The sequence below is a fragment of the Rhodococcus sp. NPDC055024 genome (genome assembly GCF_053608585.1).
The window spans coordinates 1-54,815 of the sequence record NZ_JBSGVT010000006.1 but is presented as its reverse complement, the minus strand read 5'-3'; the positions used below and the strand labels follow the sequence as shown (position 1 = coordinate 54,815).

61 protein-coding genes and 1 riboswitch (1 of these 62 running past the window's edge) are annotated in these 54,815 nt (G+C 60.7%); of the genes, 18 read left to right on the top strand and 43 right to left on the bottom strand.

Annotated elements, in window-relative coordinates; all coding sequences use genetic code 11:
* A protein-coding gene (locus ACWF6P_RS14770; RefSeq protein WP_452621482.1) for a PepSY-associated TM helix domain-containing protein crosses the window boundary here: on the bottom strand, positions 1-102 show its beginning. The gene continues 1,329 nt to the left of window position 1, outside the view; 102 of the gene's 1,431 nt are visible here — the first part of the coding sequence; the start codon lies at positions 100-102; its stop codon lies off the left edge, out of view.
* A 109-nt stretch (positions 103-211) separates the two neighbouring features.
* A complete protein-coding gene (locus ACWF6P_RS14765) occupies positions 212-742 on the bottom strand; it encodes a hypothetical protein (protein ID WP_452621481.1) in 531 nt (176 codons plus the stop codon).
* 192 nt (positions 743-934) lie between these two features.
* On the opposite strand from ACWF6P_RS14765, the gene ACWF6P_RS14760 reads away from it, so the two are divergent.
* Complete coding sequence (locus tag ACWF6P_RS14760; RefSeq protein ID WP_452621480.1) at positions 935-1,978, top strand: cellulase family glycosylhydrolase; 1,044 nt, start codon at positions 935-937, stop codon at positions 1,976-1,978.
* Between the two features lie 403 nt (positions 1,979-2,381).
* Positions 2,382-3,548 (top strand): MinD/ParA family ATP-binding protein, encoded by a 1,167-nt coding sequence (locus tag ACWF6P_RS14755; protein ID WP_378535562.1) that lies wholly within the window; start codon positions 2,382-2,384, stop codon positions 3,546-3,548.
* A 37-nt stretch (positions 3,549-3,585) separates the two neighbouring features.
* On the opposite strand, the gene ACWF6P_RS14750 is transcribed toward ACWF6P_RS14755, so the two are convergent.
* From ACWF6P_RS14750 to ACWF6P_RS14740, 3 genes are all read right to left on the bottom strand, one after another.
* A complete protein-coding gene (locus ACWF6P_RS14750) occupies positions 3,586-4,620 on the bottom strand; it encodes a baeRF2 domain-containing protein (protein ID WP_452621479.1) in 1,035 nt (344 codons plus the stop codon).
* 201 nt (positions 4,621-4,821) lie between these two features.
* On the bottom strand, positions 4,822-5,904 hold the full coding sequence (locus ACWF6P_RS14745) for a M48 family metallopeptidase (protein WP_452621478.1): 1,083 nt from the start codon (positions 5,902-5,904) through the stop codon (positions 4,822-4,824).
* Between the two features lie 77 nt (positions 5,905-5,981).
* Entirely contained in the window at positions 5,982-6,185 is a 204-nt protein-coding gene (locus ACWF6P_RS14740; RefSeq protein WP_003945456.1) for a hypothetical protein, read from the bottom strand.
* A gap of 145 nt (positions 6,186-6,330) precedes the next feature.
* Between ACWF6P_RS14740 and ACWF6P_RS14735 the strand changes: the two genes are divergently transcribed.
* Positions 6,331-6,486 carry a DUF6131 family protein gene (locus ACWF6P_RS14735; protein ID WP_003945912.1) on the top strand — a complete coding sequence of 52 codons (156 nt, stop codon included), beginning with the start codon at positions 6,331-6,333 and terminating at the stop codon, positions 6,484-6,486.
* Here the strand turns inward: ACWF6P_RS14735 and ACWF6P_RS14730 are convergent.
* A complete protein-coding gene (locus tag ACWF6P_RS14730; protein ID WP_452621477.1) occupies positions 6,480-7,658 on the bottom strand; it encodes a carboxylate-amine ligase in 1,179 nt (392 codons plus the stop codon). The genes ACWF6P_RS14735 and ACWF6P_RS14730 overlap by 7 nt on opposite strands.
* Before the next feature lie 1,266 nt (positions 7,659-8,924).
* Between ACWF6P_RS14730 and ACWF6P_RS14725 the strand changes: the two genes are divergently transcribed.
* Complete coding sequence (locus tag ACWF6P_RS14725) at positions 8,925-9,650, top strand: GntR family transcriptional regulator (RefSeq protein ID WP_378634968.1); 726 nt, start codon at positions 8,925-8,927, stop codon at positions 9,648-9,650.
* Here ACWF6P_RS14725 and ACWF6P_RS14720 read toward each other — a convergent pair.
* The 10 genes from ACWF6P_RS14720 to ACWF6P_RS14675 all read right to left on the bottom strand — a co-directional run bounded on the left by ACWF6P_RS14720 (position 9,610) and on the right by ACWF6P_RS14675 (position 20,164).
* Positions 9,610-10,878 carry an NAD(P)/FAD-dependent oxidoreductase gene (locus ACWF6P_RS14720; protein ID WP_452621476.1) on the bottom strand — a complete coding sequence of 423 codons (1,269 nt, stop codon included), beginning with the start codon at positions 10,876-10,878 and terminating at the stop codon, positions 9,610-9,612. The genes ACWF6P_RS14725 and ACWF6P_RS14720 overlap by 41 nt on opposite strands.
* A gap of 13 nt (positions 10,879-10,891) precedes the next feature.
* A complete protein-coding gene (locus ACWF6P_RS14715) occupies positions 10,892-11,737 on the bottom strand; it encodes a M55 family metallopeptidase (RefSeq protein WP_452621475.1) in 846 nt (281 codons plus the stop codon).
* A 52-nt stretch (positions 11,738-11,789) separates the two neighbouring features.
* On the bottom strand, positions 11,790-12,884 hold the full coding sequence (locus tag ACWF6P_RS14710) for a serine hydrolase domain-containing protein (RefSeq protein ID WP_452621474.1): 1,095 nt from the start codon (positions 12,882-12,884) through the stop codon (positions 11,790-11,792).
* The gene (locus ACWF6P_RS14705) at positions 12,881-13,672 is read right to left on the bottom strand and encodes a creatininase family protein (RefSeq protein WP_452621473.1); all 792 of its coding nucleotides are present in this window, start codon (positions 13,670-13,672) and stop codon (positions 12,881-12,883) included. Before ACWF6P_RS14705 ends, ACWF6P_RS14710 begins: the two co-directional genes overlap by 4 nt.
* Complete coding sequence (locus ACWF6P_RS14700) at positions 13,672-14,631, bottom strand: serine hydrolase (RefSeq protein ID WP_378634986.1); 960 nt, start codon at positions 14,629-14,631, stop codon at positions 13,672-13,674. Before ACWF6P_RS14700 ends, ACWF6P_RS14705 begins: the two co-directional genes overlap by 1 nt.
* A 60-nt stretch (positions 14,632-14,691) precedes the next feature.
* On the bottom strand, positions 14,692-15,672 hold the full coding sequence (locus ACWF6P_RS14695; RefSeq protein WP_452621472.1) for an oligopeptide/dipeptide ABC transporter ATP-binding protein: 981 nt from the start codon (positions 15,670-15,672) through the stop codon (positions 14,692-14,694).
* Positions 15,669-16,667 (bottom strand): ABC transporter ATP-binding protein, encoded by a 999-nt coding sequence (locus tag ACWF6P_RS14690; RefSeq protein ID WP_452621471.1) that lies wholly within the window; start codon positions 16,665-16,667, stop codon positions 15,669-15,671. The genes ACWF6P_RS14695 and ACWF6P_RS14690 overlap by 4 nt, the downstream gene beginning before the upstream one ends.
* Entirely contained in the window at positions 16,664-17,482 is an 819-nt protein-coding gene (locus tag ACWF6P_RS14685) for an ABC transporter permease (protein ID WP_452621470.1), read from the bottom strand. Before ACWF6P_RS14685 ends, ACWF6P_RS14690 begins: the two co-directional genes overlap by 4 nt.
* Positions 17,483-17,549: 67 nt before the next feature.
* Entirely contained in the window at positions 17,550-18,581 is a 1,032-nt protein-coding gene (locus tag ACWF6P_RS14680) for an ABC transporter permease (RefSeq protein WP_378635003.1), read from the bottom strand.
* Entirely contained in the window at positions 18,578-20,164 is a 1,587-nt protein-coding gene (locus ACWF6P_RS14675) for an ABC transporter substrate-binding protein (RefSeq protein WP_452621469.1), read from the bottom strand. The genes ACWF6P_RS14680 and ACWF6P_RS14675 overlap by 4 nt, the downstream gene beginning before the upstream one ends.
* Positions 20,165-20,314: 150 nt before the next feature.
* On the opposite strand from ACWF6P_RS14675, the gene ACWF6P_RS14670 reads away from it, so the two are divergent.
* Positions 20,315-21,277, top strand: coding sequence for an ornithine cyclodeaminase family protein (locus tag ACWF6P_RS14670; protein ID WP_452621468.1), 963 nt, complete (start codon positions 20,315-20,317; stop codon positions 21,275-21,277).
* Between the two features lie 81 nt (positions 21,278-21,358).
* On the opposite strand, the gene ACWF6P_RS14665 is transcribed toward ACWF6P_RS14670, so the two are convergent.
* Complete coding sequence (locus ACWF6P_RS14665) at positions 21,359-22,765, bottom strand: serine hydrolase (RefSeq protein WP_452621467.1); 1,407 nt, start codon at positions 22,763-22,765, stop codon at positions 21,359-21,361.
* A 184-nt stretch (positions 22,766-22,949) separates the two neighbouring features.
* Positions 22,950-23,837, bottom strand: a complete 888-nt coding sequence (locus ACWF6P_RS14660) for a class I SAM-dependent methyltransferase (protein WP_452621466.1) — start codon at positions 23,835-23,837, stop codon at positions 22,950-22,952.
* A 360-nt stretch (positions 23,838-24,197) separates the two neighbouring features.
* Between ACWF6P_RS14660 and ACWF6P_RS14655 the strand changes: the two genes are divergently transcribed.
* Positions 24,198-24,683, top strand: a complete 486-nt coding sequence (locus ACWF6P_RS14655) for an RNA polymerase subunit sigma (RefSeq protein WP_452621465.1) — start codon at positions 24,198-24,200, stop codon at positions 24,681-24,683.
* Between the two features lie 43 nt (positions 24,684-24,726).
* Here ACWF6P_RS14655 and ACWF6P_RS14650 read toward each other — a convergent pair whose 3' ends face one another.
* The 5 genes from ACWF6P_RS14650 to ACWF6P_RS14630 are packed head-to-tail and all read right to left on the bottom strand — an operon-like array spanning position 24,727 to position 28,642.
* The gene (locus ACWF6P_RS14650; protein WP_452621464.1) at positions 24,727-25,497 is read right to left on the bottom strand and encodes a glucose 1-dehydrogenase; all 771 of its coding nucleotides are present in this window, start codon (positions 25,495-25,497) and stop codon (positions 24,727-24,729) included.
* Positions 25,494-26,081 carry a TetR/AcrR family transcriptional regulator gene (locus tag ACWF6P_RS14645; RefSeq protein ID WP_452621463.1) on the bottom strand — a complete coding sequence of 196 codons (588 nt, stop codon included), beginning with the start codon at positions 26,079-26,081 and terminating at the stop codon, positions 25,494-25,496. The genes ACWF6P_RS14650 and ACWF6P_RS14645 overlap by 4 nt, the downstream gene beginning before the upstream one ends.
* 51 nt (positions 26,082-26,132) lie before the next feature.
* A complete protein-coding gene (locus ACWF6P_RS14640) occupies positions 26,133-26,660 on the bottom strand; it encodes an SRPBCC family protein (RefSeq protein ID WP_452621462.1) in 528 nt (175 codons plus the stop codon).
* 56 nt (positions 26,661-26,716) lie between these two features.
* Positions 26,717-27,427, bottom strand: coding sequence for an enoyl-CoA hydratase/isomerase family protein (locus ACWF6P_RS14635; RefSeq protein WP_452621461.1), 711 nt, complete (start codon positions 27,425-27,427; stop codon positions 26,717-26,719).
* Between the two features lie 27 nt (positions 27,428-27,454).
* Positions 27,455-28,642, bottom strand: coding sequence for a zinc-dependent alcohol dehydrogenase (locus ACWF6P_RS14630; protein WP_378547396.1), 1,188 nt, complete (start codon positions 28,640-28,642; stop codon positions 27,455-27,457).
* 185 nt (positions 28,643-28,827) lie between these two features.
* On the opposite strand from ACWF6P_RS14630, the gene ACWF6P_RS14625 reads away from it, so the two are divergent.
* The gene (locus ACWF6P_RS14625; protein ID WP_378547393.1) at positions 28,828-28,974 is read left to right on the top strand and encodes a hypothetical protein; all 147 of its coding nucleotides are present in this window, start codon (positions 28,828-28,830) and stop codon (positions 28,972-28,974) included.
* A gap of 155 nt (positions 28,975-29,129) precedes the next feature.
* Here the strand turns inward: ACWF6P_RS14625 and ACWF6P_RS14620 are convergent, their stop codons facing one another.
* Together ACWF6P_RS14620 and ACWF6P_RS14615 are read right to left on the bottom strand one after the other, a co-directional pair.
* Positions 29,130-29,768 carry a PAS and ANTAR domain-containing protein gene (locus tag ACWF6P_RS14620; RefSeq protein ID WP_452621460.1) on the bottom strand — a complete coding sequence of 213 codons (639 nt, stop codon included), beginning with the start codon at positions 29,766-29,768 and terminating at the stop codon, positions 29,130-29,132.
* Between the two features lie 168 nt (positions 29,769-29,936).
* Entirely contained in the window at positions 29,937-30,812 is an 876-nt protein-coding gene (locus tag ACWF6P_RS14615) for a haloalkane dehalogenase (RefSeq protein ID WP_452621459.1), read from the bottom strand.
* Positions 30,813-30,859: 47 nt separating this feature from the next.
* Between ACWF6P_RS14615 and ACWF6P_RS14610 the strand changes: the two genes are divergently transcribed.
* Positions 30,860-31,333, top strand: a complete 474-nt coding sequence (locus ACWF6P_RS14610; protein ID WP_452621458.1) for a MarR family winged helix-turn-helix transcriptional regulator — start codon at positions 30,860-30,862, stop codon at positions 31,331-31,333.
* Between the two features lie 11 nt (positions 31,334-31,344).
* On the opposite strand, the gene ACWF6P_RS14605 is transcribed toward ACWF6P_RS14610, so the two are convergent.
* A complete protein-coding gene (locus tag ACWF6P_RS14605) occupies positions 31,345-32,217 on the bottom strand; it encodes a hypothetical protein (protein WP_452621457.1) in 873 nt (290 codons plus the stop codon).
* 387 nt (positions 32,218-32,604) lie between these two features.
* Here ACWF6P_RS14605 and ACWF6P_RS14600 point away from each other — a divergent pair, with 387 nt between their 5' ends.
* A complete protein-coding gene (locus tag ACWF6P_RS14600; protein WP_452621623.1) occupies positions 32,605-33,981 on the top strand; it encodes a WS/DGAT/MGAT family O-acyltransferase in 1,377 nt (458 codons plus the stop codon).
* Positions 33,982-33,994: 13 nt separating this feature from the next.
* Here ACWF6P_RS14600 and ACWF6P_RS14595 read toward each other — a convergent pair whose 3' ends face one another.
* The 6 genes from ACWF6P_RS14595 to ACWF6P_RS14570 all read right to left on the bottom strand — a co-directional run bounded on the left by ACWF6P_RS14595 (position 33,995) and on the right by ACWF6P_RS14570 (position 40,231).
* Positions 33,995-35,206 (bottom strand): serine hydrolase domain-containing protein, encoded by a 1,212-nt coding sequence (locus tag ACWF6P_RS14595; RefSeq protein ID WP_452621456.1) that lies wholly within the window; start codon positions 35,204-35,206, stop codon positions 33,995-33,997.
* Between the two features lie 54 nt (positions 35,207-35,260).
* Positions 35,261-36,586: an MFS transporter gene (locus ACWF6P_RS14590; protein WP_452621455.1), complete on the bottom strand. Its 1,326-nt coding sequence runs from the start codon at positions 36,584-36,586 to the stop codon at positions 35,261-35,263.
* A 132-nt stretch (positions 36,587-36,718) separates the two neighbouring features.
* Entirely contained in the window at positions 36,719-37,051 is a 333-nt protein-coding gene (locus ACWF6P_RS14585; protein WP_452621454.1) for a DUF202 domain-containing protein, read from the bottom strand.
* The gene (locus tag ACWF6P_RS14580) at positions 37,048-37,377 is read right to left on the bottom strand and encodes a YidH family protein (RefSeq protein WP_452621453.1); all 330 of its coding nucleotides are present in this window, start codon (positions 37,375-37,377) and stop codon (positions 37,048-37,050) included. The genes ACWF6P_RS14585 and ACWF6P_RS14580 overlap by 4 nt, the downstream gene beginning before the upstream one ends.
* A 100-nt stretch (positions 37,378-37,477) precedes the next feature.
* The gene (locus ACWF6P_RS14575) at positions 37,478-38,662 is read right to left on the bottom strand and encodes an acyl-CoA dehydrogenase family protein (RefSeq protein WP_452621452.1); all 1,185 of its coding nucleotides are present in this window, start codon (positions 38,660-38,662) and stop codon (positions 37,478-37,480) included.
* 12 nt (positions 38,663-38,674) lie between these two features.
* Positions 38,675-40,231 (bottom strand): acyl-CoA synthetase, encoded by a 1,557-nt coding sequence (locus ACWF6P_RS14570; protein ID WP_452621451.1) that lies wholly within the window; start codon positions 40,229-40,231, stop codon positions 38,675-38,677.
* A 114-nt stretch (positions 40,232-40,345) separates the two neighbouring features.
* Here ACWF6P_RS14570 and ACWF6P_RS14565 point away from each other — a divergent pair, with 114 nt between their 5' ends.
* Positions 40,346-40,954 carry a TetR/AcrR family transcriptional regulator gene (locus ACWF6P_RS14565; RefSeq protein ID WP_452621450.1) on the top strand — a complete coding sequence of 203 codons (609 nt, stop codon included), beginning with the start codon at positions 40,346-40,348 and terminating at the stop codon, positions 40,952-40,954.
* Here ACWF6P_RS14565 and ACWF6P_RS14560 read toward each other — a convergent pair.
* The 7 genes from ACWF6P_RS14560 to ACWF6P_RS14530 form a co-directional block, all read right to left on the bottom strand.
* Positions 40,951-42,111, bottom strand: coding sequence for a CaiB/BaiF CoA transferase family protein (locus ACWF6P_RS14560; protein ID WP_452621449.1), 1,161 nt, complete (start codon positions 42,109-42,111; stop codon positions 40,951-40,953). The genes ACWF6P_RS14565 and ACWF6P_RS14560 overlap by 4 nt on opposite strands.
* Before the next feature lie 138 nt (positions 42,112-42,249).
* Positions 42,250-43,110, bottom strand: a complete 861-nt coding sequence (locus ACWF6P_RS14555) for a hypothetical protein (RefSeq protein WP_452621448.1) — start codon at positions 43,108-43,110, stop codon at positions 42,250-42,252.
* 25 nt (positions 43,111-43,135) lie between these two features.
* Positions 43,136-43,909: an ABC transporter ATP-binding protein gene (locus tag ACWF6P_RS14550; protein WP_452621447.1), complete on the bottom strand. Its 774-nt coding sequence runs from the start codon at positions 43,907-43,909 to the stop codon at positions 43,136-43,138.
* Complete coding sequence (locus ACWF6P_RS14545; protein WP_452621446.1) at positions 43,906-44,946, bottom strand: FecCD family ABC transporter permease; 1,041 nt, start codon at positions 44,944-44,946, stop codon at positions 43,906-43,908. Before ACWF6P_RS14545 ends, ACWF6P_RS14550 begins: the two co-directional genes overlap by 4 nt.
* Entirely contained in the window at positions 44,943-45,695 is a 753-nt protein-coding gene (locus ACWF6P_RS14540) for a class I SAM-dependent methyltransferase (protein ID WP_452621445.1), read from the bottom strand. Before ACWF6P_RS14540 ends, ACWF6P_RS14545 begins: the two co-directional genes overlap by 4 nt.
* A complete protein-coding gene (locus ACWF6P_RS14535) occupies positions 45,696-46,709 on the bottom strand; it encodes an ABC transporter substrate-binding protein (RefSeq protein WP_452621444.1) in 1,014 nt (337 codons plus the stop codon).
* 58 nt (positions 46,710-46,767) lie between these two features.
* Positions 46,768-46,948: riboswitch (cobalamin riboswitch) on the bottom strand.
* 41 nt (positions 46,949-46,989) lie between these two features.
* Complete coding sequence (locus ACWF6P_RS14530; protein ID WP_452621443.1) at positions 46,990-47,847, bottom strand: siderophore-interacting protein; 858 nt, start codon at positions 47,845-47,847, stop codon at positions 46,990-46,992.
* A 156-nt stretch (positions 47,848-48,003) separates the two neighbouring features.
* Here ACWF6P_RS14530 and ACWF6P_RS14525 point away from each other — a divergent pair, with 156 nt between their 5' ends.
* Both ACWF6P_RS14525 and ACWF6P_RS14520 read left to right on the top strand, forming a co-directional pair.
* The gene (locus tag ACWF6P_RS14525; RefSeq protein WP_230815084.1) at positions 48,004-48,162 is read left to right on the top strand and encodes a hypothetical protein; all 159 of its coding nucleotides are present in this window, start codon (positions 48,004-48,006) and stop codon (positions 48,160-48,162) included.
* Between the two features lie 167 nt (positions 48,163-48,329).
* The gene (locus ACWF6P_RS14520; RefSeq protein WP_378547347.1) at positions 48,330-49,121 is read left to right on the top strand and encodes an SDR family NAD(P)-dependent oxidoreductase; all 792 of its coding nucleotides are present in this window, start codon (positions 48,330-48,332) and stop codon (positions 49,119-49,121) included.
* Positions 49,122-49,173: 52 nt separating this feature from the next.
* On the opposite strand, the gene ACWF6P_RS14515 is transcribed toward ACWF6P_RS14520, so the two are convergent.
* Complete coding sequence (locus ACWF6P_RS14515; RefSeq protein WP_452621442.1) at positions 49,174-50,529, bottom strand: DUF1254 domain-containing protein; 1,356 nt, start codon at positions 50,527-50,529, stop codon at positions 49,174-49,176.
* A gap of 104 nt (positions 50,530-50,633) precedes the next feature.
* On the opposite strand from ACWF6P_RS14515, the gene ACWF6P_RS14510 reads away from it, so the two are divergent.
* From ACWF6P_RS14510 to ACWF6P_RS14495, 4 genes are all read left to right on the top strand, one after another.
* Positions 50,634-51,035: a nuclear transport factor 2 family protein gene (locus tag ACWF6P_RS14510; protein ID WP_452621441.1), complete on the top strand. Its 402-nt coding sequence runs from the start codon at positions 50,634-50,636 to the stop codon at positions 51,033-51,035.
* Between the two features lie 164 nt (positions 51,036-51,199).
* Positions 51,200-51,355, top strand: coding sequence for a DUF6131 family protein (locus tag ACWF6P_RS14505; protein ID WP_003945564.1), 156 nt, complete (start codon positions 51,200-51,202; stop codon positions 51,353-51,355).
* 136 nt (positions 51,356-51,491) lie between these two features.
* Complete coding sequence (locus ACWF6P_RS14500; RefSeq protein WP_378448717.1) at positions 51,492-51,968, top strand: hypothetical protein; 477 nt, start codon at positions 51,492-51,494, stop codon at positions 51,966-51,968.
* A gap of 64 nt (positions 51,969-52,032) precedes the next feature.
* Positions 52,033-53,190: an AI-2E family transporter gene (locus tag ACWF6P_RS14495; RefSeq protein WP_452621440.1), complete on the top strand. Its 1,158-nt coding sequence runs from the start codon at positions 52,033-52,035 to the stop codon at positions 53,188-53,190.
* A 7-nt stretch (positions 53,191-53,197) separates the two neighbouring features.
* On the opposite strand, the gene ACWF6P_RS14490 is transcribed toward ACWF6P_RS14495, so the two are convergent.
* Positions 53,198-53,413, bottom strand: a complete 216-nt coding sequence (locus tag ACWF6P_RS14490; RefSeq protein WP_283306092.1) for a hypothetical protein — start codon at positions 53,411-53,413, stop codon at positions 53,198-53,200.
* A 187-nt stretch (positions 53,414-53,600) separates the two neighbouring features.
* On the opposite strand from ACWF6P_RS14490, the gene ACWF6P_RS14485 reads away from it, so the two are divergent.
* Positions 53,601-53,870 (top strand): DUF4235 domain-containing protein, encoded by a 270-nt coding sequence (locus ACWF6P_RS14485; RefSeq protein WP_378547337.1) that lies wholly within the window; start codon positions 53,601-53,603, stop codon positions 53,868-53,870.
* A 22-nt stretch (positions 53,871-53,892) separates the two neighbouring features.
* On the opposite strand, the gene ACWF6P_RS14480 is transcribed toward ACWF6P_RS14485, so the two are convergent.
* Positions 53,893-54,300 (bottom strand): RidA family protein, encoded by a 408-nt coding sequence (locus tag ACWF6P_RS14480; protein WP_452621439.1) that lies wholly within the window; start codon positions 54,298-54,300, stop codon positions 53,893-53,895.
* A 111-nt stretch (positions 54,301-54,411) separates the two neighbouring features.
* On the opposite strand from ACWF6P_RS14480, the gene ACWF6P_RS14475 reads away from it, so the two are divergent.
* Positions 54,412-54,627 (top strand): BldC family transcriptional regulator, encoded by a 216-nt coding sequence (locus tag ACWF6P_RS14475; RefSeq protein ID WP_317551308.1) that lies wholly within the window; start codon positions 54,412-54,414, stop codon positions 54,625-54,627.
* A gap of 72 nt (positions 54,628-54,699) precedes the next feature.
* Here ACWF6P_RS14475 and ACWF6P_RS14470 read toward each other — a convergent pair.
* Positions 54,700-54,815 (bottom strand): hypothetical protein (locus tag ACWF6P_RS14470; RefSeq protein WP_452621622.1); only part of this gene is annotated, 116 nt, incomplete at its 5' end.

Genomic DNA, 54,815 nt, shown 5'->3' with positions numbered 1-54,815 from the left:
CAGGCGCAGGATCAGTGGTCTGGCGCCGCCAACCTGCTTCTTCGGGGGAGAACTGTCGTTGGACGCGCGCGTTTGTGCGCGCTCCAATTCGGGTGCGGACATGCGTGTACTCGATCCCGCCGTGCGCCTTTATTAACCGCGGGCGGTTAATAAAGGCGCACAGCAAAGTGGCGCACGTATTCACGTGCGTGAAGTGAAAAGGGAAGGTGAGTTACCCGAATGCCGGTGGGCCGCGAGTGCCCAAGCCGGAGGTGAGCAGTTGACGCAGAACAACTTTGGCGCGGTATCGAGTCCGCGCAGTGAACGGCGAGGGTTCAGGTGCCCACGGGCGCAGAAGCACTGCGACGATGGCGGCCACCGTCGACGCTGCCACGACGTATCCGCGTTCTGCGCCGCGAATCAGCACTGCGCACACTCCGACGGCAGCGATGTGCGCCGCCAGCATCGGAAGGGACAGGAGCAGTCCGTGCTGATGATCCGAAGCGATGGTCAAAGTCGCGTGACCGATGGCCTGACCCGCAGCGAGCATGAGGGCAAGCAAGAGCGCGGGGGAGCGACGGGTGTCGATGGACGTGACCACCGCGCCGACGCTCGCGCACGCGAGGATCAACAACACCACCGCGCTTTCGGACGGGGCCATGCCGCCGCCACCGAGGGCGTGGGCCGCGACAGAGACCGCGCCGGATGTACCGCCCACGAAGGCGCCGCGCAGCTGCGCGACATCTTTCGGACCCGGCGTCATACGCGAAAGGATACAGGCAGCTACTACGACGGCTAGTAGTCGAGTCCGGCGCATCGGATTGACGCCGTCGACGGACGCCGTTACGTTCGGCAGACATTCAGGTTTCAATGGGGGAGTGAAATGTCCAGAATGAGATTATTTGCCGTGTCAGCAGTTCTGGGGTTGATGTCATTTTTGATCAACCCACCATCTGTGACTGCCGCGCCAACGGTCTGTCCGGTCAGTGACTACGGCATCGTCTACGCGAATCAATCGTCCGCCCCAGCGGTGCGTGAAGCTGCGCTGAACCTGATCGACAGCGCAGGCGTGAGTTGGGTTCGTATCGATGCGTTTTGGTCGCAGATTCAATCCGGGGGCGTTAATTCCTATAGCTGGGGTCCGCTCGACACGGTCGTGAACGAGGCTCTCGCTCACGGAAAGAAGATCATTCTCCTGCCACATACAACGCCGGCGTGGGCTCGACCTGCAGGTGCTCCTGCGGACGACAAGTACGCACCGGCCGACATTTCCAAATATGCGACGTTCGTGAACAAGCTTGTTGCACGCTATGCACCTAAAGGCATCTCGTCTTACGAGATCTGGAACGAACCGAATATCAGTATGTTCTGGAAGGACTCGGTTGCTAATCCGAAGCCTAATCCCGTGCGATACGCACAATTGCTGAAAGCGGCTGCTACCTCGGCCCGCTTGGCGAATCCTTCGATCACGATCATCAGCGGCGGTATGTCACCTGCCGCGGACGCTGCCGACGGCAGCCAGGTCGCGCCGCTCACATTCTTACAATCCCTGTATACGAATGGTGCACGGTCATCGTTCAACGCTGTCGGGCATCATCCGTATTCGTATCCGGCGCTGCCTACAGACGAACATGACTGGAACTCGTGGTCTCAGATGAGTGTCGAGTCGTTCGCGGGCGGCGGGATCGTTCGGCCGAGCCTTCGCGGAATCATGACTGCCAACGGAGATTCTGCAAAAAAGATTTGGATTACCGAGTTCGGGGCGCCGACAAGTGGGACTCCGGACAGCGTCAGCGAAGCGCGTCAGCTCGAGATCTATCAGTCGGCGATGGCGGACAAGCAAACCAAGCCATGGTTGGGGCCGCTCATCTTCTACCGGCTCAACGACTACGCGCCATACGGAGCAACGACGGATCGAGAGTCGTATTTCGGTGCAGTGAGGTCGGACGGCACCGTCAAGCCGAGTGCTGCATACGTGAAGAGTGTGCTTTGCCCGTGATGAAGGTCGAATGGTAAGAGTGATCCGGTCGGACTGGCAGGAAGCCGAAGGGGCGGGCACTTCGCTCGGAAGCCTGGAATCCTGCAGCAGCTGAACACTTGTCCATGAAGGGAGGGTGATCGCCCAGGCGATCACCCTCCCTTTTCTCGTTTGGTACCAAGGGATTTGCCCTGGCATTGCGGAGAGCTGTTTTCAGCGGCAGATGAAGATATATGTGCCGCATATCGTTACGGCGTTCGTATTTGCTGAGAATGGCGCCAGCGGGGGGACCAAAGTCATCGAAAGGCGGGTGTAACGGTCTGAAGTGCTGTGACGGTATTGAGCAGAGAACGGCAAGCCCGCCAGAGTGATAGCGTCCGAGAGGCTATGTCCGAATTGATTCCGACCTCGACCTAGGAAAACGGTGCGCAGCGATAACAACGGTTCGAATGGCGGAGTCCTGGGGAACAACTCGGGAACGACTAGAGGCGACGGCCTTTTCGACGCGTCCGACGACGGCTACTCAACGTCGATTCGAACTGTCACGTTCACACCGCAATTCGACGAACCAGCCGCAAAACCGTTGCCCAGCCAGCGGATGCGCCAGCAACGTCGTGAAGAGCCGACCGATTTTCGAACCTCGACGCCCAGGCCTATGACCTCCGTCGACGACTTGGACATCATCAAGCGGGCGAAGCGTCCACCCGAACGCGGTTTGGGCAGTGTGTTGTTCAAACTCACCGGCGGTCGCATCAACACTGGGCAGTCGGCTGCGGAACTCGAACACCAGGCTCTCGTGCGCCGTGCCAACCGCACGGTGCGCGGCGTGTACAAGATCGCTTTCATCTCGCTCAAGGGCGGTGTGGGAAAAACCACGGCGGCCAAAACGGTCGGTTCGACGTTCGCCTCGATCCGTGGCGATCGGATCGTAGCCATCGACGCCAATCCCGATCTGGGGACTCTGGCTGATCGTGAACGACGTGAACATCATCTGACCGTTCGTGATCTGTTGGCTGACGGCGACATTCGTACCTACAGCGATGTTCGCTACTACACGTCGCAAGGTGACAGCCGGCTCGAAATCCTTGCGAGTGAAGCAGATCCGGAAACTTCGGAGTCGTTCAACGAGCAGGACTACCTCGATACCCTGCGGATTCTCGAGGTGCACTACAACATCGTCATCACCGACTGTGGCACCGGAATCATGCACTCGGCCATGTACGGAATTCTCGACGAAGCAGATGCCCTGGTTGTCGTCAGCCCGACGGCGCAGGACGGTGCCCGTAGTGCAGCAGCAACGCTCAGTTGGCTGACCAAACACGGATACGCAGATCTGGTGAGCAGGTCGGTTGTGGCGATCAATTCGACGCGGCCGGGTTCGTCTTCGCTCGATCTCGACCAGCTCGAGGACGTTTTCGCTCAGCGTGGAGTGCGCGCGGTCAAGACCTTGCCCTACGACGATCACCTCGGCGAGGGCGGTCCGATCGACTTGAAGTTGTTGAACAAGCGCACTGCGCGGGCATATCTGGAGCTCGTGGCAGCGATTGCCGATGGTTTTCCGGACTCGGTGGGCAAGCACGCTTCTCGCTGAACGTGCTCGCCCCCGAATCTGATCAGCAGGCCGGTGTTCAGGGGTGCCGAAGTATCGCGCCGTAGCCGTCGGCGAGAACCAGGCGTTCGTCGATCTGCACCAGTTCGGTGCCCGTCCCGATTGCGAGGTAGGGAAGTACGCGATCGGCGGGCCCGATCAGCTTTCCGCTCGTGACTTCCTTGTCGTCGGGGTCGGTGAGCAGCAGCGTTTCGACCTTGCCCTGCTCGAGTGCGTCAAGGACGCGTGCGGTCCCGTCGATGGAGAGACCGGAGTCCCGTCCCTGCTCTGCGACGTAGCGTTCGGTTTCCGTATCCATTCTGCGCAGCCGCTGCGTGTCGATCAGTTCACGAATCGACTTCGACACCTCTGCGGGTGTCGAACCGACTGAACGCGAACCCTTTTCGACGTCCACTACTCGTAGCGTCGACGGTAGGAGCTGAGCAAAAGCTTTGCGTGACTGTACTTCTCCGATCACGACTACCAGCGCAACCTTGTGTTCACGGGCGAGCGCCGCCGCGCGCTCCACGGCCAGAGTCAGGTTCTTCCGGATGTTCTCCTCCACGAGGCCTTGGCTGTCGGTGTACCGCTCCTGACCGCCGACGTGTGCCTTGTGGACCGGGAAGCCGTCGCCGTCGACCGATTCGCCGTACACGTCACGCCCGCGCGCATCGCGTACGCACAGGTCTGCGCCGGTGTGGTCGACCTTGGCGATGAGGAACGGCTCGGTGTCGTATCCATGTGCGATTAGTGGAATCAGGTAGGGCAACTCGCCCAAGGTTGCGATGGTCGATCCGGCAGGTTCGAGCAGAATGTCGTCGATCAGCACGGTCTCCGGCGTGGCGACGATCGCCCGCCCGGCGCGTCCCGAGATTCCGTGATGGTTGTCCTTCACCTCGTCCAGCCGTGCGATCAGTGATTCGGATGCGCCCTGCTTCGAGAGTTGATTGCGCATCGAGCGCCATTCGAGTTCGAAGCGCTCGCGCGCATCCTCCCGGTTGCGAACGTCCTCGAAGTACACGGAGGCAAACGGGCCGTCACTCGAACCGACCTTCTTCAGTCGCCCAGCATGCATGTCGGCTCCCTTCTGTAGTGGTCCTATGCCGCGTACCCGACAACTGGTGATTCGACACGACTGCTTTCAGTTCGCACGTTTGTTCGACTGCTGGTACTGTCTGTGAACGTGAGGGTGGTGCAGAGGGAAGCCTGCATCACCTTCACGCCAAGAACCCGGGACCTGCCGCCGACTGCCTTCGGTGGCAGGTCCCGATTCTGTTCACTCGGCGTCGTCGGCACCCTTTGATTTGTCGGAACTCTTGCGCCAGTGGGTAAATCGTTCCTTGATGTCCGACGCCACATCGCCGACGCCGTTTCCGACGGCGCCCACCGCGCCGCCCAGTCCGCTGCCGATGTCGCGCACCATTCGGATCAAAGGGTCTTCTGATTCGTCGAAGTTCTGCTTGTAGGTCTTGGCCGCATTCTTGAACTCGTCGCTGATCTTCGCTCCGTCGTCTTCTCCTCGCCGCGGGTAGTTTCCGCGCAGAATTGCGGCGTAGTCTCCGCTGTCCACCCACTTCTTGAGTTCTGCGGCGCGAAGTACCGAGAACGGATGCGAGAGCAGTTCGATGTTGAGGAGCTTGAGTACACCGTCGCGGAGGTCACCACTGGCGTCGTACTCGGCGGCCTGGGCCAAGAATGCGTCGATGTCGATTTCACTGACTCGTGATCCGCCCGCCAATTTCATCTGGACGCGGATCGCGGTGTGGACGTCTTGCCCGCACAGTAGTCCGGCGCGATCACCGGAAAGTTCGGACTTGCGCTGCCATTCCATGAGGGCCGCGATGATCGCGCGCAGCGCCCACCCGCCGACGGGCAACCAGCCGATGGTTCCGGCCAGCCGCATCAAATGCATCAAGATGGTCCGATACACAGCATGACCGGACAGCGCGTGGCCAAGCTCGTGGCCGATGATGAACCGCTGTTCCTCGTAGTTCATCACGTCCAATAGCCCAGTAGTGACCACCATGAACGGCTTGTCCATGCCGATGGTGAAGGCGTTGACCATTGGGGTCTGGAGTACGAACAACTCGGGTGTCTCGTCGGCCTGCAGGATCTCGACGCAGTCACGGCGCAGGTCGTTCAGGTCGCTGAACTGGCGTTCGTCGACTCGCACCGACGTGGCGAGGTACATGAGGCGGTGCTGACGTTCTTGGAGCAGTCCGGACAGCGTCCGCAGAACGGTGTCGAACCCCCGAAGCGTCCGGAGCGTCACCAATGCAGCCCGATCGGCTGGGTGTTCCCATGCACGCGAGCTGATGTCCGGGAACTCGATTCGGGTGCGATCTGGTGCAGTGGTCATGGTGGCCCCTCACTTCGATGTGTGTCGACTCACCTCCAGGGTAACGACTAGTCGGTTTAGCGTGGATTTTCGGCAGTTCATTCGGTTGGTTGAGGAAGCGTGCAATCCGTAACCTTGGGATTGACGCCGAAGTAGTTCAGCGGGCCGGCGATGACGGTGAGCGCGATGGTCCCGACCCCGGCACAGTTGGTCGGCGAACTGCTGTAGTAACCGCGCTGGCCGGCCGCGACGGCCCCGACGATCAGCCAGATCAGAACGATCAGAGTCACAATTCTCATCATGGCGTGCTCGATTCTTCAAATATTGTGGTGCCCAGCGAAATACCCGGTCAGAGTGGGTATGAAACGCTCGGCCGACGGGTATCCACGGTGTATGCGGCTCGAGGCGGGCGTATCCGCCCGAGTGAACGCACTGAAGGAGCTTGTCATGATCATCCTCGGCGTAATCCTGCTGATAATCGGCTTCGTGGTGAACATTCCGATCCTGTGGACGATTGGTGTCGTCTTGCTGGTGATCGGAATCATCCTGTACGCGCTGGGCGCGGCCGGGCATGCCATCGGTGGTCGGCGGCATTACTACTGATCCGGAGTCGGGCCGCCATGCGCATCCATGCCCGCCGGCGCGGTCGGGAGGGTGCGTCGAACGGCACGCGCGATCAGTTCCCGAAGGCAGACCTGGCGCAGCGTTCGATGTTGCCAGTCGCTGCCGCTACCGGTGACCAACTTGTGGCGCAGCGCCGACTCCACACTCGCGTACTCACCCGTCTCGTGGAGTGAGTCGCGGAGATGGATCAGGAGTCGGCGAAACAGCTCCGTGGCCGAAATTCTTTGTGCGGTAACCGGATCGATCAGTGTTCCCAGGATGCCCTCCTTCGCGGACACCCATGTCGCGATGCGAAGACTCTCGAGAGAAGCGCGCGGTGCGGGCACGCCTTTGTCTACGGCGCGCAGCGCAGTGGCGACAAGAGCACGCACAAGTGTCGCAAGCAGCACGGCGTCGTCGACCGTCGGTTGAACGTCGCAGACCCGGATCTCGACGGTCGGTAGGTGGCAGGACGGTCGGATATCCCAGTAGGCCATCCGCTTGTCGAGCATCACTCCGCAATCCACCATCATCGCGACCGCGGTGTCGAAGTCCTCGGCGGTCTCGAAGTACGGCGGCGGTCCGGCCACGGGCCACCTGGACCACTGAACCGCTCGCCAACTCGCGAATTCTGTGTCGACTCCTTGGTGGATACGGGAATTGGCGCTCAGGGCAAGCAAGGCCGGTAGCCAGATGCGCACGTGATTGCAGACCTGCACTGCCTGAGCTTGATCAGCGACGCCTACATGGATGTGGCAACCGCAGATGCTCTGTTCGGCAGCGAGGGCGCCGAAGTGTTGCCCCATCTGCCGGTAGCGAGGCGAGTCGCTTATCTCGAAACGGGAAGGTCCCGAAAGCGGTGCGCCGACGGCCAACAGCCTGCAGCCGTTCAACTCGGCCGCCTTCCCCGCGAGCTGACGCATGTCGATCAGGTGGGTTCGGAGCTCGTCGATGCCGTGGCACACGGGAGAGTTGGTCTCGACTTGGCAGCGGGACAGTTCGAGCTGAAGATCCAAACCCAGTGTCGACGCGGTTTCCGCAACCGCGGCATTGTCGGTGGACGGCAACCACGATGTCGGGTCGACGAGGATGAATTCTTCTTCGACGCCGATGGTTGGGGTCGTCGATTCGTAGCGGCCAGCGGTGGATCCCGTCGAGCAGGTGGCGCTCATGCTCGCGTCTACCCGGTCGGTGGAAGGCGGAAACAGACACGAGGAAGCCCCGTTCTCGTCGGGAGAACGGGGCCTGTGGTCGGTCTTGCCAACATCTCGGAAGCGTCAACGAGCCCTTGCACACCGTGTGAATCTGGGGACTGGCGTGCCTGGGAAAACGTACTGTGCCGGACTCGGTAAAACGAGACCCCCAGGCATGTCTCACCCCCTATTTCACCCTCGGGTGAGCTTGCCCGCACGCCCGCACACCTGTGGTCGAGTCGCGGATCATGTCCTGGCGTACTGCCGTGGGGCAGCCTCGGTTCTGTCCGTGGAGTCGGCCAGTTATCGGGCCGATTTCGGAGAAATGTGAACTCATCTAAACTAACGTCCAACAATTGGATATGAAATTTTGGTGGAGCATGCGCGCTCGGTGACTTAGTGTAGGCGCGATCAGTTAATCGCGCGCACAGTATCAATTGAAGCTCTCGAATTCTTGAACTGGTATTGCGTTCGATCAGCGGGAATCACTAGTGGTTACATGTGAATTCCAAAGATGTGGAGAGGTGTCAAGGATAGTGGTGCAATCGATTCGTTATCGCGGTCGAATGTCCGACAGAACTGCATACCTTCTATGTCGAAACTTCGTCTACCTTGCAGTCTCTGATTCAGGCTTTCGCCAGGAATATCTATGGAAATCGACGCGCCCAGAAATTTTTCTCAAAGATTACCCACCTGTGAATTGGGAACTATTCGTAGGTCGTGGATGAGGGGAATATTGCTTGTAGGGCTGTTATTTGCGGCAATTTGCTCACATCTTGCTGAATGGGGAATTTGCAGTCGAAGTGTTGCGTGGTCGAGAAAAAATCCCATTGATGCTTTACATTGGGAATTGCAAGATGCACGTTTCATCCTCCAGTGTTAAACGAAAGGACGAACGCAATGGGTAGCTTGGAAGATTTCGACATCGCGACACTTCTTCAGAAGGTCATCGCATTCTTCGACGGATTCTCGTCGGACGAGACTGACCCTCCCACGGGCTAAGACTTACCGAAGCCGCTGCGCATCCTGGTGACACCGGATGCGCAGCGGTTCTCCGTATCCGGCTCTCATCTGCCGATCCGGCCGGAGACTGCGATCGGCACGTCGAGCACCTCCGGCGCCGACGCGCCTCCCTCTGTCGTCCGGCCGTGGTGGGAACCTGCGTAACCGCGAGCTGGAACGATCTTTGTCACATAAAATGTTAGGTATTACATATTGGACATCGATCGGTATTAGGGTGCAGGTATGGGGACGAAGCAGCCGGCCGGTTCAAGCGCAGATCGTAGTACCCGCGACGAAAAGCAGAGTGCCGTATTCCAACCACTGGCACGGACCAGCTTGCGCAGCGATGCCACGAGACTGCTTCGGGCTCGGATCTCGAGCGGTGAACTTGAGTCCGGCCGGCTCTACGCGATTGGAGACATCGCTGCGCAGCTCGAAGTCTCGCCCACTCCGGTACGCGAGGCTCTACTCGATCTGAAGAGCCAAGGTCTCATCGAGATGGTGAGGAACCGCGGCTTTCGCATCGTCGAACTGACGGATGACGAACTCGAGGAGATCGTCGAAGTTCGGTTGATGCTCGAGCCACCTGCAATGGCGAAGGTTGCTGTGCTCGAACCCCCGTTGGATCTCACCGATCTCTGGACGCTGAGCAAGCGCGTCGAGAACGCCGCGGCTGAGGGGGATCTGGTCTCCTTCCTGACCCTCGACAAGGACTTTCACCTGGAACTGTTGGCTGCACTGGGTAACGCACGGCTGGTCAAGGTGGTGGAGCAGTTGCGCGATCAGACCCGACTGTCCGGGCTCAAAGGCATTGCGGGCAGCAAGGATCTGGTCGGGTCCGCGCGAGAGCACGATCAACTCCTGAAGGCGTTGGAGTCGCGAGACCCGGTTGCGGCCGAAGCTGTCATGACTGCACACCTCCACCACGTCAGCGGATTGTGGGCCGGACGTGCCGAAAAGTCCGACTGAAGCGGTCCAGCCCGAACGCACCAGCATAGGCGGGGAGGCTTCGGCCGAACACGCTGCGAGCGACCAACTCTCCGGTGACGGGGCCGAGGGTTATACCCAGCATCGCGTGGCCGGTCGCGACGGTGACCTTCGGATGGTGAGTTAAGCGACCGATGACGGGCATTCCGTCCGGTGTCATCGGACGTAGCCCCGACCACGGGACTGCGTTCTGCGGACGTTCCCAGTTGTCGAAATAGTCGGCCGCCGAGGTCAGTATTCCTCCGGCCCTTCGCCTGTCGATGTGTTCACTTCGGCCACCGAATCCCATGGTGCCGGCCAGTCGGGTCGCGCTGGACAACGGCGTGACGGCAACTTTGGCTTCCGATAGATACGACGCCCGAACTCCAGCGGGGAACATCGGTGGAACATCAAAACCATAGCCTTTGCCCGATTGGACGGGGAGCGTGTACCCGAGGGCACGGACCACGTCTGCGCTCCAGGCGCCCGCGGCGACCACAAAATGATCCGACGTCATCGGCCTGTCTGCCCCAGACGCCGTCACGTTACCTGTGAAGTCTGCCGACAGCGTGAGTTCGGTGCCTTCCATGATCTCGACTCCCAGGCTCTCGCATTGCGCGATCAAGCTCTCGATGAAAGCTGCAGGGTCGAGGAATCTTTCGTTGGGACAGACGATCCCACCGAGAACCGAGTTCGAGAGTCCCGGCATCATCTGAGCCGTTCGGGCACTGGTCAGTACGTCGAATTCGTCACCGCCGAGTGCTCGCACCAGCGTCATTTCTTCGGCGTGAGAATCGAGCGACTTCTGTGTACGAAACAGCTGCACCAACCCGGATCGGTGGTTCTCGAACTGCAGCCCGGAGCGCTCGAGTTCGTCGAAAAGCTCGAAAGTCCGATGATTGAGTGCCATCAGATTTCGCAGACCGGATTCGAATTTCGTTGTAGTGCAGCTGCGAAGCATCGCAATCATGAAGGAGACGAAGCGAGGGTCACGGCTAGGGCGGATGTACAGTGGGCTGTCAGGACGCAGAATCCACTTCAGCGATTGGGTCAGTACTCCGGGCGCGGGGACGGGTGCTGACATGCTCGGGACGACCCACCCGGCATTGTGTCGCGATGCGCCGGCTCCTGCAGTCCTCGCGTCGACGACACAGACCTCGGCTCCTTCGGCAGCTAAGGCCAGCGCCGAGCACAACCCGATCGAACCTGCACCGATAACGGTCACTCTCATAGAAATTTGCCCTCTACTGACGGTTGGCGATCGTCATCTGCCCGCGGAGGCCGGCAGATGCCAATTGATAGTTGACGGTGATCAGTCCGATGATGTCGTCGACGGTGTCCAAGCGATGCTCGATGGTTCGATCTGACGTTCGCCGAGAACCTGGGACACCCTCCGCCATCTCCGCAGCAGTTGTTGTCGGGTGAACGATTTCGAGTACCCACTCGTCGCGCAACTCCGTCGGCTTCAACGAGTCACACTGTTGCACAGCTCGTCTGGATGCATCGCGAATGGCTGCGCACGCCAGAGTCGGCGGCAGTGAGTTGGTAGCCGACCACCCGTGCGCTTGTTTCACCACGACGGTTTCGGTCGAAGGAGATGTAGCGCTGACCAACCCGCAGATCACGTCGTCTCCAGTGACCAAGCCGACCGGCACGCCGTGGGTAGCCGCGTAGAGCGAGTTCACATCGCTTTCCGACACGGTCCTGCCGTCGAGGCGAACATCCGTGAACAGAGCCGAGAACGTATGTGCCAGCACACCCGGACCACCCGCAGGAGCGTGGTAGCCGACAAAAAGAGCCACGTCGTGTTCAGCGGTGAGACCCTCTGCCATGCACTGCAGCTTCGGCGATCCGAACAGAACCCGCGCCCGCGGATCCAGTTCGGCGTGCAGCAGATTGTCCATCGTTCCATGACTGTCGTTGACGAGCACCGATTGCGCGCCCGCGTCGAATGCTCCGGCAATTGCCGCATTGGCCTCGGCCGTCATCAGTGCTTGCGCACATTGGTATCCGTGACCTCCGCGAACTATCTGGTCGAGCGTCGCAATTCCTGCGATGCCTTCCATGTCCACCGAAATGTAAACGTGCATAGTGAGACTCTCCGTCTGTCGATTGTCTTCGCGACTACTCGGTCCGGGGTGGTCAACCGTTCGGGACGGACAAAGCTTCTCGTACCGTATTCGCCAGGACGATCGAGGCAGGCACCTCGGGAGGCGTCGTGGCAACCAGTCGATTCTTCGTGAGCGCGAAACTCAAACCGTAGTCCGGATCGGCGAACCCGTACGAACCGCCGAACCCGCTGTGGCCGAATGAATTCGACCGTCCGCCCATCGCAATCCCTTTGTCGCCCAGTAGATAACCCAAACCCTTGCGGACCGGCGCCTTGTGCGTTTGATCGTACGCATCGGTTTCCAACGTCGTTGTAAGAGTGGTCCGCGCCGGCGGGAGTAGACGCACTCCGTCCACACCATCGCCGATCAACGACGCGTAGTGTCTCGCCAACGATCGGGCGGAGGTGATGGCGCCTCCGGCAGGTACCGCGGATGCCTGAATCGACGGGGTGTTGAAGAGTTCGGCCATGATCCGAGTATCGGGGCTCGACGCGGGACCGGTCAGAACTGATTCGTCATTCGCGAGAACTGCGATGCGGTCCTTCACCGAAGCGGGAACGCCGAAGAACAGATCCGTGATACCCAAAGGCTCGCAGATCAGTTCGGTGACGATCTGGCCGAAGGGCTTTCCGTACACGCGACTTGCTACCTCGCCGAGAACGAATCCGGAAGACAGTCCGCGGTACGCGGTCTCGCTACCTGGAAGCCACATGGCCTCGGACTCGGCCAGGCGAGCGCAGGTGCCGTCCCAGTCGTCGAGGTGAAAGTCGTGTGTGATGTCTTGGACTCCGGAGGTGTGTACGAGGACCTGTCGAATGGTTGCCTCTCTCTTGCCGTTCTGTCCGAACTCCGGCCAATAGTCGCTCACCCGTGCGTCGTAGTCGAGTTCGCCGCGTTCGGCCAGCAGATGCACCGTCGTATACATCAGACCTTTGCTGCACGAGAAGATCGGGAACAGGGTGTCACTTCGGACAGGCGCATTTCGAGTGGGTTCGGTGTGTCCGGACCAGGCATCGACGACCAGCTGACCATGCTGGTACACCGCCACCTGGATGCCGAGTTGGGTGTCTGCGCTGACCATTGCGTCGAGCTCGGCCTGCACCACCCGCTGTACGTCGACAGTCATCTTTCGCGTCCTTCGTACTTTGCGATCTCGGTACAAAAGTATTCCGAGACAACGGTGGTCAGTGATTCGAGATACCGTTCGCCGCGTGACGCCAGTGCGGCGGCGGGGTCGCCCAGAATGCCGTTCACCGACAATGCTTTTGTCCCGCCGTCGAACAACGCGGCGGCAGTGTCCTTGTCGAAGCGTCCGAGGAATCCGGGCTCGGCGGCGGTCATGTCGACGAGGTCGGGTCGCAGTGCGAGGACTATCGATGTTTCGAAATCGCCGGCATGAGAACCGCAGGCTTCGGGAGAGATCGAATCCTGCTCAGCCACTGCTTCGAAAGCCGCGAGCAACTGGAGAAGGTCGGTGTGTGCATGAATCCGTGTCTCGCCGATCCGGGGCCCGACTCTCTCGATCAGATGCGCGAGGGGTTCGAAGTTACCTCCGTGGCTCGAGATGACGAGGATATTGTCGAACCCATGAGCGGCGAGACTGCGAACATAGTCTTCGACCACGTCGAGAAAGGTTGCCTCGCGTAGGGAGACCGTTCCGGGGAAGGACATGTGGTGCGGGGAAACCCCGAATGCGATGGTGGGCGCCACCATCGTCGCCCCGATCCGTGCGGCGACGGCAAGCGAAGTGGCAGTGCCGATCAGGGCGTCGGTGGACAGGGGCAGGTGCGGGCCGTGTTGTTCGGTCGCTCCCACTGCGAAGATGACGTTGCGGATCCCGTCGTTCATCGTCTCTTGCATCTTGGTCCACGTCATCTCCGCCATCGAGGGGGGTGCGCCGAGCATGACGGTCATCAGGCTGTTACCGCTGTCGCAGCGGCGTCTCGGCTTGCGTTCCGAAGACTGTCGATCGCAAGTGCGGCGATCTTCCCGATTGCCGCGTCCACCTTGCTGTTACGCATGTTGTTGTTCTTGTCCCTCAGGAAAATGGCTACAACGTAGACGTCCCCATCGCCGAAGTCGACGACACCCACCTCGTTGCGAACGCCGGCCAGGAACGTGCCGGTCTTGCCGGAGATCGTCGGGCCGTCGACGTACGCGGAGGAGAGTCGGTGAGGCGCGAACTGCAGTCCCATTACCCGCCGCACTTCGGCACAGGCTTCGGCGTCAGCGGCCTTGTCCGTCCAGATGAGGCTGAGCAGTTCGGTCATCTCGCGCGGGGTGCTGGTGTTTCCGCCGCGCGCGTTCAACGATTCGCCTGCTGCGATTGCCGCGACGAACTCGTCTTCGGGCAGCCCGAACGGGTTACCGGTGGACGTGTTCTGCAATGTTGCGTATTTCTCGGTCGAGAGTTCCTGGAGAGCAAGCGAAATGATGCCTTCGCAGTCGGTGGTGATGTCGGTCGAGTTCAGTCCGAGCGAGCGCAGTCGACGCATGATGCTCTCGGTACCGACCATCTCTTGCAGGATGTCGGTGGCGGTGTTGTCGCTGACCTGCATCATGAGTAGCGCCAGATCCCGGATGGATACTTCGACGTCGTCCGTCATCGCTGAAATCCCGGACGGCCCGATGGTGCGCCTGTCTGCAGGGACCTTGATTCGGTCGGCCAGTTGTAAGCGCCCCTCGGATGCCTGGGCGGCGACCTCGAGCATGACGGGAACTTTGTAGGTCGAGGCGGTTACCGAACGCGCATCAGCGGCGGAACCGATTTCGAACTTCCCGTCGAGACTGCGGACGTGAAACGCGACGGAGGCGTTTGCGTCGTCGCACACGTCGGCGATGGAGGCGAGGATCCTGAGGGGATTGGTGCTCATGGTCTTCCGTTCCGGGTAGTTGTTGGAAAGGCGAATGTTTCGATCAACGCAGTGACGTGATCACGAACTCAAGGAAAGAGTCGGGGCGTAAAGATGACAACGCGCCTCACCTGAAGGCGTGGAATAGGTCGGGGGCGAGACCGTGTCGCAGATCGCGCCGATGCGCAGGTGACATCTCTCGTGAAAGACACAGCCGCTGGGCGGGTTGTCAGGCTTCGGAGGCTCGCCCGCGAGGATGATTCGCTCTCGCGCAGCTTCGGAGAACAACGTCGGCGATGCCGAGGCCAATGCCCGCGTGTACGGGTGTGCAGGTTCGGTCAGAATGCTCTCGGTCGAACCGTACTCCTGCACCTGACCCAGATACAGGACGGCAACCTCGTCGCAGAAGAATCGAACGACGCCTAGATCGTGGCTGATGAAAAGGAAGGATGTTCCGGAGTCCTCTTGAATATCCTTGAGGAGGTTGAGGATCTGTGCCTGCACCGAAACGTCCAGTGCGGAGACAGGTTCGTCGGCAACGATGAGTTGCGGTTTCGCTGCGACTGCGCGTGCGATCGCCACTCGCTGGCACTGCCCACCCGAAAGTTGGTGCGCGTACATGTCTCCGTACGACGCACTCAGTCCGGCGCGGTCCAGCAAGTCGTCGACGTCCTGACGTCGCGTCGAATGCCCGCCTATGCGTAGTGGTTCGGCGATCGCCCGCCAGATCGGTAGCTTCGGATCTATCGATGCGCGCGGGTTCTGGAAGATCATCTGCACAGATCCCGGGGTTCGCTTGCGAGAGGACTGGCCGGTGACACGCTGCCCCAGTATTTCCAGGTTGCCGCCGGACGGCTCGAGCAGGCCGGTCACGACCCGACCGAGAGTGGACTTGCCGCTTCCGCTTTCACCGACGAGTCCAAGAGACCGTCCTGCCTGGATCGACAGGTCGACGCCCCGAAGTGCTTGCACGGCGCGGCCGCCCAGACGTGTCCGGAAGGAATGGGTGATCCCTTCCAATCGGGCCACTTCGTGTGTGGAAACGAACTGGTGTGTAGTCACCGAGCCACCTCACTTGCCACGACGCGCTGATGTGAGCCTGTCATCGGGTGCAGGCAGGCCGCGAAATTGTGTCCGCTTCTTTCGAGTTCGGGTGAGCCTGAGAGGCATTCGTTGCCCGCGCGGTCGCAGCGAGGGGCGAAGTGGCAACCGTGGTTTCGGTCAGACAACGACGGCACGATCCCTCGTACCGTCTTCAAGCGTCGAGCACCCGAGTTCATGCTTTCCAAACAGTCGACCAGCGCATGCGTGTACGGATGCTCCGGTTCCCGCAGTACGTTGTCGACCGATCCGAATTCGACGATCTTGCCCGCGTACATCACGTACGCCCGGTTGCAGTGTTGTGCAACCAGTCCGAGATCGTGGGAGATGAACATCATGGACATTCCCTCGTCTGCGATGAGACTGTGCAAAAGATCCATGATCTGCGCTTGCACTGTTGTGTCCAGTGCGGTGGTCGGCTCATCGGCGATCAGCATCGTCGGTTCGCAGGCCAGAGCCATTGCGATGAGTACACGTTGGCGCATGCCACCGGACAGTTCGAAAGGAAACGCACCGGCGACCCGATCCGGCGCCGGAATTCCGACTCGGGCCAGCAGTTCGCGTACTCGTTTGGCTGCAACGCGTTTGGTGAGCTTGTGGTGGATGCGGACGAGATCGCCGAGTTGTCGTTCGATGCTCACCACCGGATTCAGCGAGGTTCCGGGGTCCTGGGGGATCATCGCAATGGAGGTGCCTCGAAGTGGGGCCAGCGCAACACTGTCGGACATGTCGAATCGTCGGCCGTCGAAGACCATCTCTCCGTGCGCTGCCAGGGAGCCTCCGAGGAGACCGAGTACGGAGTACGACGTCACTGATTTGCCGCAACCGCTTTCACCGACCAAAGCGACGCTCTCACCGGAATCTATGTGGAAGCTGACTCCGTCCACCGGTCGCAGTGCGGGATTGTCGGCCAGTGCTACACGGAGATCCGTGATCGACAGTAGTGGTTCCGTCATCGGTTGCTCCTCGGGTCGAGCGCGTGGCGAAGGCCGTCTCCACAGACCAGCAAAGTGATGACGACGAGGGCGATGGTGCATCCGGGAACCACTGACATCAAAGGTAGGTCGATGCTGTGGGTCGAACCGAGGGCGAGCATGTTGCCCAGAGACGAGGTCGGTGGCTGGATACCGAGGCCGACGAAGCTGAGCCCGGCCTCGGCGATTACGGTGAAGGCGAAGATCAGGGTCAGCTGAACCGAGACTGATTCGATCATGTTCGGCGTGACGTGCCGAATGATGATGCGCCAGGTCGGAACTCCGCTCACGGCTGCGCTGTCGATGTATTCCTCTTCACGAATCCTGAGTACGACACTGCGGGTGACCCGTGCGAGATACGGCGTGTAGCCCGCAACGAGAGCGATGGCCGTACTGGTGACCCCGGCTCCCATTGCGGCGATGAGCGCGAGTGCGAGCAGCAACGACGGCAAGGCCAACCCGACGTCGATGAGCCGGGCAATGACGGTATTGGCAATTCCCCGGGTGAAACCTGCCAGCATTCCGAGCGGTAGCCCGATGATCATGACGCCCAACGTCACGGCAGCACTGATGGCGAGTGAGGTGCGGAGTCCGAACAGTAGACGGCTCAACTGATCTCGACCCAAGTCATCGGTGCCGAGGAGATGCTCACCGCTGGGTGGAGCGAGCGTCGACGTGAGATCTTGGACGTTGGGGGAGTGCGGCGCGAGAAGAGGCGCGAGCACGGCAGCCGACACCAGTACGAACAGAATGCTCCATGCCAGCTTCTGTCCGGGTAAAGAGAGAATGCGGGCCATGAATCGACGCCGATGACGTGTGCTCGGCGCGATTGGAGAAGACGGGGAAAGCGCAGCCCCGAATGACTCAGTCATTGTCGGTCCTGACTCTGGGATCGATGAAGGAATAGACGACATCCATCAGAAGATTGACGGATACGACGACGATGACCAGCACGAGGATGCAGCCCTGCACCACTGTGTAGTCGCGAGCCAAGACGGATTGAACGAGGAGTCGGCCCATACCGGGCACGGCAAAAGCGTTTTCGACGAGTAGTGCTCCACCCATCAGCGCTCCCATCTCCAGTCCTGCGATGGTCACGGTGGGAAGCAGTGCGTTCCGTAGTGCGTATCGAGAGTAGACGCGGCGCTCGGGGATCCCGAATGACCTTGCTGTGCGGACGTAATCGGAGTTGAGTGTGCCGATCAAGGACGCACGCGTGGTTTCGAAGAGCAGAGTCGACATACCGACACCCAACGCGATGGTCGGAAGAATCATGTGTTGGAAATGTGCACCGATACCGTCGCTGATCGAGGAGTATCCAAACGTCGGTAAGACGTTCTGGAACGCGATGATCAACAGGAGAGCCAACCAGAAGCTGGGTACTGCGATACCCAGCGTTCCGACCAGTCGCACACTCCGGTTCGCGCGATCGCTGGTGAACCTCGACGCGAGGACGCTCAGCGGTACCGCCACCAACAATGCGAAGGCAAGCGCGTACATGCCCAGTTGGAGTGTTACGACGATTCGGTCGGACAGCAAGGTGGTCACCGAGTCGTTGAGCACCAAGGACTTTCCGAGGTCGCCGCGAGCCGCTGCGGACAGCCAATCGAAATACTGGACCACCACGGGCTTGTCGAGGCCGAGTTCGGAACGAATACGCGCGATCTGCTCTGGACTGACGGACCCACCGGGCCCGCTGACCGTGCGAGCCGGGTCACCGGGGATTGTCCGAAGAAGTACGAACATCAGGAAAGTCGCGGCGAGTCCGACGATTCCCAGTTGCGCAGCGTTGATCAACAGGGTTCGCGCGATTCGGCGCAGCCGCCCGGACGAGGGCGCGGGCTCTGTCGCTTTCGGCGGCATATCGGAGTCGGGTACCGCTTCGATCACGCTCACTTGGCGAGCCAAACCCTCGAGAGCGGATTGGTGCCACCTTCCGTGAATTCGTATCCACCGACCGACGGGCTGGTTGCGGCGATCTTCTGCGGGTACACGGTGAACGCTGCGTAGGCTTTGTCCGCGATCAGCTTGGACGCCTGTTGGTACATCTGTGCCCGTTGCTGCGGATCCTGTTCGGCGCGAGCAGCGTCGAGCAGCTTGTCGAGCTCGGGGTCGTTGATCGAAGAGGCGTTCAGATCGCCCTTACTGTGGAACAAAGGGTAGAGAATCTCGTCGGGATCGACGGTGGCCGTGGTCTGGCCGCTGTTCATGACCGTGAAATTCTTTGCTGTGTAGATCTTCTGAGCCCAGGATCCGAACTCCTCCTTGCTCATGTCGACTTTGACGCCGACGTTCTGGAACTGTTCGGCAACCGCATCAGCCTCTGTCGAGAACGGGGCCTGGGTGAAGGTGCTGAACGGAATCGTCGTACCGAAGTCGAAGTTTCCGGTCTTCAGGAATTCCTTTGCCTTGTCTGTTGAAAACGTCTGCGAGGCAAGGCCGGAGAGGTCTGAATATGCGTCGCCGATTTTCGGGCTGAGTGGCCCACTCGCCGGATCGGCGTATCCCTGGTAAATGCCCTGTGCAATACCGTCACGGTTGATCGCCGCAGAGAATCCACGGCGGACGTCGACGTTGTCGAAAGGCTTGACCGCCTGGTTGAAACTGACGTAGTTGAACGTGTTGCTGATCGACGTCTTGATGACCGAGTTGCCTCGGCTTTTGACTTGTGCGAGTTGGGCCGGTGTCACACCGAGAACATCGAGTTCCCCGTTGACGAATGCCTGCATCGAGGTGGTCGGGTCGGGAAGGATCGAGATCTTGATCGAATCCAGGTAGTTGTCGTCAGCCCAGTAGTCGTCGTTGCGGACGAGCCTGATGTATTGACCGGTCTTGTACTCCTCGAACTTGTACGGACCGGTGCCCACCGAAGCTTTGAACGGATCGGTCTTGGCGTACTGCGCCACGGCGGTGGGGGACATCATCATCACCCGTCCACGGCGCAACGAGGCGACAAATCCGCCGGCGGGGGCCGAGAGATTCATGGTTACTTCATGGGGTGCGTTGACCTCAACCGATTCCAAAGACGGCGGCAGGTTCGCACCGGTTCCGTTCGGGTCGAGTAAACGATCGAGATTGAATTTGACGGCTTCGGCGTCGAACGGCGTTCCGTCGGTGAACTTCACACCATCGCGGAGGGTGAAGACGTATTGCGTGGGGGAGGTCTGCTTCCAGGATGTAGCGAGTTCGGGTACAGGTTGACCGTCCTTGAAGTCGACCAGACCGTTGTAGGCGAGGGTGGCGATCGATGCTGTGCCGACCGAGGTGACGGCCATTGTTCCCATGTCGAACGCAGGTGCAATCGGTTCTGCGCCGATCGAAACTCGCAGTTCACCGCCACGCTGCGGCTCGCCGGCGGGCTCGGACGAGGCGCCTGCGTCCTTAGCTGCGCCTGAACAACCACCGAGAACCAGTGCGAGTGCAGTTGCAGTTCCCACCAGAGCGGTACGCCTCGAGAACCGCGTCATTGTCTTGTCCATCAGATCCACCTTCGGGCCGTTCGTTCGGAACGGCGGGTTCGTACGGAGCCTTGCGAGGATGCATTAGGTGTAATACCTTACCGATTGGATGTCAAGGAATTTCAGTGAACTAGCCCTGAAGTACACCCCGAGAAACGGAATCGAAAAACGATGGAAATCGAAGATCATGTAGTGGCTCCACCGGCTCCACACATCGACCTCGCCTGGCTCGACTCGCTGATTCCGGTCGAGGTCGCCGTCGCAGCGGTGGCCGGTGCCATCACCGAACTTCACGAGGGGAGGCTCGAACAACCGCCGCGAACGGTCGTGGCGGACGGCCAGTTGCTCGTGATGTCTGCGCTGCATCGGACCACCAGAGACGCCGTTGTCAAGACGTTGACGATCTACGACATCGACGGAAGCAGGCGCATCGAAGGCACTGTGCTCTGGTACGACGGAGCCACCGGACTTCCGCGGTTCAGCGTGGAAGCCCACCGGTTCACCGCGCTGCGAACCGGTGCGGTTTCGGGCGTGGCAACGGACGTCCTGGCGCCGGAAAGGGTCAGGCGTCTGGCGATCCTCGGCTCCGGCGCCCAGGCCGCGACACAACTTGATTCCTGCTGCGCAGTGCGGGAATTCGAGGAGATCTCGGTATACAGCCGGACTCTCGCGCATGCACAACGATTTGTCGACGAAGCAAAAGTGAGGCATCCAGGACTCCGGTTCTCTGTAGCAGGATCGGCAAACGAATGCGTCGGAAATGCTGACGTGGTGTGTTGCGCGACCGGCGCCACGTCACCGTTGTTCGACCTGGAGGCACTCCCGGCAAGCGTCCACGTCAATGCAGTCGGATCTTTCCGTCCGTCGATGACGGAACTTCCTGCCGGGCTCATCGATGCTTCGACGGTCACCGTTCTCGACGATGTAGCCGGATGTCTGGAGGGGTCGGGTGAAGTCCGGTCGGCAATCGAGCGGCGGTTTCCCATCTCCGCCCTCCGATCATTGGGCGCGGTAATGGAATCCGGCGTGGAGCGTCGCGGTCGCACGGTGTTCAAGTCGGTCGGGTGCGCAGCACTCGACTGGGGCGTCGGCAAAGCGATCGCTGACAGACTCGAGAGCGTCGTACTTTCCTGAGGGATGACAAGGCCTGCCCCAACGATTCGCTTTGTCGGGACAGGCCTTTCGGTGATATGTGGTCGAGCTGAGAAGTGCGCTCTAGCTGGTTGCATCCTTCTGGATCAAGAGCATCGCGTCGTCGACCGGATCGAAGTACAGAGCCGGATCGGCAACCGATGCAGCCTCGTCACCATGAGTTTGCATGGTGACAACCCAGGCACGATCGTCGTGTTCCACGTAATAGGCACCCGCGAGGACCCCGATGGAGCTGCCGCCCTTGAATCCGCCGTAGGTGAACCATTTCGCAGACTCGTCGCTGAGCGCAGGATCCTCGGCGAGTATGTCTCGAACAGGTGCGCCGCTCTCGGTCTTCGCCATCTCTTGTAACGAGACCAACGCGGCACACAGGTCGGCGGGCGAGGCGAACCAGTCGATGTCGAAAGGCCATGCGGGGGTGGTGAATGCTGACGCCGGGATGTCCACCAGACCACCCGGCAGCGCCGCGAGTATCGCTCGACGCTCATCAGGAGTTCCGTCGCGCCAAGCGATACGTTGTGCGCCTTCGTCACCCCAGCCGAGTTGGAACAGTGCGCGGGTCGGCTTGAGCGGGATGTTGAGGGAAGGATCCGCCATGCCCATCGGCGCGAATTCGGCTTCGACCTGCTCGCGCCCGACAGCAGCGATCAACATGTCGGTGGCGGTGTTGTCGCTGATCGAGATCATCTTGCCGGCGGTTTCCCGGACCGTGACTTCAGTTCCCGATGGCAGATCCTGCAGGGTCCCACCGGGCATCGAATTGAGGTCGTCGGTGATGGTGAGCTTCTCATCCCAGGAGAGTGTCCCGTTCTTGACAGCCGTCGCGACCGCGCCGAGAACGTACAGCTTGATCGTTGACCCGGTGGGCTGGGGTGAGGTGTCGCCGACACTGAAGACTTCGGCGTTCTTTCCTCCGGTGACCTCGGTGACGGTCACATTGGTCGGCGCGGGAAGCGCTTTGACAGCTGTCTCGAGCTCTTGCCACGATGCGGCCGGCACATGATCGTCCTTGGTCGGTGTGATCGCCATTCCCAGGATCAGCCCGTTGCCGTCGACGACGACGTTGATATCGAACGCACCGCCGGTGGTGCTGGTGATGGAAACTGTGCCGTCGGTATCGCCTCCCTTGTATTTCACTGTGGTCCAGGGCTGTCCGGCTCGGATGGAGTCGAAGTCCGGAGGCGTCAGGACAACGGGTGCGGTGGGGCCGAAATGCTCGGCGATTCCTTCTCGGGTCAACGGCGTGCTCGTGTTGACCGCACTGAGAAGCCAGGTGATCTGCTTGCCGACGGCGCTGTCAGGGATCGTGACCGTCGTGGGTGCTGCGGTGGTGGAGGCCTTTGTGCTGTTTTCGGGGGTTTGTGCAGAATCGGTCCCGGAAGTACATGCGGCGAGGGCGAATACCGCTGCGGAAGCAAGTGCCACCAACGTGAGCGGGCGACCCTTCCTGCGTGTGTGTTCGAGTTTCATGGGCTCATTTCATCAGCATCTTCGTAAGCGCGCGTCCGTCTGAGGTGTAGACATACTCAGCCTGAGGTACTGAATCGGTTCATCCTCGAGTACCGTCAACCACTCGTAGTGGTGACACGCAAGTTGAAGCTGGACAAAAGGGAGAAATGCTGCACACGAAGGGATTTCGTGAGGACCACGAGAGTTAGTTCTTGGTCGCGGCCAGGAATGACGGTTGCGCCGACAGCGCTGCGATTTCTTCGGGGAGTTCGGGGATCCGGCGATCGTACAGTTCTGCCAACTCGACCGAACTGAAGCGTCGGACGGTCCAATTGTGTTCAGTTAGCCACTGGCCCGGATCGGATCGTTTGTCGCTGTAGAACAGTTGTGAAATGTCCAGGTCGCCGAACGGATTCTTGGCGAAGTACTTGGATCTGATGGCCGCAAGCTTGCTCGGGTCGCTGCCGGCAGGAAAGTCGTTCACCGCCAACCGACTACCGGTGGCAGAGAGTTCGTCGATCCGTTCGAACAGGGCGTCGTGGGCCGGGCCGGGGAGATATGCGAGCAAGCCTTCCGCCGACCAGGCGGTGGGGTTGGCCGGATCGAAGCCAGCTTCCTCGAGTGCAGTCGGCCAGTCGTTTCGCAAATCGGTGGGCACAGCGCGTCGATCGGTTTTCGGCTGGGCGTCGTGGTCCGCGAGCACTTCGGCTTTGAACTCCAACACCTTTGGCTGATCTACTTCGAAGACTGTCGATCCGGACGCCCATTCCAGTCGGTACGCACGCGAATCCAATCCTGCCGCAACGATTACCGCTTGTTTCACTCCGGATTCTGTTGAGGACAAGAAGAATTCGTCGAAGAATCTGGTTCGCAAACCCATGAAGCCGCCGAAGGGTGTGTCGTCGAGGAGCGCGGGATCTTTCAGAAGCGCTGTGAAATGTGGCTCGGCTGCCGCTTCTACGAACCATGATGCGAACTTGTCTTCGATGATCGCGTCCGGACGGGTGCTCTCCAATGCGCGAAATGTTGCCACTGCCAGCGCGGTGAGTCCGACGCTACTGACGATGTCCCATGTATCTCCATCGCTCCGCATTGTCTGGGTGTCCTTCCGCTCTTGACGACTGAGCTGAACTCTCTCGACCTTACGCCCGCACGTCCTCTCGCCGCCTGGAACGGAACGGTTGGATTAAAGCCGGGACCACCCGCGGCAGTGTCGGAACATTCTGCAGTGCAAGGCGTTCGGTTTGAAACCGCCTCTGCCAGGACTTTGCCAGGTTAATGCCAGTGGACGGCCAGGATGCAGGACTTCACTGGTGAGTGCCCCTTCGGGACAGTGAGAGACCGCCTCGACACCCGCGCCGACCGTGAACCCCTTCGCCGGACTGTTCGGTTCCCGCTGATCCTGCGGACTGCAGAAACGAATTTCCCGTCGAGAAAGAGAGAATGTGAGCCCATGTTGCAGGAAGGCTCGCTGGAGGTGCTTGCCGCCGCGGCGCGGAGCGGTAGCCGTGAGTCCCTGACCAGTTTGTATGCGGCGTTTCGTCCGATGGTTGTGCTGCGGTGTCGCGCCGAGCTTGATCGGGCCGTTTCCGACTCCGCCGCGGATGCCGCGTGCATCGCGGTTCTCGCGGCAGTTCGCGACGAATCGGAGTCGAATCAGCCATTCCTGCGCCTGCTGTACGCGCGAACGAGCGTCGCGATTGCTCGGGCGGCATCCGACGGGTTCAGCGGTGGGCCGCTTCCACCTTCAACAGCGCTTCCGGTTGTCGAACGCGATGTCCTGGTGTTGCGGTTGATCGTCGGCCTCGACAGTAAGGCGACTGCAACATCGCTTGCCCGTACGGCCGACGAGGTGTCACTCGACCTGCATCGGGCGCTAGAGCGACTGCGAAAGTTGCCTTCTCCGAATGCAATCAGGGAGATGTTGGTGTCAACCTGAGGGTACTCCGACTGCGCAGGTTCAGACGGGAACGGAACCGACCTTACTGGCCGGCGATGTATTCGATCGACGGTCCGGCAGTCCAACCACCGTCGACGGCGATCTCGGAACCCGTTGTGTACGAGGCATCGTCGGAAAGAAGGTAGGTGACCGCCCCGACCAACTCTTCCGGGCGACCGACGCGGCGATACGGGTTGTTGGGGAATGCGCCTTCTTCGAGGCTGATGCCCGTCGGTGCAGTCATGGGCGTCAGGACCATTCCGGGGTGAACCGAGTTGACCCGGATCTTGTCGCGACCGAGTTCGACGGCAGCAATCTTGCTCAGTCCTCGCACGCCCCATTTGGCTGCGCCGTAACCGCTGGTCAGAGCCATGCCCATCAGACCTGCGGCCGAGGAGATGTTCACGATGGATCCGCCACCGGCGGCCCTCATGAACGGGACCACCGTGTGGATTCCGGTGTGTACGGACACGAGATTGATCTGGATGATCCGTTGGAATGTTTCGAGGGGCTCGTCGGTGACAGTCTGGCCGGAAGCGGAGATTCCCGCGTTGTTGACCAGGCCGTTGATTGCGCCGAACTCGGACACGGCGAACTCGACGGCGGACTGCCACGATTCCGGGTCGGTGACGTCGAGATGAACGTAACGCGCTGCCTCGCCGAGAGATTCGGCTACCGCTCGGCCGTCGTCGTCGAGGATGTCGCCGATGACCACGCGCCCGTTGCCTGCGACGATGCCGCGCGCAAACGCTTCACCGAGGCCGCGGGCGCCACCGGTGACGAGAACGCTTTTTCCGGAGAGATCTTGAGTCATGATTGTTCCTTACCTGTTGGATGCGCGAGATACGACGTCGAAAACGCGTCGAGCGCGCGGTTGATTGCCGTGAGTGCCGGTGTGCGGAGGTCTGCCATTTCCCGCAGTGCTGCGACCACAGCGAGGGTCGATTGACCCGCCGCCGCAGTGGTGTCGAGCGAGGTTTCCGGTCGATCGATCAGCCGGGCCACTTCGGGGCGAATGAGCTCCATCGTCTCGAAAGTCGCTGATTCCCAGACTCTCCGGAGTGCGGCATCGCCGAAGATGATCGGCATCAGGGATCGGGTCATGTCTTCGAAAGACTCACCGACCGAGGCGACGAAGGCGTTTCGGACAGCCGGCGCCAATCCGGAATCGCGTGGCTGCTCACCGAGTGCAGCGGCGAGACTCCGGTTCCCGTCGTCGAGCATCGGCCAGATGCTCTCCTCTTTGGTGGCGAAGCAGCGGTAGAACGTGCGCTCGGAGATTTCTGCTCGCTCCGCGAGTTCAGCGATGGTTGTCGAAGTGTCACCGCGTTCGACGAAAGCGGCAGCACAACTCTGCGAGACGCGGAGAAGCAGTGCAGTGCGGCGGGCTGTTGCCATATCCACACTGTACCAAAAGTGGCAGAAACTGCCACAAAGGGTGTCGGCTGGTCAGTCGGCATTACCTTCGATGGCGGAGACCTCCTGCTCAACTGCGTTCTTGAGGTTCAGGAGCGTCTTGTGAATGTTGCCGCGCTGAAAGTCGGCAAATGTTTTTCCTCCGGTGGCAATTTTGTCGAACATGTCGGCTGCGAAGTCCGGCCAGCCGCGTCTGTCGTCGGTCCACGTTTCGGTAACGCGAGTTCCGTCGGGCACCGGTGAAAATCGATACTGCCAGGTTGCGATGGAGGCGGGGATCCGGGGAGTGCCGAGGCCGATCTTGTGGACACGGAATTCGAAGAGCTTCCCGGCGTTGGCAGCGGTGACTGTGCATCTCGTGGTCCACTGCGCGCGCCCACGCTTGTTGTGCCCGTCGAACTCCATGCCCAGGAAAGCGCTTTCGCGGTCCCCTCGCAAGGTTGCGCCTATGTTTTCGGGACTCCAGGCACCCATACGAGTGGGATCGCTGATGAGCTCGTAGAGGGAGAGCGCGTCGGCGTTGACGACGACGCTGTCGGAGACGGTAAGTTCGCGAGCCATTTCGGTTTCAGTTTCTTTCTGTCGAGCGTGTGTGAAGCGAGTGCGGGTGGTATCGGTCAGTTGTCTTTCAGTATCACTTGCTTGTCGATTCCGACTACTGGCGTTCGTAGGAGGGCCAACGGCTCGGCATACAGCAGTTCCTTGATCTCATGGAGCGTGCGTCCACGAGTTCGAGTCAACGTGCGTGCGTAGTCGACCGCTGTCGAAAGTGCATCGTCCGCAGCCGCGACTTGATCTACGAATCCTGCTGACATTGCCTCGATTCCGCCGTACCGCCTACCTGTTACGAGCGCGTCGTGGACTGTGCGTGTCGGAAGACGTGATGCCAGTAGGGCGATGCTTCCGGGTGCGTAACTCGCGCCGATAGTGATCCCTGGCAGGCAGAAGAAACCGCGATCCTCACGCATCACGATGTGATCGTGCGCGGCGGCCAGAATGGCACCACCGCCGAAGGCATGTCCCGGAATCGCGGCGACGGTGGGCATCGCAAACGTCAACAGTCGCGCGAACAAGGTTTGAACGCGGTCGATGTACCCGTTGACCTGATCGGCGTTGTGCAGAATCCAATCTGTATCCAGCCCAGTGGAATAGAAATTGCCCACAGCTGTCGTGACCAGCGCTCCCGGACCGTCGAAGTTCTCGACTTCGGTGAGGAGTCCCTCGACCTCGTCGAGCCACCGGGGATTGAACGGATTCGGCGTATCCGGCTCGCCTTCATTACCCAGGTGGAGGACAAATACTTCTCCGACGCGATCCAAATACGGCATATCGGGCGACAATACTGCGGAGTTGGATTAACCGTGCGGTTTCAGTTGGATCTTGACCGCGCCTTCCTGCTTCTTCTGGAAGATCTCGTAGGCGTGTGGCGCCTGATCGAGCGGGAGCTGATGAGTGGAAAAAGTGTCGACGCCGAGTGGGTCGTCGTCAGCGAGCAATGGCATGATGTCGTCTACCCACTTCTTGACGTTCGCCTGGCCCATCCTGAGCTGAATCTGCTTGTCGAACATGGTCATCAGCGGCAGTGGATCAACCATTCCGCCGTAGACACCGATCAGAGAAATGGTTCCCCCGCGCCGAACGATGTCGATGGCCGAATAGACGGCACCGAGGCGATCGATCCCTGCGGTGCGCATCGCCGGCGCGGCAAGAACATCGGGAAGGAGTCCGACGAACTGCTGCGCGAGCTTTCCGATCGGAGACCCGTGCGCTTCCATGCCGACAGCGTCGATCACCGAATCGGTTCCGCGTCCGTTTGTCGCGTCTCTGACAGCATCGCCGATCTTGCTGCCGTAGTCGTCCAGGTTGAGGGTCTCGATACCGCGTTCGGCAACGCGCGCAAGGCGTTCGGGTACACGATCCACGCCGATCACCCGAAATCCCTTGTGGTGCGCGATGCGAGCAGCCATGTCGCCGATCGGTCCGAGGCCGAGGATTGTCACGGATCCACCCGGCGGGATGTCGGCGTATTCGACTGACTGCCAGGCAGTGGGAAGCACGTCGGAGAGATAGACGAATCGTGAATCCGCCGGACCTTCGGGAACTTTGATGTGTGTGAAGTGTGCCTGCGGGACTCGTAGGTATTCAGCCTGACCACCTGGCACCGATCCGTACAGCTCGGAGAAGCCGAACAACGCGGCGCCCGTTCCCTGATCGCGGACCTGAGTCGTTTCGCACTGGGTATAGAGACTCGAATCGCACATGAAGCAATTGCCGCACGAGATCTGGAACGGGATCACGACGCGATCGCCTATCTCGAGATTCGTGACATCCGATCCGACTTCTTCGACGATGCCCATCGGTTCGTGACCGAGAATGTCGCCCGCATTCATGAAGGCACCCAGAGTCTCGTACAGATGCAGATCCGATCCGCAGATGTTCGTCGTGGTGACCTTGATGATCGCGTCGGTGGGCTCGATGATCGTGGGGTCCGGAACCGTATCGACGCTTACTTTCCGTTTGCCTTGCCAAGTCACTGCGCGCACTGGGATCGACCTCTCATCGTGGAAATGCTGTTCGCTGTCACCTGCCCGAAAGTGCTGAAATGCAAACAAATCGGTGAGGGTTGCGAGAAGTGCTGAGAGCGTTAGATTGAGAGGGCGGTGGGCTTGACGTTCTTGCAAGGCCGCGCGCTGTATGACTGACACGACCAGATGACGGGGATGACCGCATGACCGAGAAGGACAATAACGACCAGTCGCCCAAGGGCGGGCACCCAGGGCCCGTCGACAAGGGCGGCGACGGCGGAATGGCAACTCGCGAACAAGCACCTGAACTGGTCGAGGAGACCTCCGACAAGAAGTCTGGCGACAAGTAGTTTCCTTTTACTCCGTGTTGGGTAACAACGGGGATAGGCCGCATCGGACCGTCCCGGAATCAATGCGGGCGAGGTTCCTCGAGGTTGAGCAGCCAGCCACGGGAACCGCCTTGGACAGATCCCTCAGCCCAGTCGACATTCAACCCTGTTGTCGTTCAACCCTGTAACAGCAAGTGATCGAATCGGGTCCGCAATGGTGTCGGTACCCGGAATTCATCCAGCGTTCGCACTATCAACTGCTCCGCAACGTCCCTCAGTTTCACGTTGGTCTCTTGAGAACGCCACACGAGGATGTCGAAGGCGCGGTCGGCCGAAATTCCGTAGATCAGCATGAGCATGCCTTTGGCTTGCTCGATCACTGCGCGAGAAGCGGTGATTTCGTTGACCAGTACGTCGACCGATGCTTTCACTGTGCTGTCCAGGGTTTCGGTGACGTCGATGTAGAAGCCGGAGCTCCCCACCACTTCACCTGACTCGGTCACGACGCTGTCTCCGACGACGATTACCGAGTGCGTGTCCCCGGCAGTGTCGATGATGCGGTGCCGGCTACTGAACGGGCCGCCTGAAGTGCGGATGGCGAGCAGTGTCTGTGCAACGTGTCTTCGGTCGTCAGGATGCTTGTGCGAGAGCATCAATTCAGTCGTGGGGTCTACTTGTCCGGGTTCGTAGCCGTGAATCCGCGCAACTTCGTCCGACCACTCCCATCGGTCGCCGCTGCGGTGATAGAGAAACCCGCCCACTCTGTGTGGAGCCCCCGATTCCGAGGTCTGTCCCAGCCCGTCCTCACTTACCACCCACGCCCCCTCGTTCTCGACCTCGTCCCAACCGGCGTACTCGCCCGTTAGTTATATCGGACAAATCCGGCGGAGGTGGTGTCGGTCCCATATTTCGGAGCAGGGGTCTGGGTCGCCACCGCACGCGTTGGCGAAACGGCGCTCGGAGCGCTTGGTGACGGAGTCGAGTCACTCTCTGCTGAAACGGTGTTGCCGCTGTGTCCATTCGGTGATTGCCGCGGCGATTGCCGAGGGCTGATCCTCGGGGGCGAGATGCCCTGCGGGACCGCACTCGGTCACCTCGAGGTTCGCGATGTTCGATCGGCTCCACGCGACTTCGTCGGGTCCGATCATGAGAAGTTCGGCGGGGCCGCTGAAGGTGAGAAGGAGTTTGGGTACCTCGGTGCTTTCCGCGAGCCATTCGCTGTACGCCGACACACGTGCATCCACTTCAGCGGGACTTCCTTCGATGGGGAAGGATCGTGGCCACGCGAGAAGGGGCCGGCGGCTCTCACGTGAGGGGTAAGGGGCACGATAGGCGTCGACGTCTGTTTCGGACAGGCCGCCGAGAACTGTTCTGTGAAGCGCGATTTCGAGGAAGAAGTTCTCGTCGAGTACCTTCGTCTCGCCGGTCCCGGGGGCTCTCAGCGCCTCGATCCGTGCTCGTGCGTCTCCCGGGAAGTGCTCGTCCCAGGTCATCGGACGCAGGATCGTTTCGAAGAGTGCCACACCTCGGACGCGATCGGGGTGACGGGTAGCCCAGTCGAGTGCGAGTGCTCCACCCCAGTCGTGCCCGACGAGTACGACGTCGTCGAGCTCCATCGCGTCGAACCAGGCATCGAGGTAGCGGGCGGTATCGAGGAAACCGTAGTCGATTGCGGGCTTGCCGGACGCGCCCATTCCGATGAGGTCGGGAGCAAGTGCGCGGCCGGTATTTCCTATGTGTGGCAGTATGTTTCGCCACACATAGGAAGATGTGGGATTTCCGTGGATCAGCACGAAGGGTGCGCCTTCGCCGCACGAGCTGTAAGCCATGGTCGAGTCGAGCGCGGAAATTGTGGGCATTGCGACTCCTCAAATAGTTTCCATATACTCTAATTGAGATAGTAGCCATGTACTCTATATGTATGCAAGATCGAGAAACATGGACTACAGGGTCGCTGGTGTGGCATCTTGCCCTTCGCTGGCGGGCGGGAGTTGACAGAGCGATCGCGCATCTCGGGTTGACTCACGCCCAGTATTCGGTGCTTGCGTCACTCCACGGTCTCGTAAGTGAGGGGGAGAGGCCAAGTCAGCGAGAACTAGCCGCACAGACAGGGTTACAGCGAATCTACATATCCAAGCTCGTGCGAGCTTTGGAGAAGGGCGGATTTGTTGTCAGCGAACGTGACAGTCGCGATGCTCGCGCCGTTTGCCTCGATCTCAGCGACGAGGGAAAACGGGTTATCGTGCTCGCCAAAGACATTGTCCGCGAATTGGACGCGGAAAATACTCGCGTACTGACAAAAACCGGCGGACGTGAGCTTGCCGAACTTCACCGCGCCCTCGGTGCGTTACTCGACGCCACCGAAGTAGGAGATGAATGAAGTCGTACTTCCTAGTTGGCACTACGTTCGGCGATGACGGCGGCGGGCTCGGGTGAGCCGGCCGGCTGAGGCCTGAGGCTGTCGGCACCGATGTTGTAGACGTCACTCGTTGTGGTCAGGGAGTTGGAGGTGGTGGACGAGGGAAGCCCGGCACGCCAGTTGACGATGGGATTCAGCACGCCGAACGGGCCACATCCCGAAGCCGTCGGGACCGCGAAGGGCTGTCCGGTGTGTCCGGTGTTTCGAACGACCGCGGTGTCCGGGAAACCTGGAACTTCCTCGAGGACACCGTATTCGGTCACATCCAGGTTGAGCTGGACGGGGTTGCTGTCCGAGCCCAGGTAGCACTTGCCGCCGAGTAGGGGGTTCGCGATCTTCAGTTTGACGGGTAACTTCACACCAAGCTGAAATGCATCCACGGTGGGGAGTGCGGAAGTCGACTCGACGGTGGCCGAGGCCTTGTTCAGTCCGAAGAGATTGTTGAATGGTAGGTCGATTCCGAGTGCGCCGCCGGGGATCTCGATGGGCTTGGCGTAGATCCCCCGACTGTTGTCGTTCGGCGGGATGAATACTTGGTCGAATCCGAATTCAGCCTCCGGATTCTCCCGGTAGGCAACTCCGCCGGCGATGCGCATCGCCCCGGCGGGGATACTGACGGAGAGCTTGCCGATCTTCATGTTTCCGCCGGTGACTGTGACGTCCATGCAGGTGCTGGTCTCGGGGTTGTCGATCGGACATGAATCCCAACCGCCGAAGGGAGTCTCCGTAGTTGGGGCGGCGCCTGCAATACCTGCTGACAAGGCTCCCATCGCAGTGACGGTGGCAAGCACAGTTGCGGTGGCGAGCGCGCCGAAAGGCCCGCGCGACGTTGAACGTCGGGACATGTAATTCTCCTTTAGGATGCAACCTCGTGATTCGCGACATCGCGACCAGTCGGATTGTGATGATGAGTGACGGTAGTCACGTGTGACTTGGATGTACAGACAATCCGCAACAATTCCGACAAAAGTATTAATGCGATCGGCTCCGCTACTACTTGTGGCCGTGAGCATTGAAATTCGTTGCAGTGCTCTGTGTCTCATCCTCCACACGAGAATCGCCGTGAAGTGCTTCGGCCGAAATGGCGTTCGTCGAGCGGAACATCGGACTCCCGCCGAAATCGAGGGATCAATGTTTTGTCGGAGTCCCCAATGCGGGGAGTCAGGGCGAGTAACTTTGTCGAACAGCGGTTGACCGGTGCTCCGGACAGCCGCCCGAGAGAACGGATCGCCATGACGCTGATGCTGCCGCTCGACTCGATGTTCCTGCTGATGGAGTCACGGGAGCACCCCATGCACGTCGGTGGACTGTCGCTTTTCGTTCCGCCGGAAGGGGACGACGGCGAATTCGCCAGATCGCTCTACCGTTCGCTCACCGAAGTCGACTCGATTCGCCCCCTCTTTCGCCGCAAGCCGGTGCAGTTCCTGTCGAACTTCGCGCCGGTGCGTTGGACGGAGGACGAGGACGTCGATCTCGAATATCACGTCCGGTTGCTTGCGCTGCCCAGGCCGGGTCGAGTCCGCGAGTTGTTGGAACTGACCTCGATGCTGCACGGCACGCTGCTCGATCGGCATCGGCCACTATGGGAGGCGTACGTCATCGAAGGCCTCGCCGACGGCCGAGTTGCTGTGTACATGAAGACGCACCATGCGCTCATGGATGGTGTGTCTGCTGTTCAGGCGTGGTACCGCAGCCTATCGTCGGATCCGCTCGATCGAGAATCGATGCCGCCGTGGGCGCAGCGACCTTCCTCGGGGCGGGTCCGAGCCAGTCGCGGGCTGGACCTGCAAAGGCGGGTGGGCTCGGTGATCGACACCGTGCAAGATGTGGTCGGGGTGGGCCCTGCGATAGTGAACGCCACTGCCTCGGCAGCGAAGGACCACGTCGCGCCATTGCCGTTCGCTGCTCCGAAATCGATCTTCAACGTCCCGATCACCGGAGCGAGGCGAGTCGCCGCGCAGTCGTGGCCGATCGAGCGCCTGCGCAAGGTCAGCTGCGTTGCAGACGTGACACTCAACGATGCGGTGTTGGCAATGTGCGCGGGCGCGCTGCGGCGATACCTGATCGAACTGGACGAGTTGCCGGACAAACCGTTGATCGCGATGGTGCCGGTATCTCTTCGTAAAGGCGAAACAGGTGAGGCTTCCGGTAACGCCGTGGGTGCGGTGTTGTGTGATCTGGCAACCGAATTGGCGGATCCGGCGGCCCGACTTCAGAGAGTTCACGACTCGATGAGTAGCGCCAAGTCTCTGATGTCGGGACTGACGCCCCTGCAGATCACGGCGCTCAGCGCATTGAACGTCGCGGGTCTCGGATTACCGCTGATCCCTGGTTCCTCGCGCCTGATCACTGGTCGTCCGGTTTTCAATCTGGTGATTTCCAACGTCCCAGGTCCGACGACGACGCGATACTGGAACGGCGCGAAGCTCGAAAGCTGCTATCCGGCGTCGATTCCGTTGGACGGGCAGGCAATGAACATCACCGTCATCGGCTACGCGGACACCATGCAGTTCGGGCTGGTCGGTTGCCGTCGCAACGTCCCTCACCTACAGCGCCTCCTCGGGCACCTCGAGGAATCCTTGAGTGAGCTCGAATCTGCCGCAGGCTGAATGCAAGAGAAACTCAGCCGGCGGTGGCCACTCCGCGAGCGTTCGATACCAAATGAGTGCCGATCTGAAGGAACGCAGGTACGAAGTCCGGAGTGCCGATCGCGGGGGAAAGAATGTGGGCTCCGAAATGCGCGACTACGAATTCCAGGTCGCGCGAGATCAAGAGTCTCTGACCATGGATTCCGCTTGCCATGAACGATCCGAACGGATCATTGAGAATCCACCAGTAGTCGTGGTAGCTCATGGTGGCGGGCGAGTCGACAGCGGCACGCGGGCTTCTGACCTCCGAGGGATAGCCTGCGGGCACACCGGCGGTCATAGATTGCGCAATACTCGGCGGGATCACCTGACGGTCCCCGACGGCGCCGTCACAGCGGATCATCTCGCCCACTCGGGCCACGTCTCGAAGGGTCGCACTGAATCCGCCTGCCGCCATCTCCGTTCCGGCGGAGTCCACGATGTAGAACGCATCCTCTTCGGCCCCGATCCGTGACCAGACCAGTTCACTGAGTAGTTCGGCGAGTGAAGTTCCGGTCACGCGGCGCAGTATTTCTCCGACAGTCTCGACATTGCCGTTCTCGTAGCGGAATTCGACGCCAGTCGGGCCCGCTGTGCGTGCTGTGGCGAGGTGCTCGAGAATGGTCTCCGGGCCGCGGTAATTCGCGGGGCGCAGCTTCGGGGCGACTACGGCCCAGAAACGGCTGGCTTCGATGGTGCGATAGAACGGCCGACCGCCGTACGCTACATCAGTGCCCATGTGTAGAAGGTCCTGAATCCGATTGTCTCCGAACGCAGTTCCGGCCAACTCGGGGATGAACTTCGATGCCCGATCCTGGCGGTCGAACAATCCTTGTGCTTCGACCAGTGCAGCCATCAAACCGACGTAGGATTTCGCCATCGATGCATTGAGGTGCGGTTCGTGCGGTTTGCAACCGTGCAAGTAGCTTTCGTACACGATGCGTCCTCGATGCAGCACGGCGATACCGTCGGTGTGCGCACCCGCGAGGAACTCGGACACTGTCTGCTTCGGCTGATCCGGAAGGTTCAACGTGACACCGGATAGATCCGTTTCGTCGGTCGGGAGGGTCCATTTCGGTCCGTCGCCGCGCCACACACGGCGGGTCGCAACCATCTCTCGTATGGTTGTGGCTTGTTGGCGCACGTCGGCCGGGTCGGTGAATCCGCGCGCCCAGGGAATGTCATCCGTTGCGATGTTTCGTGTCATCTGAGGTCTTCTTCCGTCTTGATTGCCGAGTTCGCAGTTGATGATGTGAATTGCCTAGTGCCGAAGCGCATTCTGTTCATGTAGGGCGTTGGCGGATGGCTTGGCGAGTAGGGCTGCGCTGTCGCGGGCGTACGGGCGATACAGTGCGCCTGACGCGACCCCGTTGACGGTGGTCAGCACTACGGTGACGATGAAGAGTGCGCCTTGCAATCCGATTCTGTCGCCGAGGGTTCCGACCAAGACAGCATATCCGGCGTATGCCAGCGCTTCGACTGTCGAGACGGAAACCGCAAAGGCCAGGGCTCGCAGTTCCGGACGGACTACAGCCATGATGATCGGCCGATTGACCACTGGAACCTGACCTTGAAGTACGCCGACGATCCCGAACAAGACCGCGTAGACGCCGATGCTGTTCCAGGAAATCTGCGTAGCGATCAGTGCCGCGGCCGCGAATCCGAGTTGGCTGGCCTGCAGCATGATGATGCGGCCGCTTCGGGGTCGTTTGACGTGTACGGCGTCGTTGACTCGTCCGCCGACGAACGTGCCGAGCAGGTACCCGATTGCGAAGGGCGGTGCGATGATCGAAGCAGTTGCGGTCGTGAATCCGTGCTCCTCGACGAGAAATACGATGCTGAAGCTCATGATGACGTTCTGACCGGAGAATACGCGTTGTACGAGTATGTATCGGAATGTCTTGACAGCGAGTAGCTCTCGTATCCCTTCACGCCAGAATCTTGCTTTGGCACCGAGATCGTCGGCGGTCGTCTGTGCATGTGCGTCGGCGGATTCAGGATCGTCGAGGAAAAGCACGATCAGCACACCGATGGCGATGCAGATTGCACCGGTGATTATGTATCCGTAGCGCCATCCATCGTCGAAGCGCGACAAAAGCCCGAATATCGGGGCGGTCGCGCCGGTGATGACGGCGACGCCGCCATATACCAATCCCGTTGCGCGGCCCCTCCGGGCGTCCTCGTACAGATCTCCGAGGATGGACAATGCAATCGAGCCGGCGCCGGCGAAACCTGCGGCGCCGATCGCATAGAGGACGAGAAACTGAGTGAAGCTGCCGGACAATCCGGCCAGGATTACCCAGACACCCCAGAACCCTGAACAGATGGCAAGTACCGACTTACGAGAATATCGTCGGGCCAAGAACGCCCAGGGGATTGCCGTGAAGACCCCGACGGCCTTGGCCACTGCAACGATCGTGCCGAGCGCCGCCGATGACAATCCCATGGCCTCGCGCATGAGAGGGAAGAGCACGGACGTCACGCTGCTTTCGGCGTTGTCCATTGCCGTCGAACCGGTCAGCAGTGCGAGATTCTTTCCCCGGCGACCGCGTTGAAACTGGGTAGGTGACGCAACTTCTGTGGTCATGGGTTCCCTCTCGAAATACGCCGATGATTTCGTGGCGCGGTGTAGCTGCGCGCGGCGGTCGACTGTGCACTGAGTCACAGCGAGCATTAGTGGAGAGAATATACATAAATAAACACTCTGTCTATCTATGGTTCAAAGTTGGACAACAAGGCTGGAGCCGAGTCCGGCAGTCGCGATGCCGGCCGCCAGGGTTGCCATGATGGCGAGTGGCATTTCTCGAGAATCCCTGGGGTTCAGAATGAATCGACGATGTCGCACCCGTGTGCCCACTGTGATGCCGACTGCCGTGGTGAGCAGTGTGACGAACACTGCGACGGATAGGACTGACGGGTGCAGGACGATTTCGCGGCCCGAAATCACTGACACCGACAAGGCGGAAAGTGCGGTGCGTCGCCAGGCGAGCACCGTTCGCTCTGGTTGCAATCCGGGCGGCTCGTTCGCCGCCACAACCTCGTTATCCGTCAAAACACCGTCATCCCTATACACAGGCCGGCGACCAGGCACACCCCGCCGACGACAAGCGTGACCATCGGTGACTTGGGGAGGGGTTGATCACGCCGCATTGCGGTTTGGACTGCTTTCCAATGTCTGAGCGCGCCGAGCGCTATCGCTGACGCCACGACGGTGCACACGATTCCGAGAAGTTTGTTCAGGCTGTTGTCATTCTCAGACCCGTAGAATTGGCCGACTGCGACGCCGCCGGCCAACAACCCCAACGCCGTTCGAATCCACGCCAGAAAAGTTCGCTCGTTGGCAAGGCTGAATCTGTAGTCCGGTTCGTTCTCGATCACAGGGATTGCCTCTGAAGCGTCGAGTGCCCGTCCGGCCGCCACATCGAGCGCGAGACGACCGGGCGGGCACGGAGTGGATACGCATTTGGATCAATGATGTTCAGGTGGTGAGTAATTGGCGCGCGATGCCATTCTTCTGAATCTCGGATGACCCGGTGAGGATTCGGAACATCCGCAACCTCTGGAACAGTGATTCGATCTCCGAACCACGGATGACCCCGGCCTTTCCGTGAATCTGAACTGCGTGGTCGGCGATGGTGAAGGCCTTCTCGGCAACGAACAGTTTGCACATGAATGCTTCGATTCGAGGACTTCGACCGGCGTCGAGCGCGTCGAGTGCGTCGTAGGTCATCGAGCGCGCGGCGTAGTAGTCCGTCGCCATGTCGGCGAGTTTGTGTTGAACGGACTGCAGCATCGCAAGAGGAGCGCCCTGCACCTGGCGAGTCTTGCTGTACTCCACCGACAGTTCCAGCGCTCGGCGGGCTCCGCCGAGGACGGTGGGGCAATGCAACAACCGGTTGACCGTGACTCGGCCGAGTCCGATTCGCAAGCCTTCGCCCACATTTCCGAGAAGCTGTTCCGGCCCCACGTAGCAGTCGTCGAGGATGATGTCCGCTTCGATGTGCTGACCGGACATCGGGACGTCACCGTCCGCCACTGTGCAGCCGGGAGAATCCAGGTCGACCAGAAAGGCAGAGTACGAATCCGGGCCGTCGCCGTCGGATGCCATCTTTGCGATCAGGACCGAAAAGTCGGCGAAGGGACCCGCGGACGAGAAGACCTTGTGGCCGTTCAGGCGCCATCCGGCACCGTCCGGGGTTGCTGTGGTGAGCATGCCGCGAACGTCTGAACCTGCATCGTTCTCGGTGAGGGAGAAGCAGCACGCCTTCTCGCCGCGCAGTACCGGAATCAAGTACTTTTCCAACTGGTATTCGGTGGCGTACTGAAAGATCGACCCCGCGCGGAGTGGACCGCCCATGTCTCCGAGTACGGACGTCGCGAGGACCCGCGGCGATGCGCCGACCTCTTCTTTGAGCGCGGCGAGTTCCGTAAAGGTGAGGTTCTGGCCGCCGAGTTCAGTTGGGAGGTGGATCCCGTAGAAGCCGAGTTCGCGGCTGCGTCTCCACACTGGCTCGAGCGTCTCACGGATGTAGTGGGATTCTTGAGTGAGACCCAATTCGGCTTCGTACTCGGCGAGTTCGCCGTCGAGATAGTCGCGTAGACGCTCGACGAGCGATTGAAGCCTTGGGTTGTCTTCGTAGGTAGGGGTGAGAGCGAATGACATGTCTTTTTCCTGTCAGTTGACGTGACGGTCAGCGGTGGTCCAATAGGTTGCGCGAATCGCGCGGCGATCGATCTTGCCGTTTCGGTTGACGGGCAACGAATCTGCAAAGTCGACCGAACGTGGCTTCTTCATGCTTGCCAGACGTGTCGAGCAGTGCGCGATCAATTCCATTGCGTTGGTGTCAGTGCCATCGCGGGTCACGACAACGGCTTTGACCGCTTCTCCCCATTTCGGGTCGGGAACTCCGACTACGCATACTTCGGACACAGCGGGATGTTCGTACAGGGCTGCCTCTACCTCGCTGCAGTAGATGTTGAATCCACCCGAGATGATCATGTCCTTCTTGCGGTCGACAATGAACAGGTATCCGTCTTCGCGGAAATAGCCGACATCGCCCGTGTGGACCCAGCCGTTCTTGAACGTCTGAGCCGACAGCTCGGGTTCGCGGAAGTATTCGCGGACACAGTCCGGACCCCTGGCGACGATCTCGCCGATCGTGCCGGCCGGGACCTGTATGCCGTTGTCGTCGACCACGCGAACATCGGTGTCGTATGCCGGTCGGCCGCACGAGAGAAGTAGTTCAGGGTCGGATTCGATACCGCGCACCACGTCTTCAGCGGTCAAGACGGTTACGACGCTGGTCGTTTCGCCGAGCCCGTATCCCTGAATGACGATGGGACCGAACACCTTTACCGCGTCACGCAGCCGTTGTGGAGAAACAGGCGCGGCGCCTACGCCGATGCAGCGCAGAGAGCTCAGGTCGACGTCGGTAACCGACGGATGATCCATCAGCAAGTTGAGCATCGTCGGGACCACCATGGTGGTGGTGATCCGCTCACGTTCGATGGTCTGCAGGAACGTCCTCGTGTCCCATGCCGGCAGGATCACCACGGCGGCGCCCCTGGCGAACATTCCGAGCATCACCATGCCGGAGGCATGTGTGATCGGGCCGGGGGCGAGGTAGCGATCACCAACAGTCGGCGCGCCCTCCGGGCTCATCAGTCGCTTGCGCATGTTCGCCAAGCGGTTGCCTTGACTCTGGACCGCAGCTTTGAGCTTGCCGGTGGATCCGGATGTGTAGTTGAGGACAGCCGGGGCGTCAATGTCGACGTCCACCTCGACGTTGTCTTCGCTGCCCCTTGCAGTCAGCTCGTGATAACTGTCCGCGCCGGGAGTTGAAGTGCTGTAGTCGATGACCCTGCAGTGCAGCCCGGCGTCGGCGACGACCTTCAGTGCAATGTCGGCATGGGCGGGGTCGACGAAGAGAACACGCACGTCGGCGTCGGCGAGGATATGCGCGAGTTCGTCGGCGCCCAGTCGTGCGTTGATCGGAACCCTGACGAACCCTCCCTTGTACAAGGCCATTTCGGTCACCACGAGCTCCCCGCAGTTTCCGGCAAAGGTTCCGACCATGTGTCCGGGCCGTACCCCGGTCACTGCGAGAGCGGACGCGAGACGGTTTGCGGCCGTATCGAGCTCGCTGTAAGTCCACCGGCCTTCGCCGCAGACAAGGGCTTCGAGATCGGGGTAGAAGCTGGCGCTTCGGGCGAGATAAGTACCGAGGTTCATGAACACTCCAGAGAAAATTGACATCACGAATGTTAATGGACAGTCTGTCTATATTCGATCGTCCTGTCAATGTTGAACTATGCTGCGTATAACAGTGCGAAGGAAGGGAAGCCAGTGCCTCCAGAAGACAGACGCGTCCGGCGTACCCGACGATTGCTGCGGGATGCCTTGGTCTCGCTCGTTCTGGAACGGGGATATGCGGGGATTACCGTCGAAGACATCACGGACCGCGCAGATTTGGGTCGGGCGACGTTCTACAGCCACTACACCGACAAAGACGACCTGCTCGGTCAAGTCGTGTCCGATCTGGCCGATGACTTACAAGGGCGACTCGGTCCACTCATTCCTGCGTCTTCGATCGGATTCACCGGCAAGCCCGTGCTCGAGATGTTTAGGCATGCCGCCGAGGAACGTGACGTCTACCGTGTGATTCTGCGTGGTGAGGGGGACGGCAAGGCGCTGCGAAAGTTCGTCGAAGACCGCAGCGTCGCCGCCGTGCGGATATTTTCCGCACGGGCGGAGGCGCTCGGAGTTACTCCGCGAATCGACATCGAAGTACTCTCGCGGGCATGGGTCGGTGAACAGATCGCGGTCATGCAGTGGTGGCTCGAGTCCGACCCGCCACCGCTGACCCCGGAAGAAGTCACCGAGATGCTGCTCGAACTTTCGTTGCGGGGTCGCTACTGGTCTTCGGGCTTCGATGGCGAATTGAAAGCGGACTAGTCGCTGTCACGGTTCGCTTCCGTGGCGGCTTCGTTGAGGACAGACTCGGTATGCTCGCCCACGTACGGAGTCGGAAGTCGAAAACTGTTCAGTCCCAAGCTGAATTGCGCCGGGAATCTCATCTGAGGCCAGCTTCCTCCATCGTCGTTCGAGACCTCGCAGAACAGGTTTCGAGCGACGACATGGGGATCGCTCATCAGTTGTCCGGCGTTGGTGAACACCGGCGCCCACGGGGCATTGATCGCAGTCAACGATGTTTCCCACCACTCATATGTTCGCGCACCAATGGTGGTGACCAGGAGTTTCCGTACCGCTTCCTTGTGCTGTGTTCGAGGCCGTCGATCGTCGTAGCACTGTGTGTTCAGTGCCGGAAACTCAGCGCTGAATGCTGTGCGGAACTCGATCCAGAACTTGTCTTCGAAAGTGGCAAGCGAAAGCAAACAACCGTCGGAAGTCTCGAAAATGTCATTGTCTCCCTGGACAGTTGGTGAATCGGCGGGGTTCTCGATATCTCGGATCATGAGCGCGAAAGGCGCGCACCAGGCGGTTGCAGCCTCGGCGAGGGAAATGTCTATGTGTTGTCCGCGTCCGTGCTTGTCCACGCTGGCGAGAGCAACCGAGATGGACAGCGCCGCGTACATCGAACCCACCAGATCGCCGGCCCGGATGCCAGGGCGGGTGACGACTCCGTCGGTGCACCCGGGAACTGCGAAAAAGCCGGAAAGGCCGAGGAAGTTCAATTCGTGCCCGGGCTTGTCGGCATAAGGTCCGGACTGCCCGTAACCGGTGATCGAACATAATACGATGCGTGGGTTGGCTTTTCGTAGTACGTCATAGCCGAGTCCCATGTGTGCCAGTACCTGCGGTCGGAACCCCTCGACCACTGCATCTGCAGTCTCGACCAGTCGAAGGAACGTCTCGCGATCGGGTTCGAGACGGAGATCGAGCGCAATCGACCGTTTGTTCCTGTTCAACGAGGCCATCCGTTCACCAGCAATACGGGTGGGATCAGGGCGGCTCGGGTCCTCGACCTTGACCACGTCGGCGCCCAGATCTGCAAGCAGCGTCGTCGCAAACGGGCCGGGCAGAAGTCGAGAGAGGTCGAGAACGCGCTTGCCGTGTAAGAAACTCCATTCCGGCGCGTTGTCACTGTCCATGTTCACACTCCGAAGACTGTCGAGGCAGTAGCCGATAGCGCCAAACCCTCATCGGCATGGCGTTGTCCGTAGCTGCTGGATTGCAGGATGATCAACCTGATCGATAAATGGCAGACTATCGATTAATGAACAAGATGTCTATGAAGTGATTGCGGCGAGGTTTTGTTCTGCTTCGTCGACGCGACGCTCTGCGCCACGGAGTTCCTTCTCGGATTCTCGAACCGCAGCATCACGGGTCTTCTCGGCGTTCCGTGCGAACTGTCGTTGCTGCTCAGCGTGCTCGAGTTCGGCGCGCAGTTCTTCAACACGACGTTCGACGTCGGAAATCGTCGTTCTGGCTTCCTCGAGTTCGGCGGTCTCTGCCTTCACCCGGCGGCGGATCTCGTCGGCTTGTGCCGTGGCTTCCTTCAATTCTGCTTTTGCCCTGGCACGTTCGGCCTTCAGGTCCGGAGTTCTCGACGTCGGAGTCTGCGGCTCTTCAACCGCGGCGTGCTGCGGTGATTTCTCCTTCACCACGGCGAGCCCGGAGGGTCCGAAACCGCTGTAACTCGCAGCGGTCACGACCCGTCCGAGTCGAACCTGTGCGGCAGTCTCCTCGTCGGCCAGGGCGGCATTGAGGGTCTGCGCGACATCACGCAACAAATCCTCGCCGACGCTTTTTCCACGGGAAGCGGCAATCTCACCGGATTTGTGGGCGAGACTCCGCACCACTTGCTGCCTCTGTGTCGTCAGTCGGCGCAGGTCCGGGCCGGACAGATGGCGCTGGGCATCGCGTAGCGATTCGCCAAGCGCCAGAAGTGCATCCAGATCTTTCGGTAGATCGCGCGAAATGAGATTGACCAACCAGCCCACGGTGGTCGGCTTCCGAAGTTTTCCGATCTCCGCCGCCAATGTGCGGTCGTTGTCCTCACGGGCAGCCTTCACATGATGTGTACGCGCCTCGACGAACTCGCCGGGGTCGAGGCCGTACAGCTCGTCGGCGACATCATCGAGGGTCACGTATCCATATTCGCACTCGGAACGGTTACATGTGGCAAGGCGGAAGGTATCGCACGGTCGGTACGCCTCCGGGACCATCCAGGCGCACTTCGGCGTCGACCTGATAGACCTCGGCGATCAGGTCGGCGGTGAGGACCTCGGTCGGGCTTCCGTGGGCAACGATGGATCCCCGGTTCAGCATCACTATCGAATCGCAGAACATGGCGGCCAGATTCAGATCGTGCAATGCCATGATCGTGGTGGTGGGCAGGCGTCGCACGAGCGCGAGCAATTCGAGTTGGTGGTTGATGTCCAGGTGATTGGTCGGTTCGTCGAGTAGCAACTCGTGGGGTTCCTGGGCGAGGGCGCGTGCGATCTGGACGCGCTGTCGCTCCCCGCCTGACAGGGTGTGCCACGACCGGTCCAGCATGCCGGCGAGGTCGGTGTGTTCGATCGCTGCGCGGACGGCGTCACGATCGGAATCGGACTGCCCGCCCCACAGACCGCGGTGCGGTGTGCGTCCGAGTTCGACGACCTCGGCAACAGTCAGATCGATCTCGGTGTTGCTGTGCTGGTCGACGGTGGCGATTCGGCGCGCGACGTCGCGCCGTTTCCAGTCGGACAACGGAGTTCGGTCCAGGGTCACCATTCCGGACGTCGGACGATTCTGCCCGGCAAGAAGTTTCAGCAGCGTCGACTTTCCCGAACCGTTGGGGCCGAGGAGCCCCACTGTACTTCCGGTGGTGGGGGAGACGGCGATGTCGTCGACTATGAGCGCCCCGCCGACCCGCCAGCTGATACCGGTAGCTTCGAGCGTCATGGCCTGGCCTTCCGTCTCCAGAGGATGACGGCAAACGCAGGCACACCGACCAGCGCGGTCACCACACCGGCCGGGAGTTCCTGCGGCGCAATGGCTGTGCGTGCCACGGCGTCGACCCAGACCAGGAAGATGGAGCCGATCAGTGCCGATGCGGGCAGGAGTCGGCGGTGGTTCGAACCGACGAGAGCGCGCGCCGCGTGCGGGAGGACGAGGCCAACAAAGCCGATGGCGCCTGCGACGCTCACGATCACTGCGGTCATCAAAGCTGTTGCCAGTAGCAAGGTCAGCCGTACCCGCCACACGTTCACTCCCAGCGACGACGCGGCGTCCTCACCGAAGGCAAACGCGTCGAGTGCACGGGAGTGAGTCAGACAGACCACTAGGCCGATTGCCACCACCGCTGCGCAGAGCGCGACATCGAGCCAGTCGGCGCCGCCGAGTGAGCCCAGGAGCCAGAACATCACACCGCGGGTCTGCTCTGGATCAGCCGAGGTGATGACGATGAACGAGGTGAGCGCAGAGAACAGTTGGGTCGCGGCGACACCGGCCAGGATCACCCGATCCGGTGTGCCGCCGGCCGCATGGGCGAGCAGCAGCACCAGTGCGAAGGAGATCACCGCGCCGATGAAGGCGCCGCTCGACAGTCCGACCACCCCTGACCCCACTCCGAGGATCACGATCAGAACGGCGCCGGTCGAGGCGCCGGACGAGATACCGAGGACAAAGGGATCGGCCAGTGGATTGCGAAGCAGAGACTGCATGATCGCTCCGCACAACCCGAGGCCGGCACCGCAGAGCGCGGCGAGCAGAGTACGCGGCAGACGGAGATCCCACACGATTCCGTCGCGAATAGGGGTGACGTCCGCCGCGGTACCGCCGAGATGGCCCACGACGATCGAGGCCACCTCGCCGACCGACAGACCGGCCGGCCCCAACGTGATCGCCACGGCGGCCGACCCGGCCAGCGTGACAACACCGATCACCCACAGCAGGGTGACGGCTTTCGGGTTGTCACGCAGCCGAACGCTTGTCGTCATCTCACGCCGTAGACCACGTAGTCGTCGAACAGTTGCCAGACCGTTCCCGACTCCCGAAAACCCGCCTGCGCGAGCGCCGCCAACTGGAAGTCGACGGCAGTGGGCGCGGTGGCGTCGCGTCCGGCGAATCTGCGCTCACGCTCCCCGGTCAGTGCCCCGATGCCGGGAGTGGCCCGCAGCCCGTCCCACCAGCTGCCCCACTCGGGAGCACCGGCCGCAAAAGCGGTGCGTTGCGTCTGCTCGTCGTGAGCTTTCGCCCATCGCCCTATGGCGGGGGAGCGGCCGTCGAAGCGAAAGTGATCACCGTTGAGCAGGACACCGTCAGGGCTCAGCAGTTCGCGACACTGCCGGTACACCTCGACGAGCTGCTGCGGTTGCAACCAGTGCAGTGCGGTCGTCGACACAATCGCCTGAACCGGCGCAGTGACCGTAGTCGGCCAATCGGCTCCCGCGAGGTCTGCGTCGATCAGCTGCAGTCGGTCACCGAAACGAGTCGACGACTGGCGGGCGAGCTCCAGCAGCATCGGGTCGTAATCGATCCCCACAACGCTCGCGTGCTCGAACCTCTCGAGAATCCGGGCGCTCAGTGAACCCGGCCCGCAGGCCAGGTCGACGACCGTGAACGGGGTGTGCGCGTGCTGCAATTCGAGAACGTCGAGAATCACGTCGAAGCGCTTCTCGCGATCCGCGATGTATGCCGCTTGCTGGTCGTCCCACTGACACACCAGTTCTCTGATCTCCGCGGACATCTAGACCACACCCAACTGGCGCAGCCCGTCGGAGAGCTGTTCGATGCCACCGACATTGCGGATCGAGGGATCCATCGTCGTGCCTTCGAGGATGATGTAACGCTTGTTCTTCACTGCGGTGAGCTTGCTGGCGACCGGGTCCGATTCGAGGAACGCGATCTTGTCTGCGGCACTGTCGCCGTCTCCACCGCGGTCGAGATCTGCGAGCACCAGCACGGTCGGGTCTCGATCGAGCACACTCTCCCAACCGATTTCGGGCCAGTACTGCTTGTTGTCGTCGAAGGCGTTCTTCGCACCCACCGCGTCGGTCATGATTCCCGGTGCACCGCAGCACCCGGCGAAGTACGGAGTCTTCGTGGCTGCGTACCACCACGCCAGCGTTACGTTTTCGGCTCCCAGTGCCGCCGTGGCGGTGGCCGCGCGATCCTTCAAACTCTCGGTGAGCTCGACACCTTTGTCCTTGACATCGAACAGTGTTGCCACGTCGTCGATTTCGTCGTACAAGTCGTCGAGCGTGAGGGCCTTGCTCTGCTCGGCATCCTGACCGGTGCACTCGCTGGGAGACTGATATGTCGCGACACCGAGGTCGGTGAACTTGGTCCGGTCGGCGATGCCTTCCGAGGTGAACGTGTAGTTGAAGGTCGTGTAGACCATGTCGGGTTCGCGTTCGAGGACACTCTCGAATGACGGGAACTCGGTGTCGAAGGCCTTCACCTGACCACGCGCCTCGCGCAGTTCGGGGAGGACGTCGTCATCGCTCATGGCGTAGCCGGCCATCCGGTCCTGCACTCCCAGCGCGAACAGCATTTCGGCCGCCGGTTGATTTACCGCGATCGCCCGTTCGATCGGTCGCTCCACCGTGACGTCTCGGCCACAATTCTGGACTGAGGCGCTGGATTGTTCGGCAGTGTTTGATTGTTCGACAGCACTGTCGTCGGAGGAACAGGCGACCAACGATGCGCCCAATAGGGCTGCAACGGCAGCGGCGGGTAGGCGAAGTCTGGACAGACGCATGGAATCTCGTTCTCGCAGGGGCTCGTACGCGGAGCCCGTTACCGTGTGAACAGGCGCCTGTTGACCCCTGCTGCCAGCCGGTATTCGGACTCGAGATCGCCCCACCCGAGCGCCTTCCCAGATTCTCATCCAGTGGCGTAAGCCCGGGCGGTCACCCTCACCGCTGCGCGTCAGTTCCGGATTCACACCGGATTCCCTGACCCCCTGTGTGGAGGTCTGCTGGCACAGAGGAACTTATCACCGCAGTGCACTGCCGGTCAGGTCGGCCAGTGTGAGGCAATCAGATCTCGATGGCCAGGTCGTCGATGTCGGTCAGGGATCCGCCGTCGGCGAGGATGCGCTCGTAGTTCTCGCGTCGACGGAGGTCGATCTCGGTGTTGCTGATGCCCTGCTTCCAGTACCCGAATATCGCAACGTCGTCCTTGTCGAGTCCGACGGTCGAGCGAAAGTGCTTCCGTATTGCGCGCATCTCACTGCGTTCACCGGCGCCCCATACGACGTAGCTCTCGGGATCGGTGAGCTCGCGCGCCCGCGTCGTCAGTGGGCCGTCGGGCTCGGCGAGATCGACCCTGACGCGGTGAAGTTCCAGGCCGGGGAGGGTGGGTAGTTCGGCGAAGGCGACCTCGTCATCTGTTGTGACCCAGCCGATTCCGGCGACGTCGGTAGGCAACTGCTCGATGATCGAGTGCAACGCAGGTATTGCGGTGCCGTCCAGAAAGAGTGCGATACGTCGACCGGGAACATCAGGGATCAAGAAGTGTGGCCGCGGACCGGTGAGGCCGAAGGTGTCGCCGACGGTCAACGCCGCCGCCCATCTCATCATCGGACTGGTCTGTCCGTGCAGGACCACGTCGATGACGATCGATCCGCTCGCTGAATCGTAGGAACGCACCGTGTGCACGCGCGAAGCGTCGTCGAAGGCCGGCCCGAGATTCATCCGTACGGTTACATTCGGGCGTGACCAGGTCGGATCGTCGGTCGACTCGCTCAAGCGAGCAGTGATCCGCAGCAGACGGTCGCTCGGTCGCTCCATTGCCTCGACGATCGCGAGAACGTCGTTGAGTCCGCGATTGTGGTCGGCGGTGCGTAGGACGGTCGTCGGGGAAGTTGTTGTACTCGTGGCGTCTGCATGTGTCATCGGTTGCGCTCCTGGATCGGATTGTCGAGGTGCCATCAGGTTAGTGCTGCCTAAGTAATTGAAGTTGTCCGAAAGCGACATCTGCTTACCTGAAATGACACGCTCCGCGAACAACGCGTTTGAGCGACCTGTGCTCGCGCTGCTACCGTGCTTGTGATGTCCATACGCCGCTCTTCTCTCGCTTCCGGCCGTGCACTGCGCACGGCCCGATTCGGCGTAGCAACATTCCGACGGGGGCGTAAGGCGATCGACCGCCGCCCCTCTGGTCTCGTCTGGATCGAAAGAGCCTTGGCCGCACCGGCCGGATCCGTCTGACATTCGCCACTTCGGCGGGCATTGCCTCGCTGAGATTTCGCAGTGCCACACCTGTTGCAGTGCTGCGCATTTCCCGTACCTGAAGTTTCTCGCGGGTGAGTTTGTGAGTGTCGGCGCCACCGCGCCTGGAATACCAGCCAACTCGTTTTCGTGAAAGGTACACAGCAATGAATCGTTTCGAAGGTCGTCGTATTCTCGTCACCGGCGCAGGATCTGGAATCGGGCAGGCCACCGCGCTGCGGTTGCTCGCCGAAGGTGGCCGAGTGGTCGCTGCCGACATCTCCGAGCAGGGTTTGGCGAACACCCGGAAATCGGCAGAACATGCTTCGACGGAGGATCGCCTCGACACCCTCGTCGTCGATATCGGTAACGAGAGTTCCGTCATCGAGGCTGTGGGTCAGGCGATTTCGACTCTCGGGGGATTGGACGTACTGGTCAACGCCGCCGGGATACTGCGTGGTGGGCACACCCACGAGACCTCGCTGGACCTGTGGAATCAGGTGCTCTCCGTGAACTTGACGGGCACTTTCCTCGTCACTCGTCAGGCACTGCCAGCTCTCCTCGTCACCGGCAACGCAGTCGTGGTGAATTTCAGTTCCACCTCCGCTGCCTTCGCGCACCCGTACATGGCCGCGTATGCCGCGAGTAAGGGAGGAATCCAGTCCTTCACTCACGCACTGGCTCTCGAATACGGCAAGCAGGGTCTGCGTGCCGTCGCGGTGGCTCCAGGCAGTGTGAAGAGCGGGATCACCGACACCACGGCGTCGTACTTGCCGGAAGACACCGACTGGTCGCTCTTCGGCAAGTTGTCACCGATTCTGAGCACTGATCTGGAGTCCAGTGGTGCCCCCATGGCCGGGCCGGAAAGTGTTGCGGGAGTTATCGCGATGCTGGCATCCGACGATGGTGCCTTCATCACGGGCACGGAGATCCGTGTCGACGGCGGCACACACGCCTGATTCTGAGTCCGTCTGACGGCCTACCCCCAGGCAGGCCGTCAGACGCGAGCCGTCATTCGCGCGAGCGAGTGATGGCGGGGACGACGTAGGACTGATCGAGCACGGCGGGCGAAGGTTCGTACATTCTCAGTACCGGTCGGAAATCCCCGCGCGGGGCGGGCAGCCAGTTCGCCTTCGCCGTGGGATCTTTCGGCTCCTCGTGGCTGATCGTGATCGTCAACGCACCGTCGGCGTCGTGGACGATTCCTGGAGTGCGGTCGCCGATCGAGTATCGGTCGACGGGGTTCGCCACGAGGAAGAAGTCCGGCACCGAGTACATCGTCAGCGACCAGAAGGCGCTCACCGGCGGAGTGGGGTCGAGTCTGATTGTGTAGGTACGCGTTCCGTTCAACTGCTCGCCCTGATCGTCGATGTAGGTCATGATGTACGCCGCTTCGTAAGGGTGGTTGCCCCACAGCCCGCCCTTGGCAGCCGCGGCGCGTTCGACGATGCGCAACCTGGGATCGGCGATCTTGAATTGTGGATCGTCGATTGTGCCGACCTCGAAGTAGTCGAGGTTGTAGTCGAAGGCGTGGAATGTGAGCTTCCATCCGTTGACTTCGGGGCTGGAGCCTTTCGTGAGGGCCTCGAGCAGGTTCTTCTCGCCGATCGTCAATCCGTCAGCCAACGCGGCCGCCTCGTCGGCAGAGAGCGAGTCGGCAGAGTGTGAGGTATAGGGAGAAGCACCGGGCTCGTTGATGCCGATCGGCGAGAACGATTCCTGGAGTTCTCGATCGCGCGGGGCCGGCGGAAAGGCCTGTGACCAGATGCGGAGTTTCTCGAGGAACAGGAGGTCCTGGCTTACCCCGGCGTCGGGGACTGGGAGACCGGCCGGGGTCCCGGTGGAGTCGGCGACGGTCAGGGTGGTGGCGTCCTGCAAGGCGTGCACCGCGGGGAGGTCGTCGTCGCCACCGCATGCCCACCGGCCCACGATGGACGCAATGTTCGTGGGAAATCTGATCACCGTGGTCTGGGCCGCCGGGGTTCCCGTCCAGGTGGGTGGGACGAGAAGGAAGTCTCCGCTCTTCGTACCGGTGGCACGGTGCCCGACGTAGGCGAAATTGTTTGTCCAGGCATCGACGAACTGGAGGACGTAGTAACGGCCATCGGTATCGGGGACGTGCAGAGCAACGGGGCCGACAGAGAGATCGATCTGCGCCATGGAATACACGGTGTCGTTGTTGATCGTGACAAAAGTGTCTGCCGGGCCGGCGAGTGCGCGGGCGTGGCTGAAGGTGTTGAAAGGTGCGGCGGGGTTCGCTCCGACACCGTCGTGAACGTACCGATGGACCTGGTCGAGATTGAAAACGAGGGGAAATCCGTAGATATACGCCTGAGCTGCAAGCTCGGTGCGGCTGGTGTCGGTCATCTCTGCCCTCTCGTCGTTCACGTCGGTTCGAAGTCCACCTTGCGGGAACCCTGTCGTCGGGGCATCACCCGCCAGGGGTGACGCCCCGAGGACAGGGAGAAGACATGTCGGATCAGGAGAGTGCGGCGTTGATCGCTGTCGCAGACGAGTGGAACGTCGCGATGTGCTCGAACGACGCCGAACGGATCGGCGACTTCATTGCAGACGACTGGGTGATCGTCTCGGAATCCGGGGTGTCGACCAAAGCGGAGTTTCTGGGCTTCGTGGCGTCGGGTGACCTGACGCATTCGGCGATGGACCGCGTCGGGAGCGCTCGCGTGCGTTTCTTCGGTGACTTAGCACTGTTCACCACGCGGATTACCAATACTGCGCACTACGACGGCAGGCAGTACGACGCCGACGAGTGGACCACCGACGTGTTCGCGCGACGAGACGGTCGTTGGCGCTGCGTATTGAGCCACATCACGCCGGCGGTCGAGGCGAAGATCGAGGACGTGGAACCGTGACGGAAAAGTAAAAGAAAGGCTGATGTTTTAACGGCGACACTATTGGGTAGTAATACGAGTTTCGTATTTGTGAATGTATTTATCGGATTTATCGATTGCGAAGTTTCTGTAGTAGCGTCAGTTGAGTAGATCATTTTGATACGCATACCGGATGAGGTTCTCACATGATTGTTCTCGGCATTATTCTGGCGTTGATCGGCTTTTTCACGGGGTTGAGCATTCTGACCACTGTCGGCATCATCTTGGTCGTCGTGGGTGCAGTTCTGTCTATCCTCGGTGCTACGGGGCGTGCAGTGGGCGGACGAAAAGTCTGGTATTGATCGATACTGCGCGAGTAGCTGAGAAAGCGGTACCCGATCTCTCCGGAGATCGAGTACCGCTTTTTCGTTCTCGATTTACGTGTCGGTGCATCCACCCCGAAACCTGACTCTGAATGGCGTCGGGTAAACATGAAGGATGCTTTCTCGAGATCAGGACGAAGAGAAATCTGCAGAGAGATTCAGATTCCCTCGCAGATGGAATCAAATTGACGAATCGCGCCGCGGTTTGGTGCTGGCGTGGGTGGCCTTCACGCTGACGTTCGGCGGAGCACGTCTGGTGACCTGGTTGATCCAGATCGATACCAGGGATGTCGGCGACATCAGCGCCGGTGGCACTCATCTGCATCACTACCTGTGGGGAATTCTCCTGCTGGCGGGAGTAGCGATCTTCGGACTCGTCGACCGAAGTCCTCGCGCAAGAACCTGGATGGGCATCGCGCTGGGCATTGCGCTCGGACTCATCGTCGACGAAGCCGCACTACTGATCACTCTCGACGACGTCTACTGGCAGAGCGACGGTTGGCCGAGCATCGCCATCGCCGTGTCGATCATCGGTGTTGTGGGAACCGGGCTCGCGCTGACACGAAGCGGAGCGGAGAAGCCTCGAGGTTGATCCGACTGCGGCACGGGTACTCACCCTCGAGCCGGGAAGTCGCGCGGATCGTGAGGTGGCTTGGATGGAACCCAGTTCCGCGGACACATCACCGGATTCCGAAAGCGGAGTTCAACCGATAGATCCGATGGCGGAAGCCGAACGTGAAGCCGCAGCATTGGCGACGCCCGTCCGGCCGCTGGGCGAACCCGGACCGAGATTCGATCGTCGTTCACCGTTCTTCATCGGACTGAGCGCCGCGGCCGGAGTTGCCGTGACGTACGCGGTGATCGAGGTGTTGCTTGCGGCGCGGGGCATGTTGATCCTGATCGTGGTCGCATTGTTTCTCGCGGTGGGCATCGAACCGGTGATCGTCTGGCTGGAGCGGAGAAATTTCCGACGCTGGATCGCGGTCACCGTGGTGCTCCTCGGAATTGCCGTGATGTTGGCTCTGTTCCTCGTTGCTGCGATCACTCCGCTGGTCGAGCAGGGACGCCAGTTCGCATCGCACGCTCCCGAACTCCTGACACACATTCGTGACCGGTATCCGATCGTGAGCGACCTCGACGAGAAGTATCACCTCGAGCAGCACCTCACCACACAACTGGATGGTTCGGGTTCTGCACTCGCGACGGGTTTGCTCGGTGCGGGGCGGGCGGTGTTCAGCGCAGTCGCCGACGCCGGAATCGTTGCTGTACTGACGACGTACTTCTTGATCGACTATCCACGAATCCGCACGAATCTGTATCGGCTGGTGCCACATTCGCGCCGGCCGCGAGCAATCGCCATCGGTGACCAGATACTGGCAGGTGTGGGCGGGTATGTCCTCGGCAATGTTCTGATCTCTGTGATCACCGCAGGATGCACCTTCGCCTGGTTGGTGATCTTCGACGTGCCGTATCCGTTGATCTTGGCGCTGCTGGTAGCTCTGCTCGATTTGATCCCGGTAGTCGGTTCCACGATCGCAGGGGTTATCGTCGCCCTGGTCTCCCTGACAGTCTCTGTCCCAACGGCATTGGCGACTGTTGCGTTCTTCGTCGCACTACGCCTGCTCGAGGACTACCTTCTCGTCCCGAAGATCATCGGGAAGACGGTGGCGGTCCCGGCACTGGTGACTGTCGTCGCGGTTCTGTTGGGCGGAGCGTTGCTCGGTATTGTCGGTGCGTTGCTGGCAATTCCGGTCGCTGCGGCCTTGCTGCTGCTCGCAAGGGAAACTCTCTTCCCTCGGCTCGACGCTTCTTGACTGGCTTCTATCGGACAGCTCGCGCGTGACGCCGCGAACCAGGATTCGGCTTGGGGCACATCCGCGTCGGGATCGTTTCCCCTTCGTCGGTGATACGGAATACCGACACTTTTTCGCTGCAACCGTGATTCAAATCGACCGCGTATGCGATCGCGGCGCGATCCGAGACGAAATCTTCCATCACCGTTGTACCGTCCGGTAGTTCGATTCTGTAGTTTTCCATGACTTACACAACCTTCTTTCGCTAAGACGATCTTACCCGGCTCGAGAAGTGGTAAACCCGTGGAACATAACGTGCGACAGTCGACTTCGCGTCTCGCCGCTGCGATGTTTCGACAACTCGCCTGCGGGGTAGTGAGAGTCGGTCAGCCGCTCAGGCGGTACGTGTCGAACGACGGAGGATCCGCGCAATGAGCGCAGTATCGAAAGCGATGTACAAGCCACTCTCGCTGGCCACGAGCGTCCTGGGCGGCATTTTGGCGGGTGCAGTTTTCCAACAGGTGTGGAAGCGCATCGGTGACGACAAGAATGCGCCCGAGCCCAAGGACTTGAGCAGGTCGAGTAGGGAAGTCCTGATCGCCGCTGCCCTGCAGGGCGCCATCTTCGCTGTTGTGCGCGCCGCCGTGGATCGTGCAGGGGCAAAGGGCTATCAGGCGCTTGCTCACGAAGATCCCCGGTAGGAACGCCCGGTTCGGTTCGAGTTCAGTCGACGACGGCCGCGATTGCCTCGATCTCGACCAGTTGATCGTCGTAACCGAGAACGGTCACACCCATCAGAGTGCTTGGGGCGTCGTGATCACCGAACGCGTCGCGGACCACCTCCCACGCCGCAACGAGATCGGCTTGACGGCTCGACGCCACCAGGACGCGGGTGTTGATCACATCGGTGATGGACGCGCCGGCGTCCGAGAGGGCGGTTCTGAGGTTGTCGACGGCCTTGGCTGCCTGTCCCGCGTAGTCGCCGACGGCGGCGGTGGAGCCGTCCTCGTTCAACGGGCAGGATCCTGCGAGAAAGATCAGTCGGGCCTCGGCGGGAGCCGTTGCAGCATAGGCATATTCAGCGACTGAAGAGAGTGATGTGGAACGGATCAGAGTTACCGACTTCGGCATAGTTTCCCCAAGGAATAGTAAAGGTTTGCAGCGAGTCTTTCACAGCGCACCTGGGGTAGCCAATTCGTCATCGGACCCGTCCATTCGGACTGCGGCTACGAATGTCTGTCAATGAGCCGAGAAGAAGAGCACACAGCACCTGTCGATGAGTGGCTGACGACCAAACAGGTTGCGGCACTGTTCCACGTCGACCGGACCACGGTATCCAGATGGGCGAGGGAGGGCAAAGTCGGAACTCTGAGAACGCTTGGCGGACATCGGAGATACCGACGGTCGGAGATCGAGAAGTTGTTGCGCAACCGCTTGACGACACTCGATCCGACGTAACCTCCGGCGTGAAGCAGACAGGTCGCCGAGCACGATGAGGGCTCGGCGACCTGTCTGGTCAGCAGAAACTGATTACACCTTGGGGACGCGGATGATGAGTGCGTCGCCTTGTCCGCCGCCGCCGCAGAGTGCGGCTGCGCCGATGCCGCCGCCGCGGCGTTGCAGTTCGAGGGCGAGGTGCAGGGCGA

Bases quoted from the DNA above. Each gene is read 5' to 3' on its own strand.
- ACWF6P_RS14710 (WP_452621474.1), bottom strand. From the start codon at position 12,884: ATGACTGTCGACGTACAGCGGGTGGTGCAGGCCGAGCTCGACGCAATG.
- ACWF6P_RS14595 (WP_452621456.1), bottom strand. From the start codon at position 35,206: ATGACACGAAACATCGCAACGGATGACATTCCCTGGGCGCGCGGATTC.
- ACWF6P_RS14765 (WP_452621481.1), bottom strand. From the start codon at position 742: ATGACGCCGGGTCCGAAAGATGTCGCGCAGCTGCGCGGCGCCTTCGTG.
- ACWF6P_RS14570 (WP_452621451.1), bottom strand. From the start codon at position 40,231: ATGAACCTCGGTACTTATCTCGCCCGAAGCGCCAGCTTCTACCCCGAT.
- ACWF6P_RS14525 (WP_230815084.1), top strand. From the start codon at position 48,004: ATGTCCATACGCCGCTCTTCTCTCGCTTCCGGCCGTGCACTGCGCACG.
- ACWF6P_RS14625 (WP_378547393.1), top strand. From the start codon at position 28,828: ATGACCGAGAAGGACAATAACGACCAGTCGCCCAAGGGCGGGCACCCA.
- ACWF6P_RS14550 (WP_452621447.1), bottom strand. From the start codon at position 43,909: ATGACGCTCGAAGCTACCGGTATCAGCTGGCGGGTCGGCGGGGCGCTC.
- ACWF6P_RS14745 (WP_452621478.1), bottom strand. From the start codon at position 5,904: ATGACCACTGCACCAGATCGCACCCGAATCGAGTTCCCGGACATCAGC.
- ACWF6P_RS14640 (WP_452621462.1), bottom strand. From the start codon at position 26,660: ATGGCTCGCGAACTTACCGTCTCCGACAGCGTCGTCGTCAACGCCGAC.
- ACWF6P_RS14605 (WP_452621457.1), bottom strand. From the start codon at position 32,217: ATGTCCCGACGTTCAACGTCGCGCGGGCCTTTCGGCGCGCTCGCCACC.
- ACWF6P_RS14685 (WP_452621470.1), bottom strand. From the start codon at position 17,482: ATGGCCCGCATTCTCTCTTTACCCGGACAGAAGCTGGCATGGAGCATT.
- ACWF6P_RS14505 (WP_003945564.1), top strand. From the start codon at position 51,200: ATGATTGTTCTCGGCATTATTCTGGCGTTGATCGGCTTTTTCACGGGG.
- ACWF6P_RS14575 (WP_452621452.1), bottom strand. From the start codon at position 38,662: ATGTCATTCGCTCTCACCCCTACCTACGAAGACAACCCAAGGCTTCAA.
- ACWF6P_RS14670 (WP_452621468.1), top strand. From the start codon at position 20,315: ATGGAAATCGAAGATCATGTAGTGGCTCCACCGGCTCCACACATCGAC.
- ACWF6P_RS14490 (WP_283306092.1), bottom strand. From the start codon at position 53,413: ATGGAAAACTACAGAATCGAACTACCGGACGGTACAACGGTGATGGAA.
- ACWF6P_RS14645 (WP_452621463.1), bottom strand. From the start codon at position 26,081: ATGGCAACAGCCCGCCGCACTGCACTGCTTCTCCGCGTCTCGCAGAGT.
- ACWF6P_RS14635 (WP_452621461.1), bottom strand. From the start codon at position 27,427: ATGCCGTATTTGGATCGCGTCGGAGAAGTATTTGTCCTCCACCTGGGT.
- ACWF6P_RS14500 (WP_378448717.1), top strand. From the start codon at position 51,492: ATGCTTTCTCGAGATCAGGACGAAGAGAAATCTGCAGAGAGATTCAGA.
- ACWF6P_RS14615 (WP_452621459.1), bottom strand. From the start codon at position 30,812: ATGCCCACAATTTCCGCGCTCGACTCGACCATGGCTTACAGCTCGTGC.
- ACWF6P_RS14650 (WP_452621464.1), bottom strand. From the start codon at position 25,497: ATGACTCAAGATCTCTCCGGAAAAAGCGTTCTCGTCACCGGTGGCGCC.
- ACWF6P_RS14705 (WP_452621473.1), bottom strand. From the start codon at position 13,672: ATGACCGTCATGCTCGGCGCACCCCCCTCGATGGCGGAGATGACGTGG.
- ACWF6P_RS14560 (WP_452621449.1), bottom strand. From the start codon at position 42,111: ATGGACAGTGACAACGCGCCGGAATGGAGTTTCTTACACGGCAAGCGC.
- ACWF6P_RS14660 (WP_452621466.1), bottom strand. From the start codon at position 23,837: ATGCGGAGCGATGGAGATACATGGGACATCGTCAGTAGCGTCGGACTC.
- ACWF6P_RS14545 (WP_452621446.1), bottom strand. From the start codon at position 44,946: ATGACGACAAGCGTTCGGCTGCGTGACAACCCGAAAGCCGTCACCCTG.
- ACWF6P_RS14720 (WP_452621476.1), bottom strand. From the start codon at position 10,878: ATGAGAGTGACCGTTATCGGTGCAGGTTCGATCGGGTTGTGCTCGGCG.
- ACWF6P_RS14475 (WP_317551308.1), top strand. From the start codon at position 54,412: ATGAGCCGAGAAGAAGAGCACACAGCACCTGTCGATGAGTGGCTGACG.
- ACWF6P_RS14655 (WP_452621465.1), top strand. From the start codon at position 24,198: ATGTTGCAGGAAGGCTCGCTGGAGGTGCTTGCCGCCGCGGCGCGGAGC.
- ACWF6P_RS14740 (WP_003945456.1), bottom strand. From the start codon at position 6,185: ATGATGAGAATTGTGACTCTGATCGTTCTGATCTGGCTGATCGTCGGG.
- ACWF6P_RS14485 (WP_378547337.1), top strand. From the start codon at position 53,601: ATGAGCGCAGTATCGAAAGCGATGTACAAGCCACTCTCGCTGGCCACG.
- ACWF6P_RS14480 (WP_452621439.1), bottom strand. From the start codon at position 54,300: ATGCCGAAGTCGGTAACTCTGATCCGTTCCACATCACTCTCTTCAGTC.
- ACWF6P_RS14495 (WP_452621440.1), top strand. From the start codon at position 52,033: ATGGAACCCAGTTCCGCGGACACATCACCGGATTCCGAAAGCGGAGTT.
- ACWF6P_RS14700 (WP_378634986.1), bottom strand. From the start codon at position 14,631: ATGAGCACCAATCCCCTCAGGATCCTCGCCTCCATCGCCGACGTGTGC.
- ACWF6P_RS14530 (WP_452621443.1), bottom strand. From the start codon at position 47,847: ATGACACATGCAGACGCCACGAGTACAACAACTTCCCCGACGACCGTC.
- ACWF6P_RS14750 (WP_452621479.1), bottom strand. From the start codon at position 4,620: ATGCATGCTGGGCGACTGAAGAAGGTCGGTTCGAGTGACGGCCCGTTT.
- ACWF6P_RS14610 (WP_452621458.1), top strand. From the start codon at position 30,860: ATGTACTCTATATGTATGCAAGATCGAGAAACATGGACTACAGGGTCG.
- ACWF6P_RS14735 (WP_003945912.1), top strand. From the start codon at position 6,331: ATGATCATCCTCGGCGTAATCCTGCTGATAATCGGCTTCGTGGTGAAC.
- ACWF6P_RS14690 (WP_452621471.1), bottom strand. From the start codon at position 16,667: ATGACGGAACCACTACTGTCGATCACGGATCTCCGTGTAGCACTGGCC.
- ACWF6P_RS14665 (WP_452621467.1), bottom strand. From the start codon at position 22,765: ATGAAACTCGAACACACACGCAGGAAGGGTCGCCCGCTCACGTTGGTG.
- ACWF6P_RS14730 (WP_452621477.1), bottom strand. From the start codon at position 7,658: ATGAGCGCCACCTGCTCGACGGGATCCACCGCTGGCCGCTACGAATCG.
- ACWF6P_RS14535 (WP_452621444.1), bottom strand. From the start codon at position 46,709: ATGCGTCTGTCCAGACTTCGCCTACCCGCCGCTGCCGTTGCAGCCCTA.
- ACWF6P_RS14715 (WP_452621475.1), bottom strand. From the start codon at position 11,737: ATGCACGTTTACATTTCGGTGGACATGGAAGGCATCGCAGGAATTGCG.
- ACWF6P_RS14510 (WP_452621441.1), top strand. From the start codon at position 50,634: ATGTCGGATCAGGAGAGTGCGGCGTTGATCGCTGTCGCAGACGAGTGG.
- ACWF6P_RS14675 (WP_452621469.1), bottom strand. From the start codon at position 20,164: ATGGACAAGACAATGACGCGGTTCTCGAGGCGTACCGCTCTGGTGGGA.
- ACWF6P_RS14520 (WP_378547347.1), top strand. From the start codon at position 48,330: ATGAATCGTTTCGAAGGTCGTCGTATTCTCGTCACCGGCGCAGGATCT.
- ACWF6P_RS14515 (WP_452621442.1), bottom strand. From the start codon at position 50,529: ATGACCGACACCAGCCGCACCGAGCTTGCAGCTCAGGCGTATATCTAC.
- ACWF6P_RS14600 (WP_452621623.1), top strand. From the start codon at position 32,605: ATGACGCTGATGCTGCCGCTCGACTCGATGTTCCTGCTGATGGAGTCA.
- ACWF6P_RS14540 (WP_452621445.1), bottom strand. From the start codon at position 45,695: ATGTCCGCGGAGATCAGAGAACTGGTGTGTCAGTGGGACGACCAGCAA.
- ACWF6P_RS14725 (WP_378634968.1), top strand. From the start codon at position 8,925: ATGGGGACGAAGCAGCCGGCCGGTTCAAGCGCAGATCGTAGTACCCGC.
- ACWF6P_RS14590 (WP_452621455.1), bottom strand. From the start codon at position 36,586: ATGACCACAGAAGTTGCGTCACCTACCCAGTTTCAACGCGGTCGCCGG.